Source organism: Deltaproteobacteria bacterium (assembly GCA_026388545.1).
In the GTDB taxonomy this organism is placed as follows: Bacteria; Desulfobacterota; Syntrophia; order Syntrophales; family UBA2185; genus JAPLJS01.
Window position 1 is genome coordinate 114,401 of the sequence record JAPLJS010000114.1, and the last position, 47,183, is coordinate 161,583.

The 47,183-nt window shown below is 46.8% G+C and carries 50 protein-coding genes and 1 pseudogene (1 of these 51 cut by a window edge); 34 read left to right on the top strand and 17 right to left on the bottom strand.

Annotated elements, in window-relative coordinates; all coding sequences use genetic code 11:
* The 11 genes from NTW12_14570 to gspE form a co-directional block, all read right to left on the bottom strand.
* Positions 1 to 458, bottom strand: partial view of a PAS domain S-box protein gene (locus NTW12_14570; protein ID MCX5847553.1) — the 5' end (the start) only. Its footprint begins 2,047 nt before the window's first position; only the first 458 of its 2,505 coding nucleotides appear in the window; its start codon is at positions 456 to 458; its stop codon lies beyond the left edge, outside the window.
* Positions 459 to 496: 38 nt separating this feature from the next.
* Positions 497 to 1,246 carry a hypothetical protein gene (locus NTW12_14575; protein ID MCX5847554.1) on the bottom strand — a complete coding sequence of 250 codons (750 nt, stop codon included), beginning with the start codon at positions 1,244 to 1,246 and terminating at the stop codon, positions 497 to 499.
* Between the two features lies 1 nt (position 1,247).
* Positions 1,248 to 1,802: a type II secretion system protein GspM gene (gene gspM, locus NTW12_14580; GenBank protein ID MCX5847555.1), complete on the bottom strand. Its 555-nt coding sequence runs from the start codon at positions 1,800 to 1,802 to the stop codon at positions 1,248 to 1,250.
* Positions 1,786 to 3,324 carry a PilN domain-containing protein gene (locus NTW12_14585; protein ID MCX5847556.1) on the bottom strand — a complete coding sequence of 513 codons (1,539 nt, stop codon included), beginning with the start codon at positions 3,322 to 3,324 and terminating at the stop codon, positions 1,786 to 1,788. The genes gspM and NTW12_14585 overlap by 17 nt, the downstream gene beginning before the upstream one ends.
* On the bottom strand, positions 3,321 to 4,289 hold the full coding sequence (locus NTW12_14590; protein ID MCX5847557.1) for a type II secretion system protein GspK: 969 nt from the start codon (positions 4,287 to 4,289) through the stop codon (positions 3,321 to 3,323). The genes NTW12_14585 and NTW12_14590 overlap by 4 nt, the downstream gene beginning before the upstream one ends.
* A gap of 137 nt (positions 4,290 to 4,426) precedes the next feature.
* Complete coding sequence (locus NTW12_14595; GenBank protein ID MCX5847558.1) at positions 4,427 to 4,795, bottom strand: DUF559 domain-containing protein; 369 nt, start codon at positions 4,793 to 4,795, stop codon at positions 4,427 to 4,429.
* Between the two features lie 209 nt (positions 4,796 to 5,004).
* A complete protein-coding gene (locus NTW12_14600) occupies positions 5,005 to 5,682 on the bottom strand; it encodes a prepilin-type N-terminal cleavage/methylation domain-containing protein (GenBank protein ID MCX5847559.1) in 678 nt (225 codons plus the stop codon).
* Positions 5,683 to 5,750: 68 nt separating this feature from the next.
* A complete protein-coding gene (locus NTW12_14605; protein MCX5847560.1) occupies positions 5,751 to 6,197 on the bottom strand; it encodes a prepilin-type N-terminal cleavage/methylation domain-containing protein in 447 nt (148 codons plus the stop codon).
* 20 nt (positions 6,198 to 6,217) lie between these two features.
* Positions 6,218 to 6,664 carry a prepilin-type N-terminal cleavage/methylation domain-containing protein gene (locus NTW12_14610; GenBank protein ID MCX5847561.1) on the bottom strand — a complete coding sequence of 149 codons (447 nt, stop codon included), beginning with the start codon at positions 6,662 to 6,664 and terminating at the stop codon, positions 6,218 to 6,220.
* A 66-nt stretch (positions 6,665 to 6,730) separates the two neighbouring features.
* On the bottom strand, positions 6,731 to 7,927 hold the full coding sequence (locus tag NTW12_14615; protein MCX5847562.1) for a type II secretion system F family protein: 1,197 nt from the start codon (positions 7,925 to 7,927) through the stop codon (positions 6,731 to 6,733).
* Positions 7,928 to 9,451: a type II secretion system ATPase GspE gene (gene gspE, locus NTW12_14620; GenBank protein ID MCX5847563.1), complete on the bottom strand. Its 1,524-nt coding sequence runs from the start codon at positions 9,449 to 9,451 to the stop codon at positions 7,928 to 7,930. It lies immediately after the preceding gene.
* Between the two features lie 790 nt (positions 9,452 to 10,241).
* On the opposite strand from gspE, the gene NTW12_14625 reads away from it, so the two are divergent.
* The 25 genes and pseudogenes from NTW12_14625 (at position 10,242) to NTW12_14745 (ending at position 38,646) form a co-directional block, all read left to right on the top strand.
* Positions 10,242 to 10,511 (top strand): hypothetical protein, encoded by a 270-nt coding sequence (locus NTW12_14625; protein MCX5847564.1) that lies wholly within the window; start codon positions 10,242 to 10,244, stop codon positions 10,509 to 10,511.
* On the top strand, positions 10,511 to 10,741 hold the full coding sequence (locus NTW12_14630) for a type II toxin-antitoxin system HicA family toxin (GenBank protein ID MCX5847565.1): 231 nt from the start codon (positions 10,511 to 10,513) through the stop codon (positions 10,739 to 10,741). Before NTW12_14625 ends, NTW12_14630 begins: the two co-directional genes overlap by 1 nt.
* A 60-nt stretch (positions 10,742 to 10,801) precedes the next feature.
* Positions 10,802 to 11,089: a hypothetical protein gene (locus NTW12_14635; protein MCX5847566.1), complete on the top strand. Its 288-nt coding sequence runs from the start codon at positions 10,802 to 10,804 to the stop codon at positions 11,087 to 11,089.
* Positions 11,064 to 11,750 carry a nucleotidyl transferase AbiEii/AbiGii toxin family protein gene (locus NTW12_14640; protein MCX5847567.1) on the top strand — a complete coding sequence of 229 codons (687 nt, stop codon included), beginning with the start codon at positions 11,064 to 11,066 and terminating at the stop codon, positions 11,748 to 11,750. The genes NTW12_14635 and NTW12_14640 overlap by 26 nt, the downstream gene beginning before the upstream one ends.
* Positions 11,751 to 11,830: 80 nt before the next feature.
* Positions 11,831 to 12,394: pseudogene (locus tag NTW12_14645) on the top strand (Fic family protein).
* A gap of 9 nt (positions 12,395 to 12,403) precedes the next feature.
* Positions 12,404 to 13,633, top strand: coding sequence for an ATP-binding protein (locus tag NTW12_14650; protein ID MCX5847568.1), 1,230 nt, complete (start codon positions 12,404 to 12,406; stop codon positions 13,631 to 13,633).
* Positions 13,634 to 13,826: 193 nt separating this feature from the next.
* Positions 13,827 to 17,162 (top strand): multicopper oxidase domain-containing protein, encoded by a 3,336-nt coding sequence (locus tag NTW12_14655; GenBank protein ID MCX5847569.1) that lies wholly within the window; start codon positions 13,827 to 13,829, stop codon positions 17,160 to 17,162.
* 341 nt (positions 17,163 to 17,503) lie between these two features.
* Positions 17,504 to 18,532 carry an MBL fold metallo-hydrolase gene (locus NTW12_14660; protein ID MCX5847570.1) on the top strand — a complete coding sequence of 343 codons (1,029 nt, stop codon included), beginning with the start codon at positions 17,504 to 17,506 and terminating at the stop codon, positions 18,530 to 18,532.
* A gap of 181 nt (positions 18,533 to 18,713) precedes the next feature.
* A complete protein-coding gene (gene aepX / locus NTW12_14665; protein ID MCX5847571.1) occupies positions 18,714 to 20,024 on the top strand; it encodes a phosphoenolpyruvate mutase in 1,311 nt (436 codons plus the stop codon).
* A gap of 28 nt (positions 20,025 to 20,052) precedes the next feature.
* Positions 20,053 to 21,180: a phosphonopyruvate decarboxylase gene (aepY, locus tag NTW12_14670; protein MCX5847572.1), complete on the top strand. Its 1,128-nt coding sequence runs from the start codon at positions 20,053 to 20,055 to the stop codon at positions 21,178 to 21,180.
* Positions 21,177 to 22,346 (top strand): phosphonoacetaldehyde reductase, encoded by a 1,170-nt coding sequence (locus tag NTW12_14675; GenBank protein MCX5847573.1) that lies wholly within the window; start codon positions 21,177 to 21,179, stop codon positions 22,344 to 22,346. Before aepY ends, NTW12_14675 begins: the two co-directional genes overlap by 4 nt.
* Before the next feature lie 3 nt (positions 22,347 to 22,349).
* Complete coding sequence (locus NTW12_14680; GenBank protein MCX5847574.1) at positions 22,350 to 23,771, top strand: flippase; 1,422 nt, start codon at positions 22,350 to 22,352, stop codon at positions 23,769 to 23,771.
* A gap of 12 nt (positions 23,772 to 23,783) precedes the next feature.
* Positions 23,784 to 25,007 (top strand): CDP-glycerol glycerophosphotransferase family protein, encoded by a 1,224-nt coding sequence (locus NTW12_14685; GenBank protein ID MCX5847575.1) that lies wholly within the window; start codon positions 23,784 to 23,786, stop codon positions 25,005 to 25,007.
* Positions 25,008 to 25,020: 13 nt separating this feature from the next.
* A complete protein-coding gene (locus NTW12_14690; protein ID MCX5847576.1) occupies positions 25,021 to 25,995 on the top strand; it encodes a glycosyltransferase family 2 protein in 975 nt (324 codons plus the stop codon).
* Positions 25,992 to 27,341, top strand: coding sequence for a hypothetical protein (locus NTW12_14695; GenBank protein MCX5847577.1), 1,350 nt, complete (start codon positions 25,992 to 25,994; stop codon positions 27,339 to 27,341). Before NTW12_14690 ends, NTW12_14695 begins: the two co-directional genes overlap by 4 nt.
* 35 nt (positions 27,342 to 27,376) lie before the next feature.
* Entirely contained in the window at positions 27,377 to 29,119 is a 1,743-nt protein-coding gene (locus NTW12_14700) for a DUF4838 domain-containing protein (protein MCX5847578.1), read from the top strand.
* A 625-nt stretch (positions 29,120 to 29,744) separates the two neighbouring features.
* Positions 29,745 to 30,830: an IS5 family transposase gene (locus NTW12_14705; protein ID MCX5847579.1), complete on the top strand. Its 1,086-nt coding sequence runs from the start codon at positions 29,745 to 29,747 to the stop codon at positions 30,828 to 30,830.
* A gap of 270 nt (positions 30,831 to 31,100) precedes the next feature.
* Positions 31,101 to 31,892 (top strand): class I SAM-dependent methyltransferase, encoded by a 792-nt coding sequence (locus NTW12_14710; protein MCX5847580.1) that lies wholly within the window; start codon positions 31,101 to 31,103, stop codon positions 31,890 to 31,892.
* Between the two features lie 22 nt (positions 31,893 to 31,914).
* Entirely contained in the window at positions 31,915 to 32,316 is a 402-nt protein-coding gene (locus tag NTW12_14715) for a hypothetical protein (GenBank protein MCX5847581.1), read from the top strand.
* 163 nt (positions 32,317 to 32,479) lie between these two features.
* Positions 32,480 to 32,725: a hypothetical protein gene (locus NTW12_14720; protein MCX5847582.1), complete on the top strand. Its 246-nt coding sequence runs from the start codon at positions 32,480 to 32,482 to the stop codon at positions 32,723 to 32,725.
* 34 nt (positions 32,726 to 32,759) lie between these two features.
* Positions 32,760 to 34,043: a group II intron reverse transcriptase/maturase gene (ltrA, locus tag NTW12_14725; protein MCX5847583.1), complete on the top strand. Its 1,284-nt coding sequence runs from the start codon at positions 32,760 to 32,762 to the stop codon at positions 34,041 to 34,043.
* Between the two features lie 488 nt (positions 34,044 to 34,531).
* Positions 34,532 to 35,506, top strand: a complete 975-nt coding sequence (locus tag NTW12_14730; protein ID MCX5847584.1) for a hypothetical protein — start codon at positions 34,532 to 34,534, stop codon at positions 35,504 to 35,506.
* A 685-nt stretch (positions 35,507 to 36,191) separates the two neighbouring features.
* Positions 36,192 to 36,683, top strand: coding sequence for an acyltransferase (locus NTW12_14735; protein ID MCX5847585.1), 492 nt, complete (start codon positions 36,192 to 36,194; stop codon positions 36,681 to 36,683).
* Between the two features lie 40 nt (positions 36,684 to 36,723).
* A complete protein-coding gene (locus NTW12_14740) occupies positions 36,724 to 37,887 on the top strand; it encodes a LegC family aminotransferase (GenBank protein ID MCX5847586.1) in 1,164 nt (387 codons plus the stop codon).
* A gap of 63 nt (positions 37,888 to 37,950) precedes the next feature.
* Positions 37,951 to 38,646 (top strand): sugar transferase, encoded by a 696-nt coding sequence (locus NTW12_14745; protein MCX5847587.1) that lies wholly within the window; start codon positions 37,951 to 37,953, stop codon positions 38,644 to 38,646.
* A gap of 267 nt (positions 38,647 to 38,913) precedes the next feature.
* Here NTW12_14745 and NTW12_14750 read toward each other — a convergent pair whose 3' ends face one another.
* Positions 38,914 to 39,333 (bottom strand): PIN domain-containing protein, encoded by a 420-nt coding sequence (locus NTW12_14750; protein ID MCX5847588.1) that lies wholly within the window; start codon positions 39,331 to 39,333, stop codon positions 38,914 to 38,916.
* On the bottom strand, positions 39,323 to 39,556 hold the full coding sequence (locus tag NTW12_14755; protein ID MCX5847589.1) for a DUF6364 family protein: 234 nt from the start codon (positions 39,554 to 39,556) through the stop codon (positions 39,323 to 39,325). The genes NTW12_14750 and NTW12_14755 overlap by 11 nt, the downstream gene beginning before the upstream one ends.
* Positions 39,557 to 39,857: 301 nt before the next feature.
* Here NTW12_14755 and NTW12_14760 point away from each other — a divergent pair, with 301 nt between their 5' ends.
* The 8 genes from NTW12_14760 to NTW12_14795 all read left to right on the top strand — a co-directional run bounded on the left by NTW12_14760 (position 39,858) and on the right by NTW12_14795 (position 44,114).
* Entirely contained in the window at positions 39,858 to 40,067 is a 210-nt protein-coding gene (locus NTW12_14760; protein MCX5847590.1) for a ribbon-helix-helix domain-containing protein, read from the top strand.
* Positions 40,068 to 40,348: 281 nt separating this feature from the next.
* A complete protein-coding gene (locus tag NTW12_14765) occupies positions 40,349 to 40,660 on the top strand; it encodes a nucleotidyltransferase domain-containing protein (GenBank protein ID MCX5847591.1) in 312 nt (103 codons plus the stop codon).
* A complete protein-coding gene (locus NTW12_14770; GenBank protein ID MCX5847592.1) occupies positions 40,657 to 41,058 on the top strand; it encodes a HEPN domain-containing protein in 402 nt (133 codons plus the stop codon). Before NTW12_14765 ends, NTW12_14770 begins: the two co-directional genes overlap by 4 nt.
* Positions 41,059 to 41,152: 94 nt before the next feature.
* On the top strand, positions 41,153 to 41,398 hold the full coding sequence (locus NTW12_14775) for a hypothetical protein (protein ID MCX5847593.1): 246 nt from the start codon (positions 41,153 to 41,155) through the stop codon (positions 41,396 to 41,398).
* Complete coding sequence (locus NTW12_14780) at positions 41,391 to 41,741, top strand: type II toxin-antitoxin system PemK/MazF family toxin (GenBank protein ID MCX5847594.1); 351 nt, start codon at positions 41,391 to 41,393, stop codon at positions 41,739 to 41,741. Before NTW12_14775 ends, NTW12_14780 begins: the two co-directional genes overlap by 8 nt.
* Before the next feature lie 262 nt (positions 41,742 to 42,003).
* On the top strand, positions 42,004 to 42,249 hold the full coding sequence (locus tag NTW12_14785; protein ID MCX5847595.1) for a hypothetical protein: 246 nt from the start codon (positions 42,004 to 42,006) through the stop codon (positions 42,247 to 42,249).
* A complete protein-coding gene (locus tag NTW12_14790) occupies positions 42,246 to 42,581 on the top strand; it encodes a type II toxin-antitoxin system PemK/MazF family toxin (protein MCX5847596.1) in 336 nt (111 codons plus the stop codon). Before NTW12_14785 ends, NTW12_14790 begins: the two co-directional genes overlap by 4 nt.
* A 276-nt stretch (positions 42,582 to 42,857) precedes the next feature.
* Complete coding sequence (locus tag NTW12_14795) at positions 42,858 to 44,114, top strand: ATP-binding protein (protein ID MCX5847597.1); 1,257 nt, start codon at positions 42,858 to 42,860, stop codon at positions 44,112 to 44,114.
* A gap of 391 nt (positions 44,115 to 44,505) precedes the next feature.
* Here NTW12_14795 and NTW12_14800 read toward each other — a convergent pair whose 3' ends face one another.
* Positions 44,506 to 45,261: a nucleotidyl transferase AbiEii/AbiGii toxin family protein gene (locus NTW12_14800; GenBank protein MCX5847598.1), complete on the bottom strand. Its 756-nt coding sequence runs from the start codon at positions 45,259 to 45,261 to the stop codon at positions 44,506 to 44,508.
* Complete coding sequence (locus NTW12_14805) at positions 45,258 to 45,839, bottom strand: hypothetical protein (GenBank protein MCX5847599.1); 582 nt, start codon at positions 45,837 to 45,839, stop codon at positions 45,258 to 45,260. The genes NTW12_14800 and NTW12_14805 overlap by 4 nt, the downstream gene beginning before the upstream one ends.
* Before the next feature lie 189 nt (positions 45,840 to 46,028).
* On the opposite strand from NTW12_14805, the gene NTW12_14810 reads away from it, so the two are divergent.
* Positions 46,029 to 46,232 carry a hypothetical protein gene (locus tag NTW12_14810; GenBank protein MCX5847600.1) on the top strand — a complete coding sequence of 68 codons (204 nt, stop codon included), beginning with the start codon at positions 46,029 to 46,031 and terminating at the stop codon, positions 46,230 to 46,232.
* 156 nt (positions 46,233 to 46,388) lie between these two features.
* Here NTW12_14810 and NTW12_14815 read toward each other — a convergent pair whose 3' ends face one another.
* Both NTW12_14815 and NTW12_14820 read right to left on the bottom strand, forming a co-directional pair.
* Complete coding sequence (locus NTW12_14815) at positions 46,389 to 46,661, bottom strand: hypothetical protein (GenBank protein MCX5847601.1); 273 nt, start codon at positions 46,659 to 46,661, stop codon at positions 46,389 to 46,391.
* Positions 46,646 to 46,924, bottom strand: coding sequence for an AbrB/MazE/SpoVT family DNA-binding domain-containing protein (locus NTW12_14820; protein MCX5847602.1), 279 nt, complete (start codon positions 46,922 to 46,924; stop codon positions 46,646 to 46,648). Before NTW12_14820 ends, NTW12_14815 begins: the two co-directional genes overlap by 16 nt.
* Between the last annotated feature and the right edge of the window lie 259 nt (positions 46,925 to 47,183).

Below are 47,183 nucleotides of genomic sequence, written 5' to 3' on the forward strand. Positions count from 1 at the left end.
ACCAATCCATGAGCCTTAAGAATCCTTATAGTGCCATCCGGCCAAAGGATCCGAAACTCGGTATTGTATTCTTTCTCACCGCGCAATGCCTGCTTTGAAATCTCATGACTAGCGGCACGGTCATCAGGGTGGACTCCTTTGAGCCAGGCCTCATATGCGCCAGAAAAGTCTTCCTTGCTGATGCCATAGAGCCCATACATCCGATCATCCCAGATCAACTCATTCTTCTGGATGTCCCAGTCCCAGACTCCAATGTTAGCAGCATCGACAGCCAGGTTAAATCTTTCGTACATCCGGCTCAGCTCTTCGTTCTGCTTTTCGAGTTCAATCCGGTAAACCTGCAATTCATGGACATGCTTGTGGATATCTTCATCAGGTTTCTTTTGTGATGTCTTCTTCCGGGAAATAAGCTTTGCTTCTGTCTTTCCGCGGAGTTCGTTAGATCGTCTTGTTTCCATTGTTCAAACCCATTTTGATTATTTTCCAAGGCGGAGGTTTAAGGTTGTTGCATTCGCAGTGCCTCTCTCCGCATTTGTTGTCCCTCTTTGCTCCTCATTAACAGCGCCTCTCTCCTCGATGTCGGCGTTCTACCGGGAACTACAACCCCCGGTGCAGGAGAAGTTGCCGCCTGTGGAAGGGATGGCGCCGCCGGAAGAGATGAAGGGACAATAGCAGGCTGAGAGCCACCTGACGGCAATGTGGAAGTTGCCTGCGGAGCGGGGGCTGCGCCGGCTTTTCTTTTTTCCCCATCGTTCAGCATCACCACGATTTTATCCTCCCCTTTGACCAGGACAATGCGGTTTGCCTCTACCTCTCGGAGGATGTAACCGTTGAGGTTATCCCCTTTTTTAAGGGCGATTTGCCTTTCCCCTCTCCCCGGTGTTGAGTAAGGCGCTTTCTTGTTTTCGATGAACGCGATACTCATATCGTCCATGATCAGAGTTCCGTGAAGGATGACTTCCGGTCTCGGTATTGCTTTTTCGTCTTTCTTCTCCGGCGGAATCTTTCTTTCAGGGTGAAAAAGATTTTGTTCGCTGATTACGGCATAATCGACAGGAGAATAATTCTGCGGCAGTGCGGGTTTTTCTCCGGACCGCTCAACTGTCTCCTTCGCTGCAGGGAGGGACATCTGAATATCCGGATTCAGAAAAGGGATCACGGTAAAATACGCGACTGTTGCAACGGCAACTGTCAGCAGGCCGTTCAGAACATTCATACTTTGAAAAAGATATTTCATCCCGGCCATGTCATTTCCCTCCTGTCAGTCCCGACACTTTCAGTTTCACTATCAAATCCCTCGGTTCCCTGAAATTCCTTATTCTTGTGTCCAGCTCCCGAACAACAAGATAAGGGGTTTGTGTCTCAATGGCGTACAGGGTGTCGCCGAGGGCCCTCGTATCGGGAAGCACCGCATCAATCGTGACGGTAATCATTTTGAACTTTCCGGTATCCTCCGGTTTTTCTGCCCTCTCGCTGGAGATGGTTCCTCCCCTCGCGGTGATCATAACCTTGATGGTATTCTGAAGGGCAGCGGCTGCGAGGGAGGGGGTCTGCCCCTCGATCATTTTGGAATTTTCAGCCTTTCTGGTCTCCCTCAGAGCGTTCAATTTCTCTTCGATTCGGGGTTTATCGGCAATCAGAGTTATATATTTCTCAAGGGTCTTCGACTTGACAGACCTTGTGTCTTCCATGGCGGTCAATTCCGTCTGGGCTCTCAAATAACCATATTGGTATATGACAGCACCGAGGAGGATGATCATGAGAGGGATGGCGACAACAAGAATCTTACTCTTTTTTTTCATTCCTTGCCTTTTCCTCCGGTGAAGTTTCAATTTCCATTTTAATGATGAACCGGTCTGCATTTATTCTGGTATCTCTGAAGGTAGGAGATGAAAACTCTGCTTTTTTGAAATACCCGGAAGCCTCCAGCTTCGGCAGTATTTCTGTTGCTGAGGCAGAATAACCTTCTATTTCTACGGTCGAATCGGTAATTCTGAGTCTGGAAAGCCAGGTGTTCTTCGGCAAAACCCTGGTCATTTCCTTGAGCAGGTTCAGCACCATGGGCCGGGATGACTTGAAAGAATTGATCGTGTATATCTCTTTTTCTACCCCTTCCAAATCCTTTTTCAGGGCCTCGGCCTTTTTAACCTCGTCTTTGCGAGCCATAATTTCCCGGTCGATGGCTTCGATCTTCTTTTCCTCGATCTGAAGAGGAGATGTGAGCCAGAACACGCACAATGCGGCAAGAATGGAAAGTAAGACAATCGTTGCAGCGAAGGGGGTCTTTTGAGGTTTATGAATACCTTTGTCAAGGAGGTTCATTCCCTCTGCGTTGTACCACAGGGACTCCAAAACTCCCCCTATGGCAGTATAGGGAACCTCCGTCACGTTTCCCCTATTCAATAATTGAAGCTTGAGATCCATCTCCCCGATGAACCTGACCGGTACGCTTATCCTTTCCTGAAGAATGGTCTTCCATTTTCCGGACACTTGATTATTGACGAATACCTCAGGTACCTCCCCTTTTTCTTTCACCATTCCGACAAGTGAATTGATCTCTTCAATGAGAGAATTGATTATTGATTGCTCGTCCCCTGGCTCAAAATTTCCCGTGAAAGAGGTCTTCAGTTTACCGTTGTGGATGAGCCCGCCCTCGTATCCATTGGAATGGATTTCCACAAAGATGGTATTCCCTCTCCTATGAACGTAATGGCTGAGCGTGCCTATTGCTGAGAGGCTGACAACAACCCGACTGACGGTAATACCTTTTTCCCTGAGGGCCTCCACATAGGGCTGAAGTACATCGGTCTTCATCGCCGCGAGCATGATCTGAAGGCGGTTTTCATCCTCTGCGATAATCCGGAAGTCATAGAAAGCCCTTTCGGAGGAGAGTGGGGTCAGCCTGTCCAGTTCAAAGGAAATGACATCGGAGAGGTTGTCTTTGACGGTGAGAGGCAACTCGGCAGTCTTCATAATGGCCCAGGCCTTGGGGATGATGAGCAGGACTTGAGCCCTGGCAGCCTTGAGATCGTTTACCGCCAGCGCCACAGCAGAGGAGAGGCTTTCCGGTGTCGGATACTTTCCTTCCTCAAAGAAGTATCTCCTGATTCCCCGGATTTTCATTCGGGAAAATAACCGGGAACCGTACGCAACAGAAATGCCGCCTCTTTCAATCAGAACAGACAGACATTGCCTGGGCGCAATACGGTCATCGGCGATACTGAAGGAGAGTACCTTCCACAAGGGCTCGCCCCATTTGGACATTTTTGCCACTGTGTCCGTAATAAAAAATGTGGTTTTCCTCATCACTTCAGCGGTCTTCATTGTACAATTTCCACGGGGCACTTGTAGTAAACATATCTATACTGCTGCAGACTGTCGAAGGTTATCGTCGCGAGGATGGAATAACCCTTTTTCTGATCACCCTTATAACCGGTAGACTCCACGGTGTATGCCCCCGATGTGCTCCCCGGAGCGAAGCTCATAGTGGGCGCCGTCTGGGAGTAACTGCTGCCGATTATATCCTTGATATCCTCACCCCCCCGGATCTCTGATGATGCCCTTAATTCCATGATCCGGTCTGCCATTTCGGCAGTCATCCCCGGAAGGGCCGCCAGGATTTCTTTTGGCGCCGCATTGATATTTATCTGGCTCATAGTAATGTAGAGTGTCAGGAAATGAATAATCCCTTTCTTCTTATCCGTACCATAGAGAATTTCAGGGGTGACGCCCTTGACAAGAATCAGCATCTCCAGGGTCTCGAAGGGGGCATTTCTTGCCTTGTAAGGGTTCGGGAGCGACAGGTAATAATCACTTTCGGCCCCGTGGAGGCGGTGCAGGTCATCGGCATCCTTCCAGTCCAGGATGGAATCGACGATGATATCTGCGTTTTCAGGCGATACACCCTGGTTGATCAGGAGATTTTTCACAATGATGCCGGAGGTATCGGTCAGGCTGTTCAGCGATATTTTTCCCGATTCATCGATGACTCGCACAATGGCGCCGCTTCCTCCCATGTCAACGGTATACGCAGTGCTGTCGAGCTTCCACACCTCTTTCCCCACCAGCGTCACCGTCTGATTCTGGTTGACGGACCGGTAAATAATCTCCATTATGCCCCTTTCAATCCCGGCTTCAGCTAAAAACTTTTTCTCCATGCCCTCTTTAAAAGCCAGAGTACCATAAGTTTCGGCCCTTGTCATCACGGAGAAGGAAAATACCGTCACCATGAGGATCGTCATGACCCACAATACAATAAGAAGGGCGATGCCTTTCTGAGAGTTTTTCATGGTATTCTTGTTCCGCCTTCTTTCATTTTCATTTCGTTATTTACTACAAAAATAGATTCCACGTATCCCTCCCTTTAGAAAGTAGATTCCATGTATTCCCCCCTTTTCTAAAGGTTGATCCCCAGTTCCCCCCTTTTTTAAAGGGGGGTCAGGGGGGATTTTAAATGTTCATGGATTCTTTCAACTACTCCATCAATGTTTTTGAGCACGTCTATGTCGGAAAAGCGCAGCACAGTAAATCCACGCATCTTAAGATATCGATCCCTTGCTCGATCTTTCTTCATCCCATCATTCTCATAATGTTGCCCACCATCTATCTCCACGATGAGTTTTCCCTTTGGGCAGTAAAAGTCCACGATGTAATGACCGATATTTTTCTGCCGGTAGAATTGTAAATCGCCTATCTGTTTCCTCCTGATCTTCGACCAGATAAGCTGTTCGGCATCGGTCATGTTGCTTCTTAAATTCCGGGCGAATGGTTTGAGTTTCTTGTTGAAGGGCAGCATTAAAAAATCCCCCTCAATCCCCCTTTACGAAAGGGGGACTTGATGTTATTCCCCTTTTAAAAAAGGGGGACTTGGCATTTCAAGAAGTTTATTCCCCCTTTTGCAAAGGGGGACCTATCAGGCATTCATCCTGGTTCCCCGCCTTCGTGGCGCCCCACGGGGCATGTAGTTTCCTGACATCAAGGCGGGGCCGGGATATTCTGCATACCTTAGAGACCTGCCGGAATGGGAACATCACTTTTTACTGTCATCATTTCGCCGCCAACCCTTACAGGGAATACAAGAAAAAGTTTTTTTGTACCTTCCACAATATGTACCTTTACTTTTTCAGGAATAAATGACTCTCCGGACAGCATTTCCAGCCACTTTCCCTGTTCCTCTGCCCGGTCCTTGTGAAAATATTCGAATGATATTCCCGTCGCTTCAATGAGCCGGATGTCACGACGTCCTTCGATACCCGGAACCTGCTCACCGGCATAGAGCACCTCTTTCCCTGTGTTGTCGGCCTTTACTGTGTAATCAACAATGACGTAACCCCTCTGCCCGCCCCAGATGGAGTAATTCGTCGAAAAGCGGAGGGTCTTCCCGTCGCCACTGAAATAGTATCTCTTTTTTCCATCCTCTTCATAGGTAAGAGGAACCTGCGATTGTATTTGAGCGTCCATGAAAGAAAGGACTGTTCTGAACCTCTCCTGTGCATCCATCTTTCTTTCTCCGGATGCCACTGACCGGGAGCCCAGCCTCATGGCGCCCATTGTGATGGCTACAATCACAACGAGCAGGGTAATGGAGATAAGGAGCTCAAGGAGTGTAAAGCCCCCGTCGGAGACGGCGAATCGCCGTTGCCCCGCTCTCTCTGCTACATATATATGTGCCGGGTTATTCATTTTTTACTTCTTCTTCCCTTCACTCGAATCCTCGACCCCTTGACCCCTTGAACCCTTACAACAGTCCTCTACACAATCGATGGGGAACTGCTTTCCGCAGGTTTTATCTTGTCGATCATTTTTACCGTCTTCAATTGGATGTTTCTTTCCTTCCTTCCCTCATTCCATCGGACGACGAGCGTGACCTCCATCATCTTGACCGGCAGATTGTCCGTTCTTTCCTTCAGCACCTCACCTATGGAAACTTCTATGCGGTAACCATCATCCGTAATCTCTCTCCATGCTTTCTCCGTCAACGAAGGATCCGCCAGGATTTCCCTGATCTTAGCATCAGACCAGGCTACGGCCGAGGACATATTGCCGGAGATGGAAACGGATTGTAAATTAGCAGAATAGAGCTGTATGATCAGCGATAGAGCAATTGACAATATGGCGAGGGCTACGAGGACTTCCAGAAGGGTGAAACCGCTGTCTCTGTCAATTCCCTTTGCCCTTATGTAATTTACATTTTGCATTTTTACTTTTACATTTTGCCTTATTTTATTACCACCGCCCCTGAAATCGGGTCTGTTTCTATCCTCATAACTTTTCTGCCGCTGGACAGGATAATTGTTCCGCCTTCCACACCACCGGTAGGATGGAACACGATAGGGTATTTCCCCCGGTACATCTCGCCGGACACCGGGTCAAGTACCGTAATCTTCATTTCCGGCGGGAAACTTTTTGTAATCAGGCCTTCGATGCCGTACACCCGGCTGTCTAAATCAATGACTACGGTCTTTTTTTCCATGTTCATGCGGGCCAGAGACCGGGCGTGGCGGATAACTCCAGACATTTCCCTTCCTGCCGCACTGAACCTGGCCGAAGGGAGAAAACCGGCAAAAAAGATCGTGGACATGCCCAGTATCAGGGTCATGAGAAAAATTACAATGATGACCTCGAGAAGCGTGAAACCGTTTTTCTTCCTGATTTTCTTACGCATTAACCTTGCATCCTTGAACTTTCTGCACATCTCACTCGAATCCTTGAATCCCACTTACCCTCTTTCTCAGAACGGGATCTCGGTGATACTGAATATGGCCAGAAGCACCGAAATAACGATAAAGCCGATGACCAACCCCATAATGAGTATCAAGACTGGTTCCAGGAAGCCCATGAAACGCTTGATGGCTTGCCTGAGGCTTTTTTCATAGGTAACGGCGATCCGAATCAGCATCTGTTCAAGCTGCCCTGTCTCCTCGCCGACTTTGATCATAGAGAGGGCCAGGGGGGGGAAGATGCCTGCCTGAGAGAGAGGACCGGAAATTCCCTTTCCTTCTTTTGCTCCCTTGGATACGGTTTCGATTGCCGAGGCAATGACCTGATTGCTGATGACTTCCTTGGCATTATTCAGGGCTTGCAGGAGAGAGACACCGCTGGCCAGGAGCGTTCCCAGGGTTCTGCAGAAACGCGCCGTTTCCAATTTTATGATAACATCACCCATAAGTCGAAGCTTTATGGCGTCCCATTTGTATTTCCCCCCGTCAGTACTGATGTAATTTTTGAACGCGAGCCATGCGGCAACGATGAGAATGAGAAGAATCCAGCCGTATGACTTCAACGCGTTACTTACCACAAGAAGGATCTGCGTCGACAAAGGGAGGGAACTTCCAAGCTCGGCAAAAATTACGGAAAACCTGGGCAAGACGAAAGTGAGGAGAAGAATAATGGAAAGCCCGCCGGTGATGAAGAGTATTGTGGGATAGATCATGGCGGAAAACACATGATCTTTCAATTCTTTCGATGATTCGAGGAATTCATTGAGGCGCTCCAGGATCACATCAAGAAATCCCCCGGCCTCACCGGCCCTGACCATATTGACATAAAGCCGGGAAAATTCCTCCGGATGCTTCTGGAGTGCTTCAGAAAAAGAGCCCCCTTCCCGGATGGACTTAAGGAGGGATTGAACAACCTCTTTCATCTTCCGGTGCTCCGATATTTCCGCCAGAATATTGAGGCATCTGTCGAGGGGGAGCCCCGCCCCCAATAGAGCGGAGAGCTCGGCCGTAAAAGTCACCAGGTCCAATCTTCTGGTTTTCAGTCTTAGTTTTGCTTTGAGGCCACCCTCACGGGGCGCCCTGACCTCCAGGGGGATCACCCCCGTATTCTTGAGCCTTTCGATGGCAGATTTTTCATCAGCGGCTTCGATTACGCCCTCCGCAACGATTCCTTCCATAGTAGTTGAACGGTATGCAAAGATGGGCATTTACGCCTCCTGTGTCACCCGAAATACTTCGCTTAAGGTTGTCAGGCCATTCCTGACCTTTGCAGCGCCGTCCTCAAGAAGGGTCTTCATACCGAGCTTTCTCGCCATATTTCTGAGCTCGTTTGCATCCGTGTGCCGGAGTATCAGCCTGCGGATGTCGTCATCAACGACAAGCAGTTCGAAGACACCTGTTCTGCCTAAGTAGCCTGTGAAAGTACATTTTTCACACCCTCTCCCCCGGTAGAGATCAACTTCAGCGCCGATATCAAAAGGGGCCAGTTCTTCCAGGCTAATCACTGAAGTATCTTTTTCCTTGCAGTACGGACATATGATCCTGACCAGCCTCTGTGCCAGGATTCCCCTGATAGTGGAAGACAGGAGAAAACTCTCCACACCAATATCGAGGAGTCTTGTAATGGCGCTTGGGGCATCATTCGTATGAAGTGTCGAAAAGACCAGGTGCCCTGTGAGGGCCGACTGCACGGCAATCTCCGCTGTTTCCAGGTCCCGGATCTCACCGATCATAATCACGTCGGGATCCTGACGGACAATATGGCGAAGGGTGTTCGCAAAACTGAGGCCGATCTGGGGTTTCACCTGAATCTGGTTCACGCCTTTGAGCTGATACTCAACAGGGTCCTCGACCGTGATGATTTTTCTATCCGGCAAATTGATCTTGTCCAGGGCGCCGTAAAGGGTAGTGGTTTTCCCGCTCCCCGTGGGACCGGTGACGAGGATGATACCGTTAGGTTTATTGATGAGTTTTTGGAACGGCAAGAGGATATCTTCGGAGAATCCCAGTTGATCCAGATCAATGACGATCCCTTCCTTGTCGAGGATCCTCATGACCACACTTTCACCGTAAATGATGGGGATACTCGATACGCGGAGGTCGATTTCCTTCTCGCCCACTTTAAGCCGGATGCGGCCGTCCTGGGGAAGCCTCCTCTCGGCAATGTTCAGTTTCGCCATGATCTTGATCCGTGAAACGAGAGCCGCCTGAAGTTTTTTGGCGAAGGTCTCGATATTGTGGAGAACGCCGTCAATACGGTAGCGAACTTTTAAACCATCTTCGAAGGGTTCTATGTGGATGTCGCTGGCTCTGCTTTCTACTGCCCTGCTGATAAGCACATTGACGAGCCTGATGATGGGAGCTTCCGACGCCAGATCTTTCAGATGCCCGACATCCTCCCCTTCTTCACTGGCGAACCCGAGTCCATTCTCGTCGATATTCTCGATGATCTTATTGATATCCTGTGTCTCCTGGCTATAGTAACGGGAAATGTAATCGTCGATCATCTTCCCGTCCCCGCTGTATACCTGTATATCGGCAGACAGGGCGACCCGAAGGGCATCGACAACTTCCCTGTTTCCCGGATCGGCCATGAGAACCTTGATCTGGTTATTTTTCATCTCCAGGGGGATGATCCGGTTTTCACGGATGAATCTTGAAGACACACCATCGAGCACAATGGGAACCTTGGGGAGATCTTCGATTTTGATGGCCCGTGCAGCCTGACTCATAGTGTATTCCTCATAGCTGTTCCTGAACTAAAATCTAAGAAAATCTTCACATAATGTCATGGAGAGCAACTGACCCCGTACCTCATTATGCCTCAGGAATATTGACACCCTCCTGCTTATCAAATTGTTACATTTCCCCGGCTTGTTTTCTATAGGGAATAAACTTGATCCAAACGGGCAAATCTCTTAATTATCAATCAGGGAATGGCTGAAAAACATTCCCGAAGAGGGGAAACCATTTCTGAACAAAAGAGTAAGCCTCTTCCCTATTGAAGTAGTATTTATTTTCTGTTAGAATTTGCCGACGGAAATGAAGTATCTCATCATTTTGGATAGAAAAGCAAGTACTTATCAAAAATTAAAGGAGGCGTATGACATGGATTTTGGGGATAGAGGGCATAATAAGCGGGTAAGTAAGATCCCTATATTCCAGCATACTTTCCGGAATCTCCTGGGGCCCAATGTGAGCAGGGCAACCAAGATAATCCTTGACGAAATAAAGAATTTGTGAATACTTAATCAACATCTAACACATTAACATCAAAAGAAAAATTAGATTATGTCTGGGTAATTGGGGACAGCCACTAATTAAAAGAATGTCTGGTAATTAGTGGCTGTCCCCAATTACCAATTACCAGTAATAAAAATGCCTACATGTAACTTAGAGGGCGGAGCTGTATCAAGGCGAGACCTTTCCCATGCAAAACGGTAAATTGAGGGGACCCAATCCCGGATTGACGCTTTGCTTAATACATGACCTGACCCCAAAAAATGATGGAGGACTCGTAACATGAAAATAAAAGTAACTGAAGAAATCTGGAAAGAGGGCGGCATGTATGTGGCCTATTGCCCGGAGCTTGACATGGCGTCATGCGGTGAATCTATCGAGGATGCAAAAAATAACTTGAAGGAAGTCATCTCGATCAATTTTGTAGAATGTAAAAAAATGGGAACTCTTGACCAATTGCTGCAAGAAGCCGGATTTTCCGAAGACCAGGGCAGTGTCCTGCTGGTCAGAAAAGAATTGGTTGGCTTTTCTGCTTTGGAAATCGGTATTTGATGTCAGTTATCAGGCCTACGACGTATCAGGTTCAGGTCAAAATTTTCGAAGCTGCCGGCTGTCGGTATGTTCGAACTCAGGGCGATCATCTTGTCTATTCATATCCCGGTGCATTACGGCCCGTCGTGATCCCCAAATATCAGGAAGTCCCAGCCTTTATCATCAAAAACAATATGAAGGTCATCGGAATGACAAGAGATCAATACTTTCAGTTTCTAAAAAATATTTAAATCTGTCCCCCGCAAAACGGTAAATTGAGGGGACCCAACCCCGGATTGACGCTTCGCTTAATGCAAGACATGACCCGATCACATTTACTGAAAGCCGTTTACTGGGATGCGGATGTAGCTCCGGCGCAACTCAACCGACTGCTCCGCGGCGATATCGACCGGATCGGACATATCGACCGGATCAACCTGTATCGCCGGCTGCTGATGACCTATGACTGGTACACCCTTCTCGCCCTCATCCCCCCGGACCGTCTCGCGGAGGCATTGAGCGCGCCGGTGCTGGATCGCCTCTATCCCGAAAGCCTCAAGGAGCGCTATCGCTATGCCAGAAGCGTATTATTCGGCTAAACTCTACCCTTTCATGGACAGAGTCTTGGCTCTGATCCGGCAGGCGGATACGGGATTTTATCTCACCGGTGGAACTGCCCTCGGTCGGCATTACCTCCACCATCGCCATTCTGACGACCTCGATTTTTTCGTCAACGCGGCGGGGGATTTCCGGGAGCAGGTCAAAAAAGTCCTGGAAACTCTGCATCGCGGCGGAATAGCGTTCGAACCGGGGACCGCTGCGGACACCTTTGTACGGATCATGGCCCGCGAGGAGGAAACGCTCCTGAAGATCGACTTCATCAATGACGTGGCGTTTCACTACGGCGATTTTCAGGAAGCGCCGTTTTATCCCCGCATCGACCACTGGCGAAACATCCTGTCGAACAAGCTCTGCGCTCTCTCCCGACGGGAACCGAAGGACATGGCCGATATCCTCGCCATCGCCGGGCGCTACTCCTTTGCATGGCCGGAGATCTTCAGCGAAGCCCGACAGAAGGATCTCTGGGTCGAACCAATTGAAATATCCAGAATCATTCATGAGTTTCCCGTGGAGCTGCTAAAGGCCGTGAAATGGGAGCGACCTTTCGATCCCGTCGTCTTCACCGCCGCCCTCAAGGCGGTGCATCGGGATATCTTTCATGGCCTCGATAACTCACTCCAGTCCCCCGCAAAACGCTAAATTGAGGGGCCCCAATCCCGGATTGACGCTTCGCTTAATACAAGACCTGACCCCCGACTCACTGGGACGCAGGAAAGTACAAGGAAAAAGACGGGGATATCATCGAACGGTATCCGGATGGCCGGGAGCGTATCCGCTTCAAGACAGTGGCCGCATCCAATGCCCCCGAATATCTGGAGGCTCTCGTTTCATTATGGTTCCGCGCTCTTGAGGAAAGATGGGTTCACCCTCTCATCGCGCTGGCGGCATTCAATCTCGACTTTCTGTGCATCCATCCGTTTCGCGATGGAAACGGCAGGGTTTCCCGTCTCTTGCTTTTACTGCAAAGTTATCATCTGGGATACGAGGTGGGAAGGTACATCAGCCTGGAACGCCTGATCGAACAGAATAAGGAGCGATACTACGAAACCCTTGAACAGAGTTCCCAAGGATGGCACGAAGGAAAGCATGACCCCTGGCCGTATATCAACTACCTGCTGTTTATCCTCAAAACGGCTTATCGCGAATTCGAAAGCCGCCTGGACATAACGGAAAGCCCCCTGGACATAACGGAAAGCCCCCGCGCCCCTAATGTCATTCCCGCGCAGGCGGGAATCCAGGAAGCTCTCAAAAAATTGGTTGACAATCGTCCGCAAAGTGGTTAATATTCGTCCATGATTAAAAGGTATATCATCAATAATATTCAGGAAGCTCTTTCCGACACCCCAGTTGTGCTGTTGAGTGGTGCGAGGCAGACAGGCAAGAGCACCCTGGTAAAATGGCTGGCGGAGGGCTCCCATCCGGCGCGGTACGTCACCCTCGATGACGCCGCGGTTTTTGCCTCGATCAAGCAGGACCCTGTCGGTTTCATCCAGGGTCTCGACGGTGCGGTGGTGATTGACGAGGTTCAACGGGTCCCGGAGCTGTTTTCCGCTATCAAGCTGTCTGTTGACCGGGAGCGAGATCCGGGGCGTTTCCTGTTGACGGGTTCGGCCAATGTTTTGCTCCTCCCCCGCCTTTCCGATTCCCTGGCGGGCCGTATGGAAATCCTGACCCTCTGGCCGTTTTCGCAGGGTGAGTGGGAAGGCGGCGGCGATGCTTTTGTCGATAACGTCTTTCATGATCAGGTTCCGTTTGTAAAAAGTTCAGAGAATCGTTCCGATCTGATGCAGCGCCTGCTCACGGGCGGCTATCCGGAGATGCTTAACCGGGTGAAACCGGCCCGGCGCCGAGCTTGGTTTTCCGCATATACAACTACCATCCTGCAACGGGATGTGAAAGATCTGGCCCAAATTGACGGATTGACGGCCTTCCCGAGGCTGTTCTCGCTGCTGGCGGCCAGGACGGGGACGATTCTGAACATTGCCGAATTGTCACGGAGCGTCGGCCTGCCGCAAACGACGTTGAAACGGTACCTGGCGCTGTTGGAGACGACCTTCTTCACGGTTCTGCTGCCGCCGTGGTCGGGGAATTTCAGCAAGCGCCTGGTAAAGACGCCCAAGCTTTACCTGAATGACACGGGATTGGCGGCCCATCTTCTTGGCGTCTATTCGGAAGAGATGCTGGGGGAGGGCCGACTTCTGGGCCCGTTGCTGGAAAATTTCGTCCTTCTGGAGCTGCTGAAACAGGCGTCATGGAGTGAAACCCAGCCACGACTTTTCTATTTCCGCACCCAGGCGGGACAGGAAATCGATGTGGTGATGGAGGACCCGGCGGGACGCATCGTCGGCATCGAAATCAAGGCGGCGGCCACTCTGACGAGGAGAGACTTTGCAGCCTTGAAGGATTTTTCCGAAAGCATGGGCGACGCCTTTCACCGCGGCATCATTCTCTATACAGGCAGCGAACCGGTATCTTTCGGCAAGAATTTACATGCCCTGCCCGTATCAACCCTCTGGAAATAAATATGGAAACCTTTTACATCAAACATAAAAACCGCCAGAGGTTGTGCAAAGGTCTCTAAGTGAACCCCTTGCCCGGCTAATCCCTTTCCTTATTTCAATTTAAGATATTTTTGCAGTAAAGATCATGTTTCTCCTGATTGTAATGATGTCATTAATAAGGGAAAATGCGGCAAAACAATACAGGAGGTGTGAGATGAATAAACGGAAATTTTTGATATATATAACTTTACTATTGACAGTTACCGTCCTTTCCTGGGGGGTCGGCCAGGGGTGGGCCAGGCCATTGACCTCCCCCGGCGGCCAGCCGGATTATTTCGAAACCCCCAACTGGGCCAACAGCCCGCCGCTGCCGAAGTTTGTCGACCCTCTTCCCGGGTTGTGGGATCCCAGAAATGGCGCCGCCCCCGCCAAGAGTATCCCTCTTGCCGTTCCGGACACACTTACCTATCCGGGATCTGATTACTACGAGATCGAACTGCGAGAGTACTCCGAGGTGATGCATTCATCCATGCCCGCCACCAGGCTGCGGGGCTATGTGCAGGTCAACAACGGCACCAACATTGCCGGCACCGCCAATGATGTCGTCCCGGCAGGAGTGCGTTACCTGGGACCCCTGATCGTTGCCACAAAAAACCGGCCGGTGCGCATCAAGTTTACCAACAAGCTGCCCACAGGAGCCAGCGGCAATCTCTTCATACCGGTGGACACCACCGTTATGGGGTCCGGGGCATATGAGATCAATTACGATCCCGTGACCAAGGCGCCCAGCACGACGAAAACCGGCACTTTCTCTCAGAACCGGGCAGACCTCCATCTCCACGGCGGCCGCACCCCCTGGATCAGCGACGGGACGCCCCACCAGTGGATCACCCCGAACGGAGAAGTCACCGACTACGCCAAGGGTGTTAGCGTGGCCTATGTGCCCGATATGTGGTTTACCGCAACAGGGGTGCACATCACCGATCCCGCCTGTGCGGGTAAGACCACCTGCGCCACTGCGGGTGCGACGAACAATCCCGGCGCCGGATCGCAGACCTACTATTATACAAATCAACAGAGCGCCCGGCTGATGTTCTACCACGACCATGCCTGGGGAATCACGCGCCTCAACGTCTATGTCGGCATGGCCGCGGGATACATGATTCAGGACGCAGTTGAGCAGGCCTTGATTGCCCCCGGAAAGATTCCCTCCACCCAGATTCCTCTGATCATTCAGGACAAAACCTTCGTGAACGCCGATACCATCCACAACACTGTCGCTAACGGCAACACCGGCACCGACCCAACCTGGAACTGGGGATCGACCCCCGGGACGGCGGTTACCGGCGACCTCTGGTGGCCCCATGTCTACATGCCCGCGGAGAATCCCTATAATCCTGACATGACCGGCTCAAACCCGATGGGCCGGTGGTTCTACGGCCCCTGGTTCTTCCCGGCGACCCCGTTGTGCGGATCATCCCCCAACGCAGTGCCGCCTTTATGCATCACCCACGGACCAGTCACGAATGCCTGGTACGATCCGGCATGCGTTCCCGATCCCACGGGAGTATTGAACAACAACTTCTGCCAGCCGCCGGAAATGCCGGGCACTCCCAATGTTTCCTGGGGGGCGGAAGCCTTCTTGGACACCATGATGGTCAACGGCGCCGCCTATCCCACCCTTACGGTGGATCCAAAGGAATACCGATTCCGGGTCCTGAACGCCGCCCATGACCGGTTCCTCAACCTGCAACTGTACCAGGCCGTCAACAAGATTGGTTATACCAATCCGACAAATTCGCTTAACTTCGCAGGTGCTTTGACGGATCTGACGGAAGTCGCAATGGTTCCTGCGGCTCCAAACGTGCTCTTCCCGGCTACCTGGCCAACAGATGGCAGGGAGGGCGGTGTGCCCAATCCGAACACGCGGGGTCCCGCAATGATCCAGATTGGCACCGAAGGCGGCTTCCTGCCGACGCCGGTGGTGCTGCCCAACCAGCCGATCACCTGGAACTACGACCCGACAACCTTCAATTTCGGGAATGTCAACGGAGGCACGCTCATCCTGGGACCGGCTGAACGGGCCGACGTGATCGTCGATTTCACCAAGTTCGCCGGCCAGACCCTTATTCTCTACAACGATGCTCCCACGGCGTTCCCGGCGCTCGTCCCGCAATATGACTATTATACGGGCGCCCCGGATCGTCGAGACATGGGCGGCGCAAATACAATACTGCCGGGCGTTGGTCCCAACATCAGGACGGTCATGCAGATCGTGGTGACGGGAAGCGGCGGCGCCGCCACCCCCGATGACTACAACGTGACTACCCTGGCCAACCTGCAGACGGCGATTGCCGCCCCGACCACGGGCGCCTTCGCAGTGGGGCAGGAGCCGATCGTGGTGGGGCAGACCGCCTACAATTCCAACTACGGAAGGACGTTCCCCAGGACCTGGCCGAACTGGGGTATTTCAAGGATTTCCGACACCTCCTTGAGCTTCCAGAGGGTTGACGGCACGGCAGTGACCAATTTCCCGATGCAACCCAAGGCCATTCATGACGAAATGGGCGCGAGCTTCGACGACTACGGACGGATGGCCGCCAAACTGGGGCTGGAAGTTCCGTTTACCAACGCCGCCATCGCGAACTTCGTCCTTCAGAACTTCGTCGATCCGGCTACCGAGATTGTGAGACCGAACCAGGTCCAGATCTGGAAGATCACGCACAATGGCGTGGACACGCACCCCATCCACTTCCACCTGTTCGACGTGCAGGTGATCAACCGGGCTGGCTGGGACGGGCTGATCAGACTGCCCGACGCCAACGAACTAGGCTGGAAGGACACGGTCCGGATCAGTCCGCTGGAGGATACGATCGTTGCCTTCAAGCCGATTATGCCGACGTTTCCCTTCGCTGTTCCCGATAGCGTCCGTCCGCTGAACCCGGCGTCTCCGATAGGCTCCACCGAGGGGTTTTCGCAGATCGACACGCTCACAGGAGGCCCCATAGCGGTGCCAACCACCAATCAGATGACCAACTTTGGCAACGAGTACGTGTGGCACTGCCACATCCTCAGCCATGAAGAGAACGACATGATGCGGCCGATTGTATTAGTGCCGGAGGTGCCCAGGCTCCTTTGGGTCCATACGACCGGGCGGGCCAATCTTTGGAAATTGGATTCCACGGATAACCTTGTCAGTCAAAAGCTTTATGGTCCCTTCGCGGGATGGACGCCGGTAGGCTATTATCCGAACACGGACAGCACGGGAGGGGGCAGGCTCCTTTGGGTCCATACGTCCGGGCAGGCCAATCTTTGGAAATTGGATGCCACGGATAACCTTGTCAATCAAAAGCTTTATGGTCCCTTCGCGGGATGGACGCCGGTAGGTTTTTCCCCGAGATCGGACGGCACGGGCAGGCTCCTCTGGAAAGATACATCCGGGCAGGCCCAAATTCGGAAATTGGATGCCACGGATACCTATGTCAGTTTAAAGTCTTATGGCCCCTTCGCGGGATGGACGCCACTGAACTTCGAGCAGCCAATCGAGTGAATAAGATTTTCGAATCCATCTGAACCATTCAGGGAGGAGACCAGGTTCATCGATCTCCTCCCTGATTATTGACAAGGAGAACGAATAAAACTGAAGATGACATTGAAGTGAGAGCTTTATCTTAGGAAATAAGTAAAGCGCCAAAATCTTTGCACAAGTCCCGTTGGTAAATCCAAACAAATTCTAGATAATATTCATTTAACATATTGATAGTACTTTACAATAATAGATATTTATGGTAGTTTTCCGGTCAAATTCATCTTTGAAGGATACCGACATGGCATATCTATGTGAGACACAGCGCCGAATAATAAGCGATAAAATAATAAAAGAAAAATACTTTGGTTAAAAAAGATATGGTTTCAATCAAAAAGACATTCAAAGTTTTTACAATCCTTTTGTTGTTATCACTTCTTTGCATCGTCGGATGCGATCAAGGCGGCGAAAACCTCGTCGAAACTTCAAACACTCAACAAAGCATCAATCGAAGCATCACTCCTGTTTCGCTGTTTAATTCATCGGCGTCTTTGAATTGGACAATGATTAATGTCGGTTTTGGGGATGCACACCTCATCCAGATAAAAGACGGCAAGACAATTTTAATTGATACAGGACTTGTTTCTAATGCTCAAAGCTACCTAATTCCCTATATAGGAGTTATCCCTATTAATAAAATTGATTATGTTTTTATAACCCATCCTCATTCCGACCACTACGAAGGATTGACTGCACTTATTTCCAGTAACATATCAATTGGCGCCGTTTATTTTAATGTTCCCACCGATGATAGATGTGAGGCTGAATCTTGGGGATGCAATGCACAAGATATTGCGGATATAATAAAATTATTGGAAGAGAAAAATGTACCTCTTAATAAAGCGGAAGCAGGGATGAGTTTTGATATAGGCGATGATAGCAGTTTAGACATTTTATATGCATTCAATGTAACTAATTCACCTGTCGGCAGCATCGATTTGAATGATGAATCTTTGGTTACGCTTGTGCGGCACAAAAATCATCGCTTTCTTTTAACCGGAGATCTCAACTCTAAAATAGGAACATATCTCGCCGCAAACGGTCAAGATTTGCAAGCTGATGTTCTAAAATTTCCTCATCACGGAACAGCAGGAATAGCGCCCAACAGCTTTTTTGATAAAATCAATCCACAGTATGTTATAATTACATCTCCATCTGATCTGTGGTGTTCCGATCGCAGTACACAAGCACGCAGTTGGCTAAAAGAAAAAAACATTCCTGCCTACATTACCGGTTTTCACGGCAATGTAAACATCGGCGTCGTCAACGACAAATTGACATTTGCAACGCAATACGATTATCAAACTACTAATTTGTGCAATGAAACCAAGTAATGAGAGCTTTGAGAAATGCAGAATACCTGTCATTCCCGTGGAGACGGGAATCCATATGCTATAAACAATGCTGGGCACCCGCCTGCGCGGGAGTGACAAAGAAGGAGAATTTCTAATAAAATAAAAAGATCTCGTAATGCATTTCTAAAGATTCATGATTTCAGCGGAGGATAGAAAGAATATGACTTCTAAAAAGCCCAAGAGAAAAAAAGTATATGTGGCCATGAGTGCTGATCTGATCCACCCGGGCCATCTGAATATTATTTCCGTAGCCCGGCAGTATGGTGATGTGATTATCGGTCTTTTGACAGATAGCGCCATAGCAAGTTATAAACGCCTGCCTTATCTTTCTTTCGAACAGCGCAAAGTAATAGTAGAAAACATCGTTGGCGTTGCAGAAGTTATTCCACAAGAAACTTTAGATTATGTTCCTAATCTATTGAAGATAAAGCCGCAATACGTTGTACATGGTGATGACTGGCGAACCGGAGTGCAACAAGAAACGAGAAAGCGGGTCATCGAAACTCTTCAAAAATGGGGCGGCGAACTTATAGAGCCACCCTACACACCGGGAGTATCATCGACGAACCTAAGCAAAGCTGTATGCGAAATTGGAACTACTCCTGATATCAGAGGGAAGCGCCTGAGACGGCTTCTCACAGCCAAACCATTGTCTCGTTTTCTTGAAGTACACAATGGTCTATGCGGGTTGATTGTAGAAAATGTTTATATAAATAAAAATGATGTCCGTCACGAATTTGATGGCATGTGGATAAGCAGCCTTACCGATTCCACGGCTAAGGGTAAACCTGATATTGAGTGTGTCGATCTGACTTCCCGAACACGCACACTTAACGATATCTTAGAAGTGACAACCAAACCGATCATTTTTGACGGAGACACCGGCGGCATCGCTGAACATTTCGTGTTCATGGTTCGAACACTGGAGCGCTTAGGGGTTTCCGCCGTGATTATTGAAGATAAGATTGGCCTGAAAAGAAATTCACTCTTTGGTATCGAGGTACAACAACAGCAGGACAGTATAGAAAATTTTTCGCAAAAGATAAGTTTAGGAAAGCGGGCCCAGATTACTGATGACTTTATGATTATTGCCCGTATCGAAAGTTTGATACTAAAAGCGGGGATTACCGACGCTGTTGAAAGGGCAAAGGCATATATAGACGCGGGCTGCGATGGTATAATGATTCACAGCAGAGAAAAAACACCGGACGAAGTTTTGGAATTTTGCCGGCATTACAATAAATTAAAATCAAGAGTTCCTCTCGTTGTTATTCCGACCACTTATTCTCAAGTTACCGAAAGAGAACTCGCCGAAGCTGGAGTAAGGATTGTTATTTATGCCAACCATATGTTGCGAAGCGCTTATCCCGGCATGCTCAAAGCGGCAAAGATAATCCTCGAGAGCGAGCGCGCCCTTGAAGCGGAAGCTTTGTGCATGCCTATAAATGAGATTATAAATCTGATTAAGTAAAGGGTACTTTGATGAGAGGAGACCCGGTATGATCAAATGCAGTACATTTTATGAAATGCTGATAACCCGCGGCATTTCTTTTTTTACCGGTGTACCCGATTCCCTTCTCAAGGATTTTTGCGCCTATATAACCGATCATGTACCCGACAATCAGCATGTCATTGCCGCCAATGAAGGCGGCGCCGTCGCTCTGGCCGCCGGTCACTATCTGGCAACAGGCCATATCGGGCTTGTTTATATGCAGAATTCCGGACAGGGCAACGCCGTTAATCCATTAACCTCACTGGCTGATCCTGATGTTTACGGCATTCCCATACTTTTGTTGATCGGCTGGCGCGGCGAACCGGGAGTAAAGGACGAACCGCAACATGCCAAGCAGGGGAAAATTACACTGCAAATTTTGCAAACATTGGATATTCCATACCGCATCCTGCCAGAGAATGTTGAAGAAGCCGATCTCTGTTTAGAGGATTTGTTTGCGGAAATATCCACACATAAATGCCCTGCCGCCCTTATAGTAAAAAAGGGCGTTTTTGATTCCTATAAGTTAAAACAAACGGCAAAAGATATTTCACTTCTCTCTCGTGAATACGCCATACAGAAAATTGTCGATTCGTTAAGGCCGACAGACATTCTTGTTTCAACTACCGGAATGATTTCCCGGGAACTTTACGAATATCGAGATGCGATTGACGGCAATCATAGCAGTGACTTCCTTACGGTCGGATCCATGGGCCACGCCTCACAAATCGCCATGGGAATCGCCTTGGCAAAACCGGACAGACAGGTTTTTTGTCTCGACGGAGATGGGGCGGCTTTAATGCACTTAGGCGCCATGGCCATTATCGGATCACGAAACCTTAATAATTTTAAACATATCATTCTTAATAACGCCGCCCATGATTCGGTCGGCGGCCAGCCAACGGCAGGCAAAGACGTCGCCTTTACAAAGATAGCCATCGCCTGCGGCTATAAATCGACCTTGGTTGTGGAGTCACAGGAAGAACTCAGAGACCTGCTGCCGCCATTGCTGGCGACGCAAGGCCCTGCTCTGCTGGAAATTCGCGTAAGAAAAGGCGCGAGAGCAGATTTAGGCCGCCCGAAAACGACGCCACATGAAAATAAGGCGGCATTTATGGAATTCCTTTCGAAATGAATCAGCAAGAATATATCGGGTTTGACAGCATCAGTTACTTAGCGACGATCCTTTTAAAACTTTCTCCTAAAAATATTTTCCTCGTTACGGGCCGGCAATCCTTTGAGGTTTCGGGTGCAAAAAATATATTGGACCCTTTGCTCAAAGGCTTTTCAATTGTACCTTACCCATATAATGAACCTAATCCAAAAATTGCAGATATTGAGCGCGGCTTGGAAACGTATAAGAAAGAAAAGCCGGATGTCGTTATTGCCGTCGGCGGCGGCAGTGTTATCGACACAGCCAAACTGATTAACTTCTTTGCTGCAAACGACATCAAACCGAAAGACTGGTTTAATGAAAAAAAACCTGAAATAAGGAAAAGCGCCCCTCTGATCGCTATCCCCACAACCTCAGGTTCCGGCAGCGAGGCAACGCATTTTGCTGTGCTCTATATCGGAAAAGAAAAACACTCCGTGGAGCATGAAACGATGCTTCCGGCTATTGCAATCATTGATCAGGCTTTCTCAATGAATTTGCCACCCTATATCACAGCATCTTCAGGGATGGACGCCCTATCCCAGGCCATTGAATCATACTGGAGCATCCATGCCACAGAGCAATCTAAAAAATTGGCCGCAAGTGCAATCGAACTGATCTATCCCGGAATTATCGACTGTGTAAATAATCCCACACCAGAGCACCGCCTGTCTATGGCACAGGGCGCCCATTTGGCCGGCAAAGCGATAAGATTAACCAAAACCACCGCCGTCCACGCCATTTCATATCCCATGACATCATACTTCGGCATACCTCACGGGCATGCATGCGGTTTGATTTTGCCCGGCATGTTTCATTTTATATCCGGCGTTACGGAAAACAGTCTCACAGATAAACGGGGCCGGGAATATGTGATTAAGACATTAAAAGAAATCGCCGTCTTTCTGGGTGAGAAGAATCATAAAAATGCACCAAAAAGACTTGAAATGTTGATGAAGGAAATCGGCCTGGAGACAAATTTGAACGCCCTTGGAATAAAATCGAATGATGATATAGAGACCATTATCACTCACGGCTTTAATCCCGATCGTGTCAAAAACAATCCCCGATATCTAAACAAAAGCGCTTTAAGACATATTTTGAATAAGGCCGCCGCAATGTCGGCCTTTGCAAACCCTCAAAGCTGAACCATGATCAGAAACACCCTCTTCATGTTTACATCGACTATTCTGCGCTTTATCAACGGCGTCCTGCTCTTTATCATCATGGCGCGTTTTTGGGGTCCTCAAACCTTCGGTGTTTTCATGTATCCGTTCACTCTGGCGGCCATCATCGTCATATTAGTTGACTACGGTTTCAATCTCCAACTGGTCAGGGACGTAGGGAAAAAAACCCAGGAAGCACATAGGCTGACCTGTCAGGCGGTGGCGATAAAAACGATTTTAACCGCAATAGTAGCCGTTTTTGGCTTGCCGTTGATCCTTCTATTAAAGTCACTTGAGGGGTATCGCCTTATCCTTGGTTTGCTTCTATTCTCAAATATTCTGAATTCCTACGGCTTGCTTTTTAACTTGAGTTTTCGGGGTATGGGCCTGTTCGATAGAGAGGTGAAGACTGTATTTTGGTCAAGCATAGTTACTTTTCTCTTAGTCGGAGGGCTTGTATTATCTGGTCAGGGTCCTGAAGTCATCGCCATAGGATTTGTTCTTTCCAAGGCTTTTTTTCTGATTCTTTCTTGGGCGGTTTACCGGCATCTTATTGGCGGGACCAAGTTTATATATCCTAACCGACGTAGCGCGCTTACGGCGCTGAGTAGTGGATTCCCTTTTGCGGCCCATGTAGCTTTAGGCACACTTTATTTTTCCGTTGATACGATCATTATTCAACACTTTCTCGGTGCAGAAAATGTCGGCATTTATCAGGCCGGATTGAGGATAATGGTCGGCGGATTGATATTGACTGATGTACTTTCCAACATTTACCTGAGTCGTATGGCCAAAGACAGTTATGATCGCAAGGCATTGATCAGTCTGTCTACACGCATGACGCGCCATTGCTTGATGATAGGCGTGTTTGGCTTTATTTGTATGATTGGTTTCTCGGATCTGATTGTGAAATTAATTTATGGCAGTAATGGTTTCAGCAAGGTCATTCCTCTATTTCCTCTTTTTGGCATAGTTCTTCTATTGCGTTATTTAGGAGCTTCCTATGGTATTCTTTTGACGGTTGATAATCGCCAGGTTGTGCGTATGGTTGGTGTAGGTTTATCCGTTATCGTCAGTATCGCTCTCAACATTCTCTTGATTCCAAGATTCAATTTAAACGGCGCCCTCTTTGCGTCGATTATCACCCATGTTTTCTTGACGGCCATCTATATCTTTTTCGCATGGCGGCAAGTTCAGAGTTGGCTTATAGAGAAGCGCTCATGGATTTTAATTTCAATTGCCGTTTTGACAGGATTGTTTCAACTGTTCATTATTCCTGATCATAATATAATGCGTTACACAGTTATGACCGGCGCTCTTTTGTTTGTCGGTCTCATTGGCATAACCTCAACTGAATATTCTAACCTCGTGAAGCGCTTGCAAAGATATGCATCAAACGCTGCCTGATTTGGAGGTAAGGTGTACCAGAGAATCCGGGCGCTCATTATAAATCTGATTTCACTACCTCTTTACTGGATTAGTTTTTTTACCCCGCGCAATAAAAATATCTGGGTATTCGGCGCATGGCTTGGCCGTAGTTACACGGACAACAGTAAATGGCTCTTTGAAAGTGTTTGTAAAAATGAGCCCCAAATCAGGGCAATCTGGCTGACCCGTGAACGTAAAGTTGTAAATGAAATGCACAGGTATGGGTTTGAAGTGTACATGATTAAGTCCTGGAAAGGCTACTGGCTTACCTGCCGGGCCGGTCTCGCGATAGCCTGTTGGGGTAACGCTGATGTAAACAGGATAGCTATTTCGCGAGCCAAGAAGCTCCAGTTATGGCATGGTTCACCCATGAAACAAATCGTAATGGATGACAAATATGCTCAGATAGATACTTCAAGCTTATTAGGATTATTGCAAAAGATTTGGCAGGCTTTTTTCCCGTTTACTGTGGAACGGTGGGATGTGGTCATCGCTTGCAGTGAAGTTTTCAAGAGATATATGGCAAGCGCTTTCGGGGTAAGCCCGCTGCAAGTCAAAGTCACCGGTTATCCAAGAAACGATGTTCTGCTTGATCCCAATCCACCGATTATTCCTTTTATTGAGGAACTCAAAAAGTCCCTTGTGGTTAAGTATGTGCTTATTTATGCACCAACCTTTCGAAATGATCCAAAAGATATGGACAAGTTGTTTCATACTTTCGAAGTGGAGAAGTTTGAAAGTTTTTTGACGGATCATGAGGCTGTTTTATTAATCAAGATGCATTACGTTTACCTTAATTCACCCCAAGTGATCAATTTGAAAGAGCGAATTTCGCGCATTTGTTGGCTTGATGAGAAGTCGGTTCCGGAGATCAATCCGTTACTTAATTTTACTGACATACTTATTACCGATTATTCCGGTGTATACTTCGATTACTTGCTTTTGGACAGGCCAGTGGTGTTCGCTCCCTTTGATCTTGAAAACTACCTTGCGGGCGATCGTGAAATGTATGAAGATTACAACCACGTCGCAATGGCCGGCCCAAAATGTCGAGATTGGAACGATGTAATGAAGGCCTGCCAAGAAATATTAAATGGCAATGATAAATGCCGCGTGGAGCGAAAGGCGGCGCAAAGAAAATACAATAGCTTCGTTGATGCAAATAGTTGCTCACGAGTTATAGAGGTGGGGAAAAATATGGTTGGGATTCAATAGGTTGAATTAGAGTATGAAAAAAATCAACATATTAATGGCTACTTTTAATGGTGGCCGATATTTGAGCGAACAACTTGATAGCTTATTAGAACAGACGTATGAATACTGGACTCTTTATATTCGTGATGACGGTTCGTCCGATGACTCAATGAAGATAGTTAAAAGTTACTCAAAAAGAGATAAACGTATTCAACTCTTACCATCTTCTGGTCAAAACGTTGGGGCATGCCAAAATTTTGCACAACTGATGGAAAATACAGACGGACCTTATGTGATGTTCTGTGATCAAGATGATATCTGGTTGCCTGATAAGACTGAAACAACATTGAAGGTTATGAAAGACAGTGAGAAGCGCTTTGGAACAGGTATGCCGATCTTGGTGCATACGGATTGCGCAGTTGTCAATTCATCTTGCCAAGTTATTCATCCATCATTCATGCGTTATCAGAAGATGAATCACGTAGATGATAACCCTCTTCGAATCTTATTAACTCAAAATTTTGTTACAGGCTGCACTGTTATGATTAATCGTGCGCTTCTATCAAAATGTCTGCCGGTACCAAATACTGCCTTGATGTACGATTGGTGGATAGCGCTGGTCGCTGCAGCACTTGGTAAATTAGTATTTATTCCTCATTCAACACTCTTATATAGACAACATACTGATAATGTGGCAGGTGCTAAGAAAATTATCTCCAGGAGAAATTTGCGTCGCTTAGTCAATTTTGAAGAACTCGATAAATCGATGATTAAGCTAATGTTGCAGAATTGTGCTCTGTTGAAACACATAAATAGTCAAAATGATGTTAAAAATAATTATATGCTTGAAGAGTTTATATCATCAATAAAGACGAGAGGGACGGCCGCATTCACTTGTAGCCTCAAATATCGCATAGTAAAACAAGGGATTCTACGTAATTTACTTTTTTTCTTTCAACTAGCTAAGGGTTCATATACTCACGCAATACGTTCTGAATATACTAAATGATAAAGAGAATAATATTAAGTATTCCCTTTTTATTTCTTGTAGAATTAATTTTAGGAGGGCCTGGTTTTTGGAAAATAACTGAAGCAATTACTGTTAGAAAGATTTTATTTATTTTTTCCTTTATTATCCTGTATTCATATGCGTTTATTAGGGGGCGATGGCGCATCACAATATTTGATTTTGGTTTGCTGATATTCATATTTGCTAATATACTTATATGGATTTTCTGGATTCCTATCATACATAATACTGAGTTAAGTTGGGCATTTGGTGATGGCGGGTCGATTTTTATGTTGTTGCTTTATTTCCCATTGGTTGCTTTAATGCGGACAGCAAATATTAATTGGGGGATCGTTAGGGTTATATTTGTTGTTTTGGCATTTATTGTTGCTCTTATTCATGTTGCGATATGGGCTGTCGTATATATTCTACCAGATTTCGGCACAACAATGGGAATGATCGCCAAAATCTTTTTCTGTGCAGAAGATTATAGAGGCATATATATTGGTTATATGCCGGACGGCTACTATAGGGTTATGTGGATTTCCTCACTATATTTAATTCCAGCATTATTCATCGCCCTACAATTAGTTAGGCGTAATCAGTTATATTTTATCGTAATATTTTTTATATTATTTGCTATTATATTTACCTACACGCGTTCTTTTTGGTTGGGTGTAGCTATAGGTTTTCTCTCTTTGAGCATGATTCCTTTAGTTCGCTTGGCTAATTCTTGTTGTGTAGGACGTATTAGTTTTTCTGGCCCTTCGATCGCATTCAGTAGTTTTTTTATCCTTATGGGCGTAATTTTACTTTTTTGGAATTATGACCCAATAGCCCCTATTTTTTCACGCTTTTTTAGCCTGTTTGCAGGCGATGAGGGCGTTCAGATCAGGCTAAATCAAAGTCAGGCATTGATGGAAACATGGTCTAATTATCCGCTCTTTGGTACCGGTTTCGGCGGTGTTGCGAAACACTTGATACGCTCAGAAAGTGCGGCATTTTCTTACGAGATGTTTCTTCCGATGCTCTTAATGAAGATTGGGCTTTGTGGTATATTTTTGTGGGCTGTTACCGTCTTTAATCTTTTTTTTAATGCGTGGAGAATAGCAAAAATGACAAAGGGGAGTCATTGGCTAAGATATTGGTTGGCAAGTTGGCTAGCGTTTATAATTCCGTGCATGACTAATCCATATTTATTCAATTTTGTAGGTATGTCTATCGTGTTGTTTTTACTTTTAGAAATGGAATGGCAAAAACTTGCAAAACTAGCAGAAAAACAGAAGCTTCATGAATGCACAAATATTCCGTTAGATGCTTCTCAACAGCCTGCAATTTCTCTCTAAAATAATTGAAAATGTTAGTAAATAGATACGGAATAATGGTTGTTATCCTTTTCCTGTTCATGCCACAAAATGGCTATAGCATGCTATTAGTTCAGGACAGGAAGCCTCAGGCCACCATTATCATTGCTGAAGACTGTCCCGACTCAGTTTGGTTTGCAGCGTCGGAATTTCAAAAATATGTGCAGAAGACAACCGGCGCGTTGCTTTCCATAAAACATAAGATGCCTGTCACAGATAAGTCAACAGGGTACGTATTGATAGGCGAGAGCGATTATACTCGACAAAAAGGTATAAATGTCGGACTCAAAAAACCCGATGAATTCCGAATAGTCAGTCGCGACAATTGGCTGGTAATTATGGGAAAGGATTATAAAGGAAAGCCAATTGTTGGTATGAGGAGTCCTTGGCGTAGTAAAGAGGTATATAATGCAAAGTTGAAGCTTAATGCATTCGGAGAAACAGGCACGTTGTATGGCGTCTATTATTTCTTGCATCGCTTCTGTGGTGTACGGTGGTATATGCCGGGAGAGTTAGGGGAAGTAATCCAGCCCAAAAACACTTTGCAAGTTTCCAATGTTGACATTAAAAAAGCTCCTGATTTTGAATATCGATATGTATGGCTGTGTGATTTCGCTGATGATGTAGATGCCGCCCTTTGGTACAAAAGAACTGGTTTCGGCGCGGCCGCACCTGTACAAATAATAGACTCATTCCATTTTTTCCTGAAGTACAAAGATACGCATCCTGAATACTTTGCCTTAATCAATGGACGTCGTGATTTTACTGACTTATCTTCAAAACGAGGTGGCGGCAATCTTGACCTATCCAATGGAGATGTATTCAAACAATGGATTGCAGATATAAGAAAATATTTTGATGAGCATCCGGAGCAAAGGTTCTATCCGCTAGCACCCAATGATGGTATGTTCAAAATATGTGAATGCAAAGACTGTCAATCTCAGATTAACGAAAAAATGGGCGAGGAGGGTAAGTATTCAGATTATATCTGGGGTTTTATAGACAGGGTGGCGAAAGAGATATACAAATCGCATCCTGATAAGTTTATAGGCTGCATGGCATACGAACATTACCAATATCCCCCCAGCAAACTGAAAAGGTTAAATCCCAATGTTGCTGTGATGATCGCTAAATGGAGGATGTTCTATAATGATCCCGAATACCACAAAAAGATGGACCGCTTTATAGAAGGCTGGCGCGTGAAAAGTAACCATATCTACATATGGGAATACTATTTAAATTCATGGGGAGTTTTGCGAGGGCACCCTGTATTTTTCCCGCATACCATAGCCGACGACCTTAGATACTTAAAGAAATTCAGCAAGGGTGAGTTTATTGAAGCTGAAACTTGGCAAGGATCTGAACCACAAAAGATGGGCTTCTATGGTATGTCACACCTGAATCTATACCTCACTGGGAAGCTTTTCTGGAATGTCAACGAAAACCTGGATGATATTTTAAACGAGTACTACAGAGTGTTCTATGGTCCAGCAAAAGAGGAAATGAGGATGTTTTGGAATTTGGCCGAGGCGGCTTGGATGAAGAAAATTAACATAAAAGAAAAAAGCTTTACACGCTTTCTAAGGTCTAAATCTCTTATAGATAGTCGATATGACAAAGAGACATTGGGGCAAATGCACTCTCTGCTCCAGAACGGGTTGCACAAGTTACATGAAGGATCAATTTATCACAAAAGAGTTAAATTGATTTATTCTGAAATATTTGACGATAGGCTTTTCCCCATGGTTCAGTCATGGTAAGCACTAATTTGAGCTGTGATATTTGTCCATGTCAAAATATCCAATGAATGCATCAAAACGCGGCGATTAGATTGGCAGTAAGGGAAAAATTAAACAAAAAGCGGTTCATCCGGGTTAACCCATCTACCGCAGTTCTAAAGTTTGGAAGTAGTAATATCAAGTAGTTACGATAAAAATCAGGTCATTTTCGTCACTACATTTCAATGATCTTTGGTTTATTTGGAAGCAAAATCTTCATTCTTTGAATCAGTACTTTGAGTTCCTTTGGCGGCGTTGCCACAACCCTGAGTCTGATTTTTCTGTCCCGTATAGAGACCTTTGAATTTTCTCATTTCGAGGAGCATTGAGAGCTGTGAATTTTCAAAATTTCATTAGAGTTTATTTTTCTATCCGTTTTTTCAGAAAATTGGACATTGGTTAAGGATATTACTGATTCATCCGGTTCTTGCGTACTTGCATGTATGGTAATGATATTATTCAGTTTAATATGAGAAACCTTTGCACAACTCCTGTTAAAATTTGAGTAGAAAAATAGAGAAAAAGTGATTTAACATATTAATATCACTTGACATATTACGATTTTCATGATAATTTTCGGTCAAATTCAACGTTGAAGGAGACCGCCATGGCTTTCAAAGAATACGATCGAAAACCGACTTTCCTCGATATGGAACTCCAGAGAGCATTCGGACAGGCACAATCACGGACCCAACAATCACTTACGGAAATCGATAAGATCATCAACTGGACATCCATAGAGAAGATCGTAACAGAGAACTATCCTGTGGGGCAATCGGAATACGGGAACAAAGCATACCCGCCCATGTTGCTGTTGAAAGCCAGCCTGATCCAGAAGTGGTTCGGGATCCACTCCGATCCGGAGCTGGAGATCCAGATCAATGATCGTTTATCCTTCAAGGCCTTCATCGGTTTGCCCTTCAGCGAACCTTCTCCTGACCATTCCATCATCTGCCGGTTCAGGGAACGGATTGGGAAAGATACCCTGGAGAAGATACACCATGAGCTTCTGGAGCAGTTCAGTGCCCTGGGTTTCTCCCTTGAATCCGGCATGGCCGTAGATGCCAGGGTGATCAGATCAGCAAGCCGTCCTGTGAGTACAAACAATCTCGATGCCCTGAGAGAGAAGAGGAAGGCCAGGGCAAAGATGAGGAATAAGACACAGAAGGCCATGCGCTTCCAGAGGGATATTGACTCCGACTGGACGGTGAAGAACAAGCAGCCCGTTTTCGGAATGAAGGAGCATGCCTCCGTTGATGTGGAAAGCGGTCTGGTTTTATCCACCTGTGTATTCAAGGCCTCTGAGCATGACACGACCTATTTCTCCTATGTGGTGACGAAGGGCATTCATGGTAACGGTCTTCCTGAAACGGTTTATGCCGACAAGGGCTACTGTGGAAAAGCCAATCGGGAATTCCTGAGCATGAACGGCATCGGTGACGGAATCATGAGAAAGAACCAGATCAATGCATCTCTGACGGAAACCGAAATCCACAGAAACAAAACCATTGCCAAGGTCAGGTACAAGATTGAGCAATATTTTGGCTTAACCCATAAATATCATGGCGCGGGAAAAGCGAGGTTCACTACCCTTCTCAAGGAGAATTGGGATCATCTCTGCGGAGCGATGGCCTTCAATATCAAGCGTGTTGTTCTGAATCTGAGAAAACGGAAGATGATTGCCGCAACGTAGGGGGAAGCATCCCCCATGCCCCCTCCCCGGGGTTATCCGGGGGAAACCAAGATTGTCAAAGAGCGTTTTTCGGTATCAAAACTTAGAAACCGATAAAAAATCTGAAAAAGTGAGCATCCAAACAGAGGAAAATTTAATATCGAAATTGTGCAAAGGTCTTTTATAGGAAAAGCGCTTTTTTTCTACCTTTATGAATTTACACAAAAGATTTTACACTGCTGAATAATTTTAACAAACATGTCAAAGTAAAATAAAAAAATGGAGGTTGCCATGGAATTTAAACAGTTTACTTTAATTGTTTTAAGAAAACTACATCTTTTGCCTATTGTTACAAGAGGAATTTTATTTCAAAAGGTTTTGATGTGTCACGCAAAAAATAATGCTTATTCCAAAGCACATAATATAAAAATACCACCCTACTCACTCATGATAGATGCTTATGGTCATTGCATGCTAAAAGAATATCACGAAACAGGATTAATACACGCCAATTTCATTAACGATATTATTTTGCAGCATAAACCTGCTGAAAACATTACAGTATGCGAGTGGGGTTGCGGCGCAGCTAGAATATTACAACACCTTAAATCAATTAATAGTAACATTATTGAGCTTATAGGAACAGATTATAATCCTAAAACAATACTCTGGTGCAAAAATAATATAAATAACATAACTTTTGTTAAAAATGATTTAAAGCCTCCATTTCTTTTAAAAGATAAATCTATAGATGTATTATATTGTATATCTGTATTTACTCATTTATCCGAAGTTCAAAACCACTTATGGATAAACGAAATAAAAAGAGTCTTAAAGGAAAACGGTCTATTTATTGGTTCCTTTCATGGAGAAAAAACCTTCCATAAATTAACACAAAATGAACTTAAACAAATACAAAAAAGTGGTATTGTTGAAAGAGGTAATGTTAAAGAGGGTTCCGGATTTTATGTGGCATACCATAGTGATAATTTTATCAAAAACAAATTATTAAATTATATTAAAAATATTAATAAAATTAAGTGCGATTTTATGCTTCAAGATGTATGGTGTGCCATGAAATAGCACACCATCAGAGGTTAAGCGGTTGACAACTGAGCAGTACAGTGCAGTACCGATGGAAGATGTGATCCGGAAAGTTAATGAAGTCGTCAGAGGATGGGTAGGTTACTTTCGATATGGCAATTGTACAAAGGCCCTAACAACTCTGAAAAGATACCCGGTCTATAGGATTCGAATATGCCTGCGCCGGAAACACCATTACCGTAGTTTTGGATATAAGGCGTGTCCGGACAGATATTATTTTGATTCCTTTAGGTCTATACGAAGTTCCAACCAAGGCTCCTTGGTCTCAGTCGGCGAAATCATCCGGATGAAGAACATCGGAAAGCCGTGTGCGGGAGAATCGCATGCACGGTTGTGTGTCCAGCGAAGGCTGGTCTGTTCAGCAGGAGTCAAACCTGCCAGGGTAAAAGCCAGAGCCCTGTAGCTTGGATAGCAAGGTGGAGGGAAACCAAAATCTTGGAGCCTATTGACACACCCATCAAAAGGAAGGGAGCGAGTTACCAGGCCGTAACGAGAGTGAACGCAGAGGTGGCCTCGAGAATTCGAAGTTCCGGAAGCCGAGCCAGCAACCGTAGGGCGAAGGCAAGATGAACAGACGAAAACTGGATGATACGTTTGATTCGTTCCGGCGGGGTGATAGCGACAGCATGGTAACAAGGACAAACCAAGCAACTGGAGAAACCCTCCTCGTCCCAGGGAGAAATTTCTGGAGCAAGGTAGGTCTTATAACCGGCAACACCGGGAAGTGGATCGAAGGCGAGAGGGTGGCGGATGGGTTCGTAAGAGCGATGAACTGGAGTAATATCCGGGGAGCAAAGGAGCCCTGCTGTTAATAATCTTCTGACAACACTGGGAGGTAAGGGCGAGATGATAAAGGCGCCCATCAGTTTACAGAACCTGAGGAGGAAGATATACTTAAAGGCGAAGTCTGAAAAGGCATGGCGATTCTGGGGACTGTATGTTCATGTCTGTAAGATGGAGACGCTCCGAGAGGCCTACAAGATGGCCAAGAAGAATAATGGTGCACCGGGAATAGACGGGGTAACATTTGAGGCCATTGAGGAATCGGGTCTGGAAGCTTTTCTTGAGCAGATAAGAGAAGAACTGGTCTCAGGCACGTATCGACCGATGAGGAATCGAAGGAAGGAGATACCCAAAGACAAAAATAAGGTCAGGATTTTGGGGATTCCTTGCATTCGAGACCGTGTGGTTCAAGGAGCATTGAAGCTAATCTTTGAACCGATCTTTGAAGCCGATTTCCAGGAAGGGTCATATGGATATCGACCCAAGCGGACAGCCCATGCGGCTGTAGGACGTGTGGCAGAAGCAGTGGTGAAAAACAAAACACGGGTCATCGATGTAGACCTTAAGGCCTACTTTGATAATGTTCGGCATGATATCATTCTTAGGAAGATTGCCGAACGAGTGGACGATGGCGATGTGATGCGACTGCTGAAGCTGATTCTGGAAGCTAATGGTAAGCGGGGAGTACCACAAGGGGGAGTAATTTCGCCATTGCTCAGTAATCTCTATCTCAACGAAGTGGATAAGATGCTGGAACGGGCAAAAGAAGTCACCCGTCATGGCAAATATACATACATTGAGTATGCAAGATTTGCCGATGATCTGGTTATCCTTGTAGACGGCTTCCGGAAATGGAATTGGCTTGAAAAGGCGGCCTATCGAAGACTTCTTGAGGAGTTGAACAAGCTTGACGTTCAAGTAAATCAGGAGAAGACTCGGATAGTGGATCTTACTAAAGACGAGACATTCAGTTTTCTTGGGTTTGACTTTAGGCGGATGAAAACCCGCCAGGGCAAGTGGGGAGTGCGAATCACACCGAGAATGAAGGCACGAACTACTCTGCTGCGAAAACTTAAAGAAGTGTTTCGCCGCCACAACTCGCAACCCGTAGATAGGGTCATATACCTGATTAATCCAATTCTCAGAGGATGGGTTAACTATTTTAGGGTTGGACATGCCAGTGGATGTTTTGGATACATCAAGGACTGGGTGGAGAAGAAGATTCGGCGACATCAGATGCGGGCAAGGAAACGCTGTGGTTTCGGCTGGAACAGGTGGAATAGGGACTGGTTCTATAAGAACCTTGGGGTATATAATGATTACAAGGTCAGATATTATCAGGCCTGAAAGCGCTGCCAGACTGATAGGTCACATAAACCTTTAGAAGAAGTTAACAGGAAAGCGTAGTGCGGGAAATCCGCACGCTACGTTTGACGTGGCGGGGGCTGGAAACGTACTGATAGTGCTCAGTGGCGCGCCAGTCCTCGACCCTACTGATGAGGGGAAGCTGGAGATAGAACCATTCGGCTACTACGCCAGCTCTCTACTCTACTGAGCGAGAGAGAAGTACGCAAGAACCGGATAAACCCAAAAAGATAACCGTATGGGTTATCTCCCCCTTCTCGGATCCCACGAGCCCGGATTCAGCGGACAGATATCGCTACATTTGCCAAGAGCTTACCAAAAAGGGAGCATCCGTTTGCCAATTCATCAGCATGTTCGACCACGCACGGAAGCAACATCGCCGATTAGACATGCTTCCTTGGCGTTGTGTCGCGGTCGTCGAGCCTGGATATAGAAGTAATGTGAGCTTCCGGCGGTTGCTCTCACATGCCGTGTTTGATATATTGATATTATTTTATTTCATTCGCGAAAGCTTGAGACGGGGACGACCCGACACGATTTTTTCTGTATTACCGCACAACGGGGCAGCTTGTGTTGCCACCATATTTGCCAGGGTAATTGGCGCGCGGTTTATCGTGGATATTCACGACACTTGGCCGGAATCGATCCTCAGCGTTACAAAACTTAATTTTATAACAAAAGTAGGCTACTACGTATGGAAAGCCTGTGCTGATTTTCCTCTTCGCTACGCAGATTATGTGTTTAGTGAATCGGTTCAATATGCAGAACGCGCAAATTCTATTCGGAAATCCAGCGAACAGTCTCGTGCTCAAGCAATTTATCTTGGTGGTGATCCTGATTATTATCGTAGCATCCTCCCTGCGGAACGGTTACCAGAAAAACTGCAGAGTGCAAAGTTTATTGTGGCCTATGCAGGAACCCTTGGAGAGAACTACGATCTCGATTGTTTGATTGATGCATTTGCCAATTTCGAAAGTGAATGTCCGGAAGCGGGCTTGCTGATACTCGGTGGTGGAGAAAGAGAGATGGCTATCAGAACGAAGATCGCTGACGTATCCATAAAAGCATGGGTTTCCGGAAGGCTTCCGTATCGCATACTTCTTGGTTATCTCAAACGTTCTCATATCGGGCTCAATTGTTTCAAGGCGGGAGGAAATGTTGCCTATTCCTATAAACTAAATGATTATCTTCTTTTAGGGTTGCCAGTCATAAATAGCTTGGAAGGAGAATCAGCGCATCTTATCTCCACGCAAGACCTTGGAGTGAATTACCAAGCAGGGAATCCTGAGAGTTTGTTGAATGCCTTGAGGGCTTGTTACAATCGTTTTTTGGCGAACGGGCAATCTTGGACAGAGAAAGTTGTGGACTTTTCTTCACAGATGTTAGACCGTAAAGTGAACTATAGGCCATTAATTGAAAGATGTTTATACTCAAAAAGTAAATAATATTGTGTCTTTCCGGTAAGGCTGCGTGAAAAATTTGGGGCGGGCTGGTATGATCGGTATGTCGTTCAATCAGGGCGTACAACAGTTTGAAACGCCCATGTCAGAGCTTTTGTGAAAAGCGGCCTAAATTAATATGATGGCAAGCAAAAGGGTTCTCGATCTGGTTTTGGTGATTCCGGGTCTTGCGGTGTTACTTCCTTTTATGCTTTGAATCGCTTTGGTGGTTCGCTTCAAGCTCGGGTCGCCGGTTCTTTTCAGCCAGGACAGTGAGAAAAATACGCAAAACTGATGTTGAACAGGTTGCCATGTTTAATCAAACCTCTATGGACAGGTGGTTTCTGACCACATTGGGGTCAGGCTTCATAGTCAAACTCTATGCATCGATCGGTTCTGAAAGTGGTGATTTATGATATACGATAAGCGACTCATTGATCACATGATAGATTTGAAAGTTGGTAAGGGTGAAACTGTACCCGGATCGTATCGTGTTATAAGATCTTTTTTTTCAAATAGCATATTTTGTTTTTTTCTAAGAATTACTGAATTGATTCTTGGATTTATCTTAACCCTCCCTGTTCCCATTTATAGAGATATTGTTTTGACACTCTTAACATATTTGCCTGGTTCTCCATTTTTCTTGGGTAATTATTTAAGGGGCATTTATTGGTGCAGACGGCTTAAATGCATGAAAAGCAATGTCATCATTGAGCAAGGGGTTATTTTCAGAAATCCCCATAATGTGGAATTGGATGAATTTATCTTATTGGATAAAAATGTTCTGCTTGAGGCAGGGTCAGTGAGGATAGGGAAAAGAGTGCATATCGCAGAAAACTGCGTTATCAGTGGTGGTGGTGAATTCATCATGGAAGATTATTCATGCATGGCCCACTCATCTGCAGTTGTAACCGCATCGGATACACCGAACTATGGATTCAGGGGGTCGGGTCCCATGGTTCCGTGGGAGCAGCGAAGCGTTAAGTTTGGGAAGGTAATCATTCGGAAGGATGCCTTTGTGGGTATGGGTGTGCGAATTTTACCTGATGTTACAATAAATAGCGGCGCTGTTATTGCGGCAGGTGCTGTAGTTAACAAAGATGTAGCTGCCTGGAAAATCGTTGCCGGTGTTCCGGCGAAGGAAATTGGAAATAGAGAATCTGTTAAGTTTCCAGATATTTGAATTGTACATACGGCCTGCGCAAAGATAAGAAAGGCTACGGATGGCTGATCTTGCAACTGAAGTATTGAACACAATCAAGAAGGTGATCAATCGTGAGGCTTCCTTTACGCCGCTGCATATCCCAATCTTTGAGGGCAATGAAAAGCGCTATCTCGCGGAATGCGTGGACAGCAATTTCGTTTCCTCTATAGGGGAATTTGTGGATCGTTTTGAAGGGATGCTGGCGGCGTTTACCGGTGTAAAAAAAGCGGTACTCTGTGTCAACGGGACGGCCGCTTTGCATATCTGCTTGAAGATGACGGGCGTGGAGCAGGATGATGAAGTCCTGATGCCGGCGTTGTCCTTTGTCGCCACGGCAAACGCGGTAAGCTACTGTGGGGCTGTGCCGCATTTCATCGATATCGAGGAAAGAACTTTAGGAACAGATCCGGGGAAGCTTGATGAATATCTGAGAGAAATCGTAGAGATGCGGGATGGCATCTGTGTCAATAAGCTTTCGGGGCGAAATATCAGGGCAATCCTGCCTATGCATACCTTCGGCCATCCAGTGGATATGGAGCCGCTCCTTGAGACAGCCCGCAGACATCATCTACCCGTGATCGAAGACGCAGCGGAGTCCCTGGGTTCATATTACAGGGGCGTGCATACGGGGGGATTAGGGAAGCTGGGGGTCCTGAGCTTCAACGGGAATAAGATCATCACGACCGGGGGCGGCGGGGCGATCCTCACAAACGATGAAGAGATGGCCACGCTACTCAAGCATGTGACCACCACGGCGAAGGTCCCTCACCCCTGGGAATTTTATCACGACATGCTTGGTTACAACTATCGTATGCCTGCCCTCAATGCCGCTCTGGGGTGCGCGCAAATGGAGAAGCTGCCGGAGTTTCTTGAGAAGAAAAGATTGCTTGCGGAGCGCTACGCAGAGGCTTTTGCGGATGTCAAAGGGGTCCGGTTTTTTACCGAACCGGCGTTTGCGAAAAGCAACTACTGGCTGAACACGCTCATTCTCGACAGAGAATATGTGGATCAAAGGGACGACATCCTGAAAGTGACCAACGGAAACGGCATCATGACGCGCCCCGCCTGGACGTTGATGCCGCACCTTCCCATGTACAGCGACTGCCCCCGGATGAATCTGGACGTTGCTGAGGACCTGGTGAGACGGATCATCAATATTCCAAGTAGTGCGGATCTTGTTTGAAATACTGGATTCCCGTCTGCACGGGAATGACATAGAAAAAGACGGGAATGACATAGAGGTTCGATGCGCAACGATCTCATGATGAAAAGGCTCTTTGACCTTTTCCTTGCTGTTCCGGCCTTTCTGATTTTCTTCCCTTTCGGCCTGGTCATTGCCCTGATTCTGAAGTTCACCGGCGAGGGGTGGATTTTTTTTGTCCAGGAACGGGTGGGTTTGGGCGATTCCCGGTTTGGCCTGCTGAAGTTTGCCACGATGCTGCGGGACAGCCCCAAGTCCGGCACGATCACGGAGAAGAACGATCCGCGCATTCTGCCTTTCGGGCGGTATCTGCGGGCGACGAAGATTAACGAACTTCCGCAGATTCTAAATGTGATAAAGAGTGATATGTCTATCGTCGGGCCGCGGCCCCTGGCGGAAGGGGAGTTTATATATTATCCTGACGACATCAAAAAAATCATTTTGCAAATGAAGCCGGGGCTTACGGGGATGGGCAGCCTTTTTTTGCGCAACGAAGAAGTCATATTGTTTGAATCGAAGAAGGAGAAGACGCGCTGCTATATCGAGGATGTGATCCCTTTGAAGGGCGCCTTGGAGAAGTGGTATTTCGAGCATCGGAGTTTCTGTGTGGATCTGAAGATTATCATGGCGACGGCCCTGGCGATTGTGGCGCCGGGGGCGCGGTTTTATCTGGGCTGGTTTGATGTTGAGGGGTTGGTGAGGGAGTCGACGTTGAGTGTTTACTTTGTAAGCGGTAAATAGTGAATAGTGAATGGTTAACAGGGGACAGCGACGAATAAGCGGAAGGAATGTAAACATGTTGCAAGGATTGTTTTTCAAAGGTTTCCAAGACGTGACACAGTGAGTATTTAACTTATGCCGCTTTATTTTCCCAAAAAACAGCTTATGATATTAAGAGGCGATTTTATAATAAGGGATAGCATTATCTATGGTTGATCAGGTTATTGGTGCAGATAAATCGGTTAACAATAAGAGGTGAAAGGGTCAAGGTTCAAGGGGCAAGGGGTCTCAGATGAAGGGATTATCGATAAGTATACCCTCGATTAGCTGCCCATGATTCAGATCTTCAGTCAAAATTTTTTCTGCTTTTTCTCGATAGGCCGCCGCGATAATTAATGAATCCCAGAAGGATAGATGATATCTGTTCTCAATTTCAGACGCTTCCAGAATCATTTTCCCATCATTCAATGCGATCGTCCAAGACAGGTAGCTTTGTATCAAACCCCGTGCAACCACGTGTGAAAGAGGCTGTAATATTTTTCGGGTAATTGTGATATAAAATTCCTGGAGTACCTGTACACTGATAATGCCGGTCTTCTCATGCCACATTCTTTCCACTATGCCCATAGCGATGTCATGTTTTACGCCTGCGTCCAGATCATAAGCATAGACCAATATGTTCGTATCCAGAAAAATGCTATCTTTCATGGAGTTCCTCACGGGTTGCCATTATTTTACCTCCTAGGTGAAAACCAGCTTTGAGATCGGAAAGAGCTTTTCTTTTTGAGAATTCATATTGTTCCTCTTCCCTGGTCATCCTGGCTAATTCTTCGCCGAGGATTTTACTGATAGACATCCTTCTCTGGGCAGCAATGATCCGGGCCTTTCGGATTAGATCCTTGTCGAGACTTAGTGTGATGTTTTGTTTCATGGTGTCCTCCGTGATAGTTAATGCACGTATATTACGTGTACCATGGGAAGTATCATATCTGCAAGAGTTATTTTTTGATTCCCCCTGTTGGAAAAAACGAGCTGTGAAAAACAATCCTTCCTGTCATTCCCGTGCAAACGGGAATCCAGGAAGTATCTGGAAATACTGGATTCCTGATTTCGGAGGGAGGGACAAGACGAGTGGTTTTATGGTAATCTAAACGGTTGTGGCAAAGCTTGACATGTTGCTGCATAACTGTGATCAAATTATTGTAAAGTGTAATCATTGACGGGAGGGATATATGGTAAGAACGCAGATACAGTTGCCGGAAGAACAGGTAGCTATGCTGAAAAAAATGGCCGCAGCCCAGCATAAATCAATGGCTGAGATTATCAGGCAGGCTATTCCTCATTGCCGCGTCCACCTTCTCCATGAGTTCGTCAGGTACAGCGCCGAGTTTAAGGCAGTATTTTGTATGAAAGGCACCGGATACCGGTTTTCACCGGTATGACGACGGAGGAAATCCCCCTGCATCCCCCTTTACAAAAGGGGGAATTTAAATGGTAAAGAAATGGAGGGACAGCGACTCATTTTTTCTGCATTATTCCTTATTGAGACAAGGTTCCTTAACACGGAATCCGAAAAATAAATATTCGACAAATTAAAACAATTGCGGTAAATTTTACACATAAATTGACAAGGCGAGTTGGACATAATTAATAGGTAAAAAGTTCTTCAACTAAGGTAAGTATTATTAATAATCGGCCACAGTCGAAAAGAAGGAGGCCAAAAATGCACGAAGAAATCTTAAGAAAAGTCAAAGAAGCCGTTTTGAAACTGGAGCCATCCGCCGAAGTAATTCTTTACGGCTCACGTGCGCGAGATGATTATCGCGAATACTCGGATTGGGATTTTCTAATCCTATTGGACGGTCATATAGATACCAAGCGAACTGACAGAATACGTTATGCGCTTTATGAGATAGAATTGGACACAGATCAAATAATCAGCTCCATTGTTCGCAGTCGTCAAGAATGGGACAGCCCCAGGTATTCAGTTGTGCCATTGCACAGTAATGTTGAAAGAGAAGGAATTCATATATGAACAAGGAATTGAACGATCTCATACAATATCGTATCGCCAGGGCACGAGAATCTTTGGATGAAGCAGAAATTCTCGCCGATTCCGGACATTGGAATGCCTGTGTCAACAGGCTTTACTACGCTTGCTTTTATGCGGTATCAGCATTGTTAAGCAAACATGATCTTTCTTCTTCAAAGCATTCCGGGTTACGGTCTTTTTTTAACCATAATTTCGTGAAGGCCGGCATTATTCCCAAAGAGACGGCGATAATTTATAATTCTCTTTTCGAGAGAAGGCAGGAAGGTGATTATGACGTATTTGTCACATTCAAAGAAACCGATGTTAAGCCATGGCATAAAGAGGCGGCAGTGTTTGTTGATACTGTAATAAAGTTGATTAAGAAAGATTTGAGGAAATAGGGGGCCAGCGCCCCATTTTCTAAAAACTCATTGCATCAAGGATTCACATGCTGTATATTTATGACTGCATATTACGCAGTCAAGAGGTGATTTCATGAAAAGACAGGTAGCTTTTACGCTGCGATTTGATCCGGCCTTTTACGAGCGGGTCAAGGCGGTTTCAGCAAGTCGAGGCAGGAGCGTGACCTCTTTTGTACAGGAGGCCGTGGCCAGAAAGTTGGACGAGGAGGCTGCCGCCTCCCTGTTTCAAGCCTTTACCCTTGTCGGAGAAGATATGGCGGAAACGAGCGTCGAGTTTGCACGCAATGCCCAACGGGAGGTGGCGCTGAAAGATGTATAAAGAAGTGCACCGAGGCGACATCTGGTTTGTGGAGTGGTCACCAGGCCGGGGATCGGAACAGGCCGGCATGAGAACGGCGGTGATCATTCAGACGGACGCGGCGAATCGGAACCCCCATTATCCGAACACGATTGTTCTGACCATCAGCACAAAAGGCAAGGCGGTTCCCTTCCATGTGTCCGTGAATCCATCTGAGGAAAACGGTCTTAAGGAGACCTCTTTCGTTAAGTGCGAACAGATCCTGACCATATCGAAGGAGCGTCTGATTCGCTGCGTGGGACGTCTTGAAAACGAACGACTGGAAACGGTGGCGGCAGCGATTCGCCGTGTGTTGGAAGTATAGGGAAAAATAGGGGTTATTGGGGGTTATTGGGGACAGCCACTAATTTGCCAGGAAAATTAGTGGCTGTCCCCAATTAACAGAGGAAATCCCCCTGCATCCCCCTTTACAAAAGGGGGAATTTAAATGGTAAGAAATGGAAAAAACCGGGATAGCGCCCCTATTTGTTTTTTTCCTTCTTGACATATCGTATAACGATTGTTATACTTTCGCAGGATGTCTAAATTATTGAGCGTTGCCCCTATGTATTACGGAGGTGAATTGTATGAGGAATTTGAAAACGGCCATTTCAATCCCGGAGAATCTTTTTCTTCAGGCCGACGAAACGGCAAAAGTGCTGGGATTGAATCGCAGTCGATTATATACGGCAGCAATTGCTGAATTTCTGGAGAAGCATCGGGAAGACAGCATCAAGGCAAAGTTAAACGAGATCTATGCCGATGAGAGTTCTCGGGTCGATCCGATATTTAATAACGCTCAAATGGTGGGGTTAGCAAAGGAGGACTGGTGAAACGGGGTGAGATCTGGTGGGCGGAGCTGCCTGACCCGGCCAGATCTGGACCGGGATTTCGCAGACCTGTGCTGGTGGTTCAGAAAGACGCTTTCAATGATAGCGCCATATCAACGGTTGTAGTTGTCGTCATCACCCGAAATCTCCATTTGGCTGAGGCGCCGGGAAATGTCATGCTGCCGAAGAGAAGCACCGGTCTTCCCCACGATTCGGTGGCAAATATCTCGCAAATTGTCACCATCGACAAACATTTTCTGACAGATTGTGTCAGCATCCTACCTCGCAACCTTTTCGATAAGGTTAAAGCAGGTCTCATTCTTATCCTGGGATAATAGGGGGACAGCGCCCCTATTTACGAAAATTCCGTTGACAGTCATGGTCATTTCCTTGATCTTATCGAAAAGGTATTGGGTTATTGGGGACAGCCACTAATTTGCCAGGAAAATTAGTGGCTGTCCCCAATTAATATGAGGGGATATTTTGAACGCTAAAAGGCTAAGCACACCATCAAGACCCGACCCCATTTATGTTTTTATTTATGTTGACATTGTGCAGAATCCTACCTATGATGCACAAAAATTAAATGTTATGTGCATTATGGGTGACATATGTTGAGAGATATCGTTCTTGTTCAAAAAAGAGAGATGGAAGACCGCCCGCAGGAAAGGTATGTCGAACGGAAGGTATTGGTCTCCTGGGACCTCGGCGATGATCTGATCAAGGTCATCACCGGTCCTCGGCGAGCGGGGAAATCATTTTATGCCGTTCACCTTATTCAACAGACAGGCTCTTACGGCTATGTCAACTTCGATGATGAAAGGTTGGCCGCTGTCGGAGATTACGATGAGATCATCGGGGCCGTAAACACGGTTTACGGAAATCCGCGTTACCTGCTTTTTGATGAGATTCAGAATCTTCCCCGCTGGGAAATGTTTGTCAATCGCTTGCAGAGGCAGGGGTTCCGGCTTCTGATCACCGGCAGCAACGCCAATCTGCTCAGTTCGGAGCTGGCCACGCATCTGACGGGTCGTCATACCGCGCGTGCACTGTTTCCCTTTTCTTTCAGCGAGTTCCTGGCAGCGTCGGGCGATGAGGCTGCCGAGCGGACGGCGGTGGAGAAAATGGCCTCGCTGGATGCCTATGCAGAGCAGGGAGGCTATCCGGAACCCCTACTCAAGAAGATTGACCGGCGCGACTACCTGCGCACCCTGCTGCAATCCACCCTGTACAAGGACATCGTCAAACGGTTCAAGATCAGGTCGGTTCAAGGGATCGAAGACCTAACTCTGTATCTGATGTCGAACATCGCCCGGGAGTATTCCTTGAATGCCGTCTCCGGGGTGACGAAGTGCCGCAGCGTTCATACCGTCGATAAATATATCCGCTATCTGCATGAAGCCTACCTGGTTTTTTCGATTCCGCGCTTCTCCTTCAAGGTGAAGGAGCAAGCAGGTCGCAACAGGAAAATCTACTGCACCGATAACGGGCTGGCGGCATCGGGGGGCTTCCGTTTCAGTGCGGACCGGGGGGCGCTCTATGAAAATCTCGTGGCTGTTGCTCTGAAAAAAGAGGAGATCGCCGGTCGGATTTCCCTGTTCTACTGGAAGAGTCCGCAGCATGAGGAAGTGGATTTTGTCGTCAAGGAGGGCCTGCAGGTAGCGAGATTGATCCAGGTCTGCTCCGACATTTCGAACCCAAAGACCCTGAAGCGGGAAATGCGGGCGCTGGTCAAGGCTTCGCAGGAATTGCAGTGCGATGAGTTGTTGCTGCTCAACGACCGCGTCGACCGGACGGAGACATTTACCTGGCAGGGCGCCGAACGCCCCATCCGGCTGATGCCGCTCTGGAGCTTCTTGGAAAAATAGGGGGAAAATCCTGTTTTACGTTTGGAGAATGGATGTACTTATTTTTTAAGAGGGTCTTTGATTTTGTTGTATCTCTGATTGCGCTGATTCTGGTCTCGCTCGCCTGTTTTTATTGTCGTTATGCCCATCCTGAAATTTACTGGTGAAGGATGGGTTTTTTAAATGATCCGCGAATTCTGCCGGTGGGGTGCTTCCTGCGGGGTTATTGGGGGTTATTGGGGACAGCCACTAATTTGCCAGGAAAATTAGTGGCTGTCCCCAATTAACACCGGGGGCGCGGGAATGACAAGGGGGGCTGAAAAAGTGCGCGAATAAAGTGGGGATAGCGCCCCTATTGTTAAGTGCTGAGGACTGAGTCATGGGTGATGCGAAAAACACCATGACCTATTCCCTATGACCCGAGTTTTTGGAGGATGTTTTTTTTCAGGTCCGTGATGGTCTGACGGTAATGCTTCGGTAAAAATCTCGCCAGATCGCTATACAGGTCTTTTTCCTTTGCATCGGCGATGATTTCCGTCAAGTCTTCCTGTCGGTAGTCCTTCCCGTACCATTTCATTTTTTCTCGGATGTAATCCTCTTTCAGGGGAATGCCCTTCGACAGCAGATACCAGAAGTCAAAATAATCGCGGCCTTTGCTGCGCGTCAGGATTGCCCTTGTCTTCTCAGCCAGAAGTTCTTCCGCATCGAGATGCACGACCAACGGATAGCTGACCAGGGGAAAAGGGGTTTCAATGAGAGAAACGGCTCTGGTCAGGGCTTTTTCCCGCTGCGAGAATTCCAGCCGGATCGTTAAAGGACGCGGTCCTTTGTATGCAAACTTCAGTTGGCCGTTGAATGAATCGTGCTTGACCGTGAATTTTCCCAGTTCAAGAGAGGCCATTTCGGTTTTAAGATCGCGGGCCGCCGTTTCTACCATCTGCCGGAGCTGATCAGAGCTTTGCAGGGTGCTGAAATCCAGGTCTTCGGAAAAACGGAAAGAACCATAGTGAAAGTGGATGGCCGTCCCGCCCTTGAAAAAGACATGCCGGCTTTCCTTCAAGGCATAAAATGAGCGGAGAAACAGCAATTGCACATACTCCCTCACGATCGAGGCCTCATCAATCTTGAAATGCCTTGCCAGTTCGCCGATTTGTTCCGTTGTCATCATATTCCGATTTCCTTCAATTTATTGAGAAAAGGCAGGTAGTCGATTCTTTGACACATTTTATGAAAATCTCTTTTGTTGATGGGGGAGTAGTCCAAATCCTCGAATTCTATCCTTCGCAATCCCTTGGAGACGATATAGATCATATCCAGAAGGGCTTTTTCCGGCGAGGCGATAACCATCTGCCCCTCACGTCTGAAATCCCAGTATAATTTATGACTTATCTGGACATACTCAAATTCTTTTTCATCGATGAGCACCTTTTTTGATTTTTTGGGACTGACGGAAGTAACGGAATAAGGAAATTGCGGGAGCACGCCATAGTAATTCAGGGCCGACTCCAGGGAGATGTACGAAGGCGTGTAGATGGCGTTGGCAATTTCAAAACTATCAGGAGGATTGAATGCAGAGAGATAAACCCCTTTTTTAAGCCGCAGCAAAAACTTCTCGGCAACCAGCTTTTCCGCTATTTTATAAGACGTATTGTCTTTTTCAATATCCAGCAATTTCCTGAGATCAGACAAAGAGACGATCTTCACCCCGGACTTCCTGATGATTTTAATGATATCTACGATGCGCATAGTTCTCAATACCTGCACGATAATATACAGTATCTGCGAACGATGTCAAGAACATAAATAGGGAAGCGAAATCTGGGGACACGATACCAATTTCTGGCGAAATTGGGTCATGTCCCCGGATTTCTCAGGAAGGATCTGAAAAGACTGGATTCTGGCTTTCACCGGAATGACAATGGGGATCAGAGAAAAATGGTAAAAGAAGAGCTGCTGAAAAAGATTCTAAAGAGAAGCGGGCCGATGTTTGCGGATGATCTGGAAATGCATCGGGCGCAGATAGAGGCGTGTGTCCGTGGATCCCGGATCATGGTAATCGGGGCGGCGGGGGCGCGGTTTTATTTGAAGTGGTTTGATGTTGAGGGGGTCGACGTTGTGTGCTTACTTTGTCAGCGGTAAATAGTGAATAGTGAATAGTGAGGGGTGAAGGGTGATAGGAAGGGAAAAACCGGGACAGCGCCCCATTTTTTTGAAGGGTATTCTGGATTCCGGAGCGAGTCCGGAATGACACTGTGCAATAACAAGGTTGACACCTTTTTGTCAGACCATCAATTTTTACGATTTATGCAAGATGTCGTGGGTTCCGATTGCGCGGAAGATGGCGCTGCCTTCGTCAAATTCGAAAATAAAACGATATTTCATTGTTACGGAGCCTTCCCAGCGATTTCTCGCCCCTTGAATACGTTTTATACGAAGCGAGGGATGTTTCATGTCATTCATGAGCAGGATCAGTTTCTGATCGAAGCCCTCCCGGATTTCTTTCGGGAGATCCCGGTATTCTTTCCTGAAACGGTTCGTGAAGCGGAAAGCCTTTACTCCTTCAACCACTTGAGCCCCTCTTCGGCATTTCGAAACTCCGGCGACAGCGCCTCCTTTTTGATTTCCTCATCCGCCTCAGCTTCCTTCTGCTGCCATTCCTTGCTCCAGTACCAGGCCTGGGCTGGATCGATGAGTTTCCGCGGTTTCAGGACGATTCCTTCTTCGGAGGCATCGACCTCGACGTAATCGCCCTTGCCGATTCCGAACGCCTTCATGAGCTTTTCCGGAATCCGGATCTGGCCTTGAGAACTGATTTTCATGACGGTAGCCATAAACACCTCGTAAGAAATTAAACAATTAAAAATTTCTTATAATATACAACTTGGGCTGGTGTGGTGTCAAGAGGAAAAAATAGGGGGACAGCTCCAATACTGATCGGCATGGATATTGCTATCTCCTTAATAGTGTAATGAAGCCGCTGAGACGGTTCGATGCCCTATAACCAGCCCCTAAAACTTTTTTTTACGATTCGTGCATTTTTTGCTGGACTCATCCTTCCTTTTCGGGTATGTTACGGGGCATGGAACAAGC

Coding starts and splice junctions, on each gene's coding strand:
- NTW12_14635 (MCX5847566.1), top strand. CDS start 10,802: ATGCAAGACATGACCCGATCACATTTACTGAAAGCCGTTTACTGGGAT.
- NTW12_14775 (MCX5847593.1), top strand. CDS start 41,153: ATGAAAAGACAGGTAGCTTTTACGCTGCGATTTGATCCGGCCTTTTAC.
- NTW12_14805 (MCX5847599.1), bottom strand. CDS start 45,839: ATGCGCATCGTAGATATCATTAAAATCATCAGGAAGTCCGGGGTGAAG.
- NTW12_14630 (MCX5847565.1), top strand. CDS start 10,511: ATGTCAGTTATCAGGCCTACGACGTATCAGGTTCAGGTCAAAATTTTC.
- NTW12_14760 (MCX5847590.1), top strand. CDS start 39,858: ATGGTAAGAACGCAGATACAGTTGCCGGAAGAACAGGTAGCTATGCTG.
- NTW12_14595 (MCX5847558.1), bottom strand. CDS start 4,795: ATGCTGCCCTTCAACAAGAAACTCAAACCATTCGCCCGGAATTTAAGA.
- NTW12_14795 (MCX5847597.1), top strand. CDS start 42,858: ATGTTGAGAGATATCGTTCTTGTTCAAAAAAGAGAGATGGAAGACCGC.
- NTW12_14745 (MCX5847587.1), top strand. CDS start 37,951: ATGCGCAACGATCTCATGATGAAAAGGCTCTTTGACCTTTTCCTTGCT.
- NTW12_14750 (MCX5847588.1), bottom strand. CDS start 39,333: ATGAAAGATAGCATTTTTCTGGATACGAACATATTGGTCTATGCTTAT.
- NTW12_14785 (MCX5847595.1), top strand. CDS start 42,004: ATGAGGAATTTGAAAACGGCCATTTCAATCCCGGAGAATCTTTTTCTT.
- NTW12_14650 (MCX5847568.1), top strand. CDS start 12,404: ATGATTAAAAGGTATATCATCAATAATATTCAGGAAGCTCTTTCCGAC.
- NTW12_14625 (MCX5847564.1), top strand. CDS start 10,242: ATGAAAATAAAAGTAACTGAAGAAATCTGGAAAGAGGGCGGCATGTAT.
- gspM (MCX5847555.1), bottom strand. CDS start 1,802: ATGAAAAAAAAGAGTAAGATTCTTGTTGTCGCCATCCCTCTCATGATC.
- NTW12_14590 (MCX5847557.1), bottom strand. CDS start 4,289: ATGAAAAACTCTCAGAAAGGCATCGCCCTTCTTATTGTATTGTGGGTC.
- NTW12_14700 (MCX5847578.1), top strand. CDS start 27,377: ATGGTTGTTATCCTTTTCCTGTTCATGCCACAAAATGGCTATAGCATG.
- NTW12_14615 (MCX5847562.1), bottom strand. CDS start 7,927: ATGCCCATCTTTGCATACCGTTCAACTACTATGGAAGGAATCGTTGCG.
- NTW12_14740 (MCX5847586.1), top strand. CDS start 36,724: ATGGCTGATCTTGCAACTGAAGTATTGAACACAATCAAGAAGGTGATC.
- aepX (MCX5847571.1), top strand. CDS start 18,714: ATGACTTCTAAAAAGCCCAAGAGAAAAAAAGTATATGTGGCCATGAGT.
- NTW12_14720 (MCX5847582.1), top strand. CDS start 32,480: ATGAACAGACGAAAACTGGATGATACGTTTGATTCGTTCCGGCGGGGT.
- NTW12_14680 (MCX5847574.1), top strand. CDS start 22,350: ATGATCAGAAACACCCTCTTCATGTTTACATCGACTATTCTGCGCTTT.
- NTW12_14780 (MCX5847594.1), top strand. CDS start 41,391: ATGTATAAAGAAGTGCACCGAGGCGACATCTGGTTTGTGGAGTGGTCA.
- NTW12_14770 (MCX5847592.1), top strand. CDS start 40,657: ATGAACAAGGAATTGAACGATCTCATACAATATCGTATCGCCAGGGCA.
- NTW12_14735 (MCX5847585.1), top strand. CDS start 36,192: ATGAAAAGCAATGTCATCATTGAGCAAGGGGTTATTTTCAGAAATCCC.
- NTW12_14765 (MCX5847591.1), top strand. CDS start 40,349: ATGCACGAAGAAATCTTAAGAAAAGTCAAAGAAGCCGTTTTGAAACTG.
- NTW12_14690 (MCX5847576.1), top strand. CDS start 25,021: ATGAAAAAAATCAACATATTAATGGCTACTTTTAATGGTGGCCGATAT.
- NTW12_14605 (MCX5847560.1), bottom strand. CDS start 6,197: ATGCAAAATGTAAATTACATAAGGGCAAAGGGAATTGACAGAGACAGC.
- NTW12_14675 (MCX5847573.1), top strand. CDS start 21,177: ATGAATCAGCAAGAATATATCGGGTTTGACAGCATCAGTTACTTAGCG.
- NTW12_14710 (MCX5847580.1), top strand. CDS start 31,101: ATGGAATTTAAACAGTTTACTTTAATTGTTTTAAGAAAACTACATCTT.
- aepY (MCX5847572.1), top strand. CDS start 20,053: ATGATCAAATGCAGTACATTTTATGAAATGCTGATAACCCGCGGCATT.
- NTW12_14695 (MCX5847577.1), top strand. CDS start 25,992: ATGATAAAGAGAATAATATTAAGTATTCCCTTTTTATTTCTTGTAGAA.
- gspE (MCX5847563.1), bottom strand. CDS start 9,451: ATGAGTCAGGCTGCACGGGCCATCAAAATCGAAGATCTCCCCAAGGTT.
- NTW12_14585 (MCX5847556.1), bottom strand. CDS start 3,324: ATGAAGACCGCTGAAGTGATGAGGAAAACCACATTTTTTATTACGGAC.
- NTW12_14810 (MCX5847600.1), top strand. CDS start 46,029: ATGGTAAAAGAAGAGCTGCTGAAAAAGATTCTAAAGAGAAGCGGGCCG.
- NTW12_14610 (MCX5847561.1), bottom strand. CDS start 6,664: ATGCGTAAGAAAATCAGGAAGAAAAACGGTTTCACGCTTCTCGAGGTC.
- NTW12_14655 (MCX5847569.1), top strand. CDS start 13,827: ATGAATAAACGGAAATTTTTGATATATATAACTTTACTATTGACAGTT.
- NTW12_14755 (MCX5847589.1), bottom strand. CDS start 39,556: ATGAAACAAAACATCACACTAAGTCTCGACAAGGATCTAATCCGAAAG.
- NTW12_14705 (MCX5847579.1), top strand. CDS start 29,745: ATGGCTTTCAAAGAATACGATCGAAAACCGACTTTCCTCGATATGGAA.
- NTW12_14640 (MCX5847567.1), top strand. CDS start 11,064: ATGCCAGAAGCGTATTATTCGGCTAAACTCTACCCTTTCATGGACAGA.
- NTW12_14820 (MCX5847602.1), bottom strand. CDS start 46,924: ATGGCTACCGTCATGAAAATCAGTTCTCAAGGCCAGATCCGGATTCCG.
- NTW12_14575 (MCX5847554.1), bottom strand. CDS start 1,246: ATGGCCGGGATGAAATATCTTTTTCAAAGTATGAATGTTCTGAACGGC.
- NTW12_14600 (MCX5847559.1), bottom strand. CDS start 5,682: ATGAATAACCCGGCACATATATATGTAGCAGAGAGAGCGGGGCAACGG.
- ltrA (MCX5847583.1), top strand. CDS start 32,760: ATGATAAAGGCGCCCATCAGTTTACAGAACCTGAGGAGGAAGATATAC.
- NTW12_14800 (MCX5847598.1), bottom strand. CDS start 45,261: ATGATGACAACGGAACAAATCGGCGAACTGGCAAGGCATTTCAAGATT.